The sequence below is a fragment of the Pedobacter sp. ASV12 genome, assembly GCF_016429155.1.
Lineage (GTDB): Bacteria > Bacteroidota > Bacteroidia > Sphingobacteriales > Sphingobacteriaceae > Pedobacter.
Genome location: NZ_JAELUC010000027.1, coordinates 1 through 49,456, shown reverse-complemented (window position 1 = coordinate 49,456; position 49,456 = coordinate 1). Strand labels below are relative to the sequence as shown.

Here is a 49,456-nt window from a genome sequence, read left to right as displayed (position 1 = left end):
CCCCCCCCCCCCCCCCCCCCCCCCCCCCCCCCCCCCCCCCCCCCCCCCCCCCCCCCCCCCCCCCCCCCCCCCCCCCCCCCCCCCCCCCCCCCCCCCCCCCCCCCCCCCCCCCCCCCCCCCTCTTTTCCAGATGTGTATAAGAGACAGGCGCTTAATTGAGCCTGTAATTTACAACATTTAAACTATTTAATTGTTCTAAAAACACATTATTGGGATTTATCCGCAAGGATTTGGAAGGCAAATCGAGTTTGAGGTTTTCCTCCCGGTCATAAACCTCGAAATTGAGCTTGCAGTTATGACGATCGCTATTCTCCTGGTTTTCCTGTAAAATCATATTGATCTTCTGCATAAAATCCTCGCTTATTTCTTCAATAGGCACTTGGATGGTGATGCTTTTGGTCAGTTTATCGCGCAATTCGGCCAATAAATCAATAGCAGTTACCTTAAATTCCCAATCGCCTTCTTTTTTGAATCGCTCGCCTACCCGTCCTCTGATCTGCAGGAAGTAGCCTTCGGTTAAGTATTGCTTAAACTTCATAAAATCGTCGCCAAACAAGGCAATCTCGCAACTGTCGTCGTAATCCTCAAAAACGAAAACTCCAAAAGGCTTTCCGGTTTTGGTAATCCGTTGCGCGGCACTCACCACCAAACCTCCTACCACCAGATCTCGGTTTTTAATGGTTTCAAACTCTGCCAAAAGTTCCTCATTACTGTCGCCACTACGTATTTTGTTCACTATACTCAGGTGTTTCACGGCATGTTGGCAGAAGTTTTTCAACTCGAAGCGGTAATCGTCTAAAGGATGTCCCGACAGGAAAATGCCGATGGCATCTTTTTCATATTTGAGCCTATCGATCAGTCCCCATTCTGGCGAAACCGGAAAGGTAGGTTCGAGAATCAAATCGGCTTTTGAACCACCAAACAACGACGATTGCGAGGAGTTTTGGTTATTCTGAAAATCGTTGGCATACTTAATCAGCTTCTCAATGCCGTTCAGCTTATCGTTGGCACCCACATAGAAGTATTGGGCCCTGTGATGGCCAAAAGCATCGAAGGCACCACTATAGGCAAAACTCTCGTAGGCTTTTTTATTAACGATACGCGTGTTGGAGCGTTTGGCAAAATCGTAAATGCTCACGAAAGGGCCGTTGGCTTCTCTTTCTTCAATGATGCTTTCTACGGCCTTCTCGCCCACTCCTTTTACGGCGTTCATTCCGAAACGGATCTCGCCCTTGGCATTTACCGAAAACTTAAGCTCTGATTCGTTGACATCGGGGCCCAAAACGGTAACGCCCATCTGCCTACATTCTTCCATAAAGAAAGCCACCTGTTTAATATCGCTCATGTTGTTGGAAAGTACCGCTGCCATGTATTCGGCTGGGTAATTGGCCTTTAAATAAGCAGTTTGATAGGCAATCCAGGCGTAACAGGTAGAGTGCGATTTATTGAAGGCGTACTCGGCAAAAGCCTCCCAGTCTTTCCATATTTTTTCCAAAACCTGGGCATCATGGCCTTTGGCGGCCGCCTGACTGATAAACTTGGGCTTCATCTTATCCAAAACGTCGCGCTGTTTCTTACCCATGGCCTTACGCAGTACATCGGCCTCGCCTTTGGTAAAATCGGCCAGTTTCTGCGACAAAAGCATTACCTGCTCCTGGTAAACGGTAATACCGTAGGTTTCTTTCAGCAGGTCTTCGCAGGCCTCTAAATCGTATTTGATTTCCTCGTCGCCATTTTTACGGCGTACAAAACTAGGAATGTAGGCAATCGGACCCGGACGGTACAGGGCGTTCATCGCAATCAAGTCGCCAAAAACGGTTGGTTTCAGCTCTTTCATGTACTTCTGCATACCCGGACTCTCGTACTGGAAAATGCCGACCGTTTCGCCACGCTGGAAGAGCTCATAGGTCTTTACATCATCTATCGGGAAAGAATCCGGATCGAGGGTAATGCCATGTCTTTTCTTAACCAGTTTAACGGTATCTTTAATTAGAGTTAAGGTTTTCAACCCCAAAAAGTCCATTTTTAGCAACCCGGCACTCTCTACCACCGAGTTGTCGAACTGCGTAACGTAGAGGTCTGAATCTTTGGCCGTAGCTACGGGAACGAAATTGGTAATATCGTCGGGCGTAATGATTACCCCGCAAGCATGGATACCCGTGTTACGTAGCGAGCCTTCTAAAACGATAGCCTGTTCGATGGTTTCGGCGCTCAGATTTTTGGCCGTAGCCATGGTTTTCAGTTCGTTTACCTTCTCGAACTCGTCGGGCCTAAGGGCCGATTTTAAGGCTTTTTCTTCGAGGTTGAATATTTTGGCCAGCTTCATGTTGGGAATGAGCTTGGCAATCTTGTCGGCTTCAAACAACGGCAAATCGAGTACCCTAGCGGTATCGCGGATTGATGATTTGGCCGCCATGGTACCATAGGTAATGATTTGAGCTACCTGACTCGATCCGTATTTGTTGATGACGTAATCCATTACACGGCCACGGCCCTCGTCGTCGAAATCGATGTCAATATCGGGCATGGAAACACGGTCAGGATTTAGGAAACGCTCAAAAAGCAAGTCGTATTTGATGGGATCGATATTGGTAATGCCCAAGCAATAGGCTACCGCCGAACCCGCAGCCGAACCACGGCCGGGCCCTACCGATACATCACGGTTTCGAGCTTCGGCAATAAAATCCTGTACAATGAGGAAATAACCCGGATAACCGGTTTTTTCGATGGTTTGCAGCTCAAAATCCAAGCGTTCGCGGATCGAATCCGTTATTTCTTCGTAGCGACGTTCGGCCCCGCGGTAAGTCAGGTACCTCAGGTATTTGTTCTCGCCGCGCTTGCCTCCGTCCTGCTCGTCTTCGGCCACCATAAACTCTTCCGGGATGTCGAACTTAGGCAAAAGCACCTCGCGGGCCAGCTTATAGATTTCTATCTTGTCTACAATTTCCTGGATGTTGATGATCGCTTCGGGCAGGTCGGCAAAAAGGGCCTTCATTTCGTCGGCCGATTTAAAATAGTATTCTTGGTTAGGCATGCCGTACCTAAAGCCACGGCCACGACCAATTGGCGTAGCCTGTTTTTCACCGTCTTTTACACAAAGTAAAATATCGTGGGCATTGGCATCTTTTTTACTGATGTAATAGGTATTGTTGGTGGCAATGAGCTTAACATCGTGTTTTCTGGCCAGCTCGATCAGGTTGACGTTTACGCGGTCTTCATTTTCCTGGTTGTGGCGCATCAGCTCGATATAAAAATCGTCGCCGAACTGTTCTTTCCACCAGATCAATGCTTCTTCGGCCTGTTTTTCGCCCAAGTTGAGGAGCTTGCTCGGAATTTCGCCGTACAGGTTTCCCGACAGGACTATAATATCGTCTTTATACTGCTGTATCACCTGTCTATCGATCCGGGGCACGTAATAAAAGCCTTTGGTATAGGCTATTGACGACATTTTGGCCAGGTTATGGTAGCCTTTTTTGTTCTTGGCCAGCAAAACCACCTGGTAACCATCGTCTTTGCGGGTTTTATCGGTGTGGTTATCGCACACAAAAAACTCGACCCCTACAATGGGCTTAATGATACTGACCGTTGGAGTTTCGCCTTTTTCTAAAGCTTCGGCAATTTTGGCTTCGGCACCTTTGTTATGGTTTAGCACCTGGCTTACAAAGTGAAAGGCGCCCATCATGTTGGCATGATCGGTTAAGGCTACGGCTGGCATATTTTGCGCCGCCGTTGTTTTCACCAAATCGGGAATGCTGATGGTACTTTGCAACACCGAAAACTGCGTATGGTTATGCAGGTGCACAAAAGTGGCATTGGTCAGTTTTTCTTTGGCTTCTTCAGAAACCTTGGTGGTACCGCCACCGGTCTGTTGCTTTTTCCTGATCTCGTCCGAAGCCGCCTTGAGGTTGATATGCTTTAACCCGGCCGTTTCTACCATCCCCGGATTAATCTCCTGAAAACGCAGGTAATAATCGGTATCAACCAGCAGTTCTTCTTTAGTAAAAACGCCTTTCCTGATCAGCTCCAAAAAGCATCGGGTAGTGGCCTCCACGTCGGCAGTCGCATTGTGCGCTTCGGCAAACGGCACTCCGAAAAGGTATTGGTGCAGCTCTGTTAGGGTTGGCAACTTGAACTTGCCGCCTCTTCCGCCCGGAATTTTCAGCAATTCGGCGGTAACTTCCGTACAGGTATCGAGCACCGGCAAAGAAGCCATCGGACTGTCTACGCCGAAGCGGTAAAACTCGCAACCCATGATGTTGATATCGAAGCCGATATTCTGGCCAACCACAAATTTGGCCTTGCTTAGCGCGATGTTGAATTTCTCCAACACTTCGGTCAGAGCGATACCCTGTTCGGTTGCCAGCTCGGTAGAAATACCGTGGATCCGCTCGGCATCGTAGGGAATGTTAAAGCCTTCTGGCTTCACCAAATAATCCTGATGTTCTATCAAACGCCCCATTTCATCGTGCAATTGCCAGGCAATTTGGATACAGCGCGGCCAATTATCCGTATCGGTAATCGGAGCATTGTAATTACGTGGCAAACCCGTGGTTTCGGTATCAAAAATAAGGTACATAGCTGGGGAAATGGTGGACATCAAAAATAAGAAATTTTAACGGGCAAACGTGTCAGCTAATTATCAACACTTGCGCAAGTTTTTTTTTTTAAATTGCATTGTTAAATTAGGAGTTACCCCTGATACCGCATGGCATTGTTTCAATCATCGAACTGCGAACCAAAAACTGCAAACCGGCAACCATTACATTAGACAAAACCTTATCTTTGGGCTAGGCAAAGATTGCCTTTACCTTAATCCACCACTATTTCCATGCCAGTAGATTTATCAGAAGTTTTAGTAATTGGTGTTTCAAGCCGTTCGTTGTTCAACCTTGAAGAAGAAAACGAAATATTCGAGAAGGAAGGCATTGTAGGCTACCGCCAATACCAATTGGAACACGAAAACGACCTGTTGGAGCCGGGCACGGCCTTTCATTTGGTGCAAAGGCTACTACACCTGAACGAAAGTGCCAAAAAACGCATTGTTGAAGTGGTGGTGATGTCGAGGAACAGTCCGGAAACCGGTGTAAGGGTCATGAATTCGGTAAAAGCCCATCAGCTCGATATTACGCGCATGGCCTTTAGTGGCGGCGAGCCTTTGTCGCCGTATATCGATGGGTTCGACATCGACCTGTTTCTGAGCAAGGATATTAAAGACGTACAATATGTGATCGATTCGAAAGAATGCGCCGCCGCTTACATTTATGCACCACCCCATTCGTTTAACTCGACCGACAATCGCGTAAAAATTGCCTTTGATGCCGATGCCGTGCTATTTTCGGAAGAATCTGAACATCGCTACAAAACCGAAGGCATGGATGCTTTTCATAAATATGAGGCCGAACACGAAGACGATCCATTAAAAGAAGGGCCTTTTGCCAAACTGCTGATCAAATTGTCGAAAATACAGGAGGAATTGCCTACGCGCATCGAGCTTTCTCCCCTGCGCATTGCCATTGTAACCGCACGTAATGCGCCATCACACATGCGGGTGATCAAAACCCTACGCAAATGGGGCGTTTATGTAGACGAAGCCTATTTTTTGGGTGGCATTTCTAAAGACAAGATCCTCAAAGCTTTTGGCGCCCATATCTTTTTCGACGACCAGGATGCGCATTTGAAAGAAGCTTCTTTGCATGTGCCTTCGGCCAGGGTACCCTACACCAGCGATTCGGTTTTGAATTTACCCATCGATAAATTAAAAGTGGATAAGACTACACCTAAAGCGAAAACGAAAAAGGACTGATAGCCCATAGCCATACGATTGTTTGATTGCTAAACTGTCAACTCACAACCCGCAACCCATAACTAACTGAATCAATGGTTAAAAAGTGTTAAAGAAGTGACTGGGCTACGAAAAATTAGTAGATTTAAGCAACCAATCACAACCTTCGCATGAAAATCTTTCTAACTGCGCTATTTGCGCTAGCCGTTAATTTTGCGGTTGTAGCCCAAAAACGGCTTAATGTTGAACTGAAAAAGCAACTCGATACCATCTTGCAACAAGACCAGGGCATCCGGGAATTTATAGATACGGAAACATCTGAACAAAGAAAAGACCAGCTTGCCCAATTATTCGGCATGTCAAAAGAACAGCTGAGGCAAAAAGTTTGGACATTGATGGCCAAAATCGATTCGGCCAACTTCAAGAAAGTAGAACGTATCATTTCAAAATATGGCTACCCAGGCAAGAGCCTTGTAGGCGAACCTGCCAATACAGCGGTTTTTTATGTGATACAACACAGCCCCAGCCAAATACCCAAATTCTATCCATTGATTGAAAAAGCAGGAAAAGAAGGCGAATTGCCTTTTGAATATGTAGCCATGATGCTGGATAGAAAACTGACCAACGAAGGAAAACTTCAAATCTACGGCACACAGATCTATTCCGTACAAATAACCAATCCTAAAACCGGCCAAAAAGAATTTTTCAGCTATGTAATGCCCATTGAAGATGCCAAAAACGTGAACAAAAGAAGAAAGGAAGCCGGCTTTAAATTAACTGTCGAAGAAAACACCCAAAGGTTTGGCTTTGTTTACAAGGAATATACCCCAGAAGAAATCAAAAAAATTACGCAAAAGTAATTCTTGTTGAGCCAAACAACAGGCTTAGGCATGCTCCTGGCTCACCAATTTGTCGGTATCGTAACCCATTTCCTGGCAACGTGCTATGATGTCGGCTAGCAGGTCTTCGTCTATGCGAGGTTCGCGCCCCATAATGAAAAGATATTTTTGGTTTGGATGCCCAACCACGACGTAACTGTAGTCGTCGGCCAGTTCGATTACCCAATAACCAATTTTAAAGGGCCACCAAAACTGCGCCTTCATATCGCCATCTGGCTTATGAACACTGAAAAACAGCTTCGACCGGATTGATTTCTCTTCCGGCTTTCCGTCCTTATGATAGGTAGTAAGCACATCAAAATGCTCATCATCTACCAAAGTATAATTTTCGATAGTCTGCTTCCAATGCTTGTCTAGCAAGGTTGGAATAGAATATAACGAATACCATTTTCCGGCATAGGCCGAATAGTCGATCCGGTTAATTGGCTGATGTGTTGCTGCATTTTCCATATCCATTTAACCGTTTGACCCTGAAAAATGTTTGGACAAATCAGACCTGAGGTTTCTTTAACCTGGACTGTGTAAAAGTCCAAGGGCAGAATGAGACGGCAACTGTCAGCTGAAAACTAAAATTCGCGAAAGCCTTTTTTAAACTGCCACAATTCTATAACTTCGGCATATAAACATTTTCTATCCAAAATATAAATTAAAATGAAGATAACGGTAGTAGGTGCTGGCGCCGTTGGGGCCACCTGTGCAGATAACATTGCAAGAAAAGAATTAGCCGAAGAACTGGTATTGTTAGACATCAAGGAAGGATTTGCCGAGGGCAAAGCTATTGACATGATGCAAACAGCCACTTTATTGGGTTTCGACACCAAAATCAAAGGCGTAACCAACGACTATAGCCAAACGGCTGGTTCGGCAGTAGCCGTAATTACCTCGGGCCTGCCTCGCAAACCGGGGATGACCCGCGAAGAGCTGATCGGCATTAATGCGGGCATTGTAAAAGGCGTAGCCGAAAACATCCTTAAATATTCTCCTGACGCCATTATCGTGGTGATCAGCAACCCAATGGATACCATGACCTACCTGGCGCTAAAATCGTTGGGATTGCCTAAAAACCGTATCATTGGCATGGGTGGTACTTTAGACAGCTCACGTTTCAAATATTATTTAAGCGTAGCTTTGGGCTGCAACTCGAACGATTTGCAAGGCTTTGTAATTGGCGGCCATGGCGACACCACCATGATTCCATTAACCCGTTATGCAACCTACCAAAGTTTGCCGGTTAGCGATTTGCTGGATGAAGCCACCTTGGCCAAAGTAGCGGCCGATACCATGGTAGGCGGCGCAACCTTAACCGGTTTGTTGGGCACTTCGGCTTGGTATGCTCCGGGTGCGGCTGGCGCAGCTTTGGTAGAAGCCATTGTACGCGACGAGAAAAAATTATTCACCTGCTGCGTAGCCTTAGATGGCGAGTATGGCCAAAAAGACATCTGCCTGGGCGTTCCGGTAATTGTAGGTCGCAATGGTTGGGAAAAAATTATCGATTATCAGCTAAACGATGCCGAACAAGCCGCGTTTAACAAAAGCGCCGATGCCGTTCGCAACATGAACAGCGTATTGGCCGAAATGAATTTGATTTAAATTTTATAAACATTTGTCGTTCTGGCGGAAGGAGGAATTTATCCTCACAAGTTTCTTGACCCGGATGATAAACAAGCTACATGAGAACCCTAACAGTTCCTTTAACCTTAATCAATTTACAAGACGACGGTTTCCACCTTTTGGTGGAAATTGTTGTTTTTGGCGAAAAGCAATTTGCCGTGGTAGATACCGGTGCCTCTCGAAGCGTATTCGACAAGGGCCTGATGGAAAAAAACATTATCGACCTTACGGTAAACGAAGAAACCCAAGCGGCTACTATTTTCAGTACTTCAACAACGCTGCTTGGTGTTATTCCCCAACTTAAAATCGGAGCGCTCACCCTCAAATCGTATGCCGGTGTTGCGCTCGACCTGCAAGGCGTAAACGATACCTACCTGCAATTGGGCCATCCTGCCATTGCCGCTATTATTGGCGGCGATATTCTAATGGCCTACCATGCCAAAATAGATTACCAAAAGAAGCTATTGAGATTTTACAAATAAGCCACGCCCGGGTTTGACATGCATTTGATGAGAAGATTCTTACTTTTTTGTAGCCTCTGTCCGCTTTTAACTTTCGGCCAGCAACCCAAGATTATTCAAAAACCCGTTGTATTCGATCAGTTGCGAACCGAACTTTCGTTGGCCTACCTCAAAAAAAGGCACAACCTGGTTCAAAAAACGCCAGCCATTAAACCCAAAATGATTGTGTTGCACTGGACGGCTTCCAGGAGCTTAATGGGCGCTTTCAACGCTTTCAATCCTTCCGTTTTGCCAAGTTCGCGCAGGGCAATAGCAGGCGCCAGCAAGCTGAACGTTTCGGCGCATTACCTGGTTGACCGCAATGGCAGCATCTACCAGCTTTTGCCCGATACCGTTTTTGCCCGCCACGTTATCGGCCTTAATTATTGCGCCATTGGCATAGAGAACGTAGGCAGCAATAAATATCCGCTTACCACCGCCCAGTTGAAAGCAAACGAGCAGTTGGTGCGCTACCTTTGCCAAAGGTACCCTATCCAATACCTGATCGGGCATTACGAGCATACCTGGTTCAAAAATACGCCACTATGGCGCGAAACCGACCCCTATTATCACTCTGACAAGACCGATCCGGGCCGTATTTTCATGAAAAACATCAGGATTGCCCTGCATGACCTGCATTTAAAGGGTGCGCCGGCACATTAACAAACTGGCCTAAAATAAGGTTTGAAAAGCTTGCATATTAAAAAGCATTATCCTTAACTTTAAGTAAACCAAACAAATTTTGAATATGAAATTTTTAAAAGTCTTAGTGGCCATTATAGCCATCCTGATCATTATCTTTCTTGTTGGCGGCCTATTCTTGCCAAAAACCTACAGCGTAAGCCGAACTACGGTAATCAACGCACCTGACAGTGTAATTTATAAGAATATTGCCGATTTTAACCAGTTTACCAAATGGAACCCATGGTCAAAAATGGAACCCAGCGCCAAAGTTACCGTAAGCGGCCCCGTGGCACAACCCGGACAGCTTTATGCTTGGGAGGGCAAGGAAACCGGAACCGGCCAAATGAAAATCGTCAAAGCCGAGCCTTCTAAACTGGTTGATATCGAGTTGAAATTCATCAAACCTTTTGAAAGCGTAGCCGATACCAAATTCGAAATCCAGCCCGAAGGAACAGGCCAAAAAGTAACCTGGACCATGAGTGGCGAAAACAACCTGATCAGCAAATGGATGTGCGTATTTGTAAGCATGGACAAAATGATTGGCAAAGACTTTGAAAGCGGCCTTCAGTCTTTGAAAGAAAAATCTGAAAAAGGAGAATAGCATTTTTTGATGCTTCAAGCCATAAAGGTCCTTTGGTAAACAACCCAAGGGCCTTTTTTTATGCACCAGCCAAACAAAAATGTCTGATTTGCGTTAAAAAGACACTTAATTGCATAAACAATGGCGCATAGATTTTGTTATTTACCGATTTTTAGATTATTTGCCCCCTGATGAATTTACTACTTGTTGAAGACGAGCCTAACGTAGTATCTGTAGTTTCGAGGGGATTAGCAGACGAAGGCTTTACGGTTAGTGTGGCACCAGATGGACAAATTGGGCTGGATATGGCGGTAAATCACCATTTCGACCTGGTTATACTGGATATTATGCTACCTGGCATTAACGGACTGGAGCTCTGTAAACTCATTAAAAAAGCCAAACCCAACGTTCCGATTATCATGCTTACGGCTTTGGGCAGTACCGAAAACGTAGTCAAAGGTCTTGACAATGGTGCCGACGACTACTTGGTAAAGCCTTTTAAGTTTGCCGAGCTTTTTGCCAGGATCCGCACCTTGCTGAGGCGCTATGGCGGGCAGGCCAACCAAGACCAAATCATCAACATTGCCGATCTGCAATTGAACCTGAGCGCCAAAACCGTGAAGCGCAACCAAAACGAAATCAACCTTACCGCTACCGAATACCGTTTGTTGGAGTACATGGCCAAAAACAAATCGAAAATCCTGTCGCGCATCGATATCCTCGAAAACGTATGGGACATCGATTTTAACCTGGGCACCAACGTAGTTGATGTTTACGTGAACTACCTGCGCAAGAAGATAGACAAAGATGCTTCGCAAAAATTAATCCATACGGCAGTAGGCCTGGGCTATGTTTTAAAGGAGAGCACATGAGCATTGCCAAAAAAATCACCTTGCTTTTTGCAATCCTATCGGCCATTATCATTTCTTTGCTGAGTGGTTTTGTCTGGTATTTTTCGAACGAATTTGCCTTCGAAGATTTCTACAAACGCCTGGAAGCCCGGGTAAATATTGCCGCTCAAATCAAATTATTCCACGACGAAAACAATAGTGCCTATGCCAAGATGCGTAACCAATACCTGGAACGCTTGCCATCGGAGCGGGAATTGGTGATTGAGGAAAGCCAAAAGGAGCTAATTAATGCCCAGCTTAAGCTGCCCCAAAGCTTTTACGACAAACTCAATGCGGGCAAAATGGCGCGCTACCGTGAAGAAAACTATTTTTATGCCGGCAAGCGCTTTAAAAGCAATGGCAAGGATTATATCGTTATTATTTCGGCCACCGATCCTTTTGGTTTTAGGGAACTGAAAGACCTGCAAAAAATCCTTTTCGCAGGCTTCTTTCTTTCTATTGTGCTTTCGTTTGTGGTGGGCTGGAAGTTTTCCAACTATATGCTCGATCCTTTGCGTAAAGTGATTAAAAGCGTCAAGAAAATCAAGGCCGAAAACCTACATTTAAGGCTCGACGTGAAACAGGGAACCGACGAGATGTCGCAATTGGCCCAAACTTTTAACAACATGCTCAACAGGCTCGAAACGGCTTTTGAGACCCAAAACAACTTCATCAGCAATGCTTCGCACGAACTGCGTACGCCGTTAACCATCATCAGTGGCGAAGTGGAGCTGGCCTTGAAAACCTTCAACAACTCCCCTGCACAGGAGCTGGCCCTCAACAAAATCAAAGACGAAGCCGAAAGGCTTGAGCATATCTTAACCAGTTTGTTGGGATTGGCGCAATCGGGCTTTAACGGCAAGGTACAGCCGCGCGAAGAAGTAAGGATGGACGAACTGGTTTGGGAGGCCAAGGATGCAGTGCAGCAGGTACATCCTGAAAGCAAGATAGAAATCGATTTTAGCAAACTGCCGGCCAATGAGGAGGCGCTTACCTTAAAAGCCAACAAAAACCTCATTAAATTGGCCATTACCAATATTGTGAGCAATGCCTGTAAATATTCAGACAACAAGCCAGTGTTGGTTAGCCTCGAAAGCAATGGCCACTTGCTGTCAATCTCCATTGCCGATCAGGGCATTGGCATACCTCAAGACGACATCCAGCATATTTTCGAACCATTTTACAGGGCTTCCAATACTTCCAATTTTAAGGGCTATGGCGTAGGCTTGCCCCTTTCGCTCAATATCATCCGCCTGCACAGAGGCAGCATCGCCATCCAATCGCAAGTAGGCATCGGCACCACCATCAAGGTCATTTTACCGATTACTTAGTGCATTGGTTCATTAGTTGATTAGATGGTTGATTGTCAACGGCGAACCGGAAACTGCAAACTGGACTGGAAATTGGAAACTGTTAACTGGCCAGAGATTATGCTACAAAGCGATCTTTTTCTACTCCAATTCTCCTTCTTTCTCCTTTTAGCTTAAATTCTAATCTAATTCTAATCTCGCTCTTATACGGCTATAATTTTTGAGGGCTAATCTTGTATCAATTAAGCATTCGATCACTTAAACAAGATAAAAACCATGAAAACTTTATTGGTCCCAACCGATTTCAATCCAGAAAGCACCAAAATTATTGATGCCTTTCTGTTGACGCAGAACTGTAACGAGCTCAACATTATTTTCCTGCATGCCTTTAAACTGTCTGATTCGATTACCGACATGCTGATGCTGAGCAGAAGAAGCCGAGACTATGAGCATGTAAGCGATGCCTTTTATCAAAAAATGGACCATTACAAGCAAAAGTACGGTTCGAAGATTGGCCGAATCGGCATCGAGTATTTTTATGGCAGCACCTTGGTAGCCTTTAAGAATTTGCTGGAGGCTTTGCAGGTTGATGCCATTGCCTATCCGCAGGACTACGATTTTTGCCCCATCAACAAATACAGCATCGATCCCAACTACCTGATCATGCGCGCTGGATGCAGGGTATTTGAACTGAACATTACCGATATCGCCATTGGCGACAATTTATTTGAAACCAGGATGCCTCAAGAAACCGTTAAAGCGGTAAGTAGTATCTAATTAAACTTAATTTTTATGCTGTTACGAAACAATATTCCCTTTACCTACATTTTTGGAAAGATTAAAAAAGAGCTCATTTTTGTCATCAGTTATTCGATTGGCATCGTGGTACTTTACGAAAACTTCCATGTTACGCGCATCTCCATTCCTGTGGCTGTTCCAGCACTTTTGGGTACCATCATATCCCTTTTGTTGGCCTTCAGGTCAAACCAGGCTTACGACAGGTGGTGGGAAGCCCGCATTCTTTGGGGTGCCATTGTAAACGATTCGAGGTCGCTGGCTCGTCAGATCCTTTCTTTCGTAGACAATCCCTATGGGCTTGATGAGATTGAACGTTTCAAGAACCGTTTCATCAAGCGCCAAATTGCCTGGTGTTTTGCCTTAAGCCAAGGTTTGAGGGGGCAAAGCGCTGCCAAGGGGCTGGAAAGATACCTGGACAAGGAAGAGCTGCAGTTTATTAAAAAGCAGCGCAACGTAACGGTGGCCCTGCTCGAACTGCATGCCATGGATTTGAAAAAGGCACTGATAGAAGGCTGGATCAATCAGTACCAACAGATTGAGATAGACAAAACCCTAACGGCATTGTGTAACCACATGGGCGGATCGGAAAGGATCAAGAATACCATTTTTCCGGTCACCTACAGCAAGTACATCAACATGTCTATCCATTTGTTCATTGTATTGCTGCCTTTTGGCCTGATCGAGTATTTTGGCTACATGGAGGTTCCGGTGGTTATTGCCATTGCTACTTTCTTCCTCTTGGTAGAAAAGATGGCCGTTCACCTGCAAGACCCATTCGAGAACAAGCCTACCGATACGCCAACCACCACCATTTGCAGAAACATTGAAAAAGACCTCTGCCAAATGCTCGACGACCACAAGCTGTACGAAGACAAGCCACATGCCGAAATGGCTCCGATTGGCTCTTACTATATCTTGTAGCAACCAACAACGCCACATTCTTTACTCCTAATAAACAACGAACCCTCCAAGCTTTGGCAAGGAGGGTTCAATTTTTATGGCTGTAGCCTATGAGCTATTGATTAATGCCTAGGCATCAATCTTCGCATATTTCGCATTGCGTTCGATAAATTCCCTACGTGGTGCAACTTCGTCGCCCATCAGCATAGAGAAAGTATGGTCGCACTCGGCTGCATTTTCGATGGTCGCTTTTAACAGCGTACGGGTTGCCGGGTTCAGCGTAGTTTCCCACAGCTGTTCGGCGTTCATCTCTCCCAAACCTTTGTAACGTTGGATATGAACGCTTTCTTCCTTACCGGCACCTTTTAAACGTTGCACCGCAGCATCGCGTTGCTGATCGTTCCAGCAATATTCAAAATCCTTACCTTTTTTAACCTGATAAAGCGGCGGCGCAGCGATATATACATAACCGGCTTCGATCAAGCTCTTCATGTAGCGGAAGAAGAAAGTGAGGATCAGCGTAGTAATGTGCGATCCGTCGATATCAGCATCCGTCATGATGATAATTTTGTGGTAGCGAAGCTTGGTCAGGTTCAGTGCTTTGTCGTCGTCTTCGGTACCGATGCTTACGCCCAAGGCGGTAAACATGTTCTTGATCTCGTCGTTTTCGTAGATTTTGTGCTCCATGGCTTTTTCTACGTTCAGGATCTTTCCTTTTAAGGGCAGAATAGCTTGAAAATTACGGTCGCGGCCTTGCTTGGCAGTACCACCCGCCGAGTCGCCCTCTACCAGGTATAATTCGCATCTTTCCGGATCAGAATCAGAACAGTCGGCCAGTTTGCCTGGCAAGCCAGAACCACCCATGACGCTTTTGCGTTGTACCATTTCGCGGGCCTTGCGGGCTGCCGCGCGGGCTGTAGCCGCTAAAATAACCTTGTTAACGATCATTTTGGCTTCTTTCGGATTTTCTTCCAAATAATTGCCCAATGCTTCGCCAACGGCCACATCAACCGCACCCATTACCTCAGAGTTACCTAATTTGGTTTTGGTCTGCCCTTCAAATTGAGGCTCTTGTACCTTTACCGAAACTACAGCGGTTAAGCCTTCCCTAAAGTCGTCGCCGGTGATTTCGAATTTTACGTTTTTCAGCAATCCCGATTTTTCGGCATAAGCTTTTAAGGTACGGGTTAAGCCGCGCCTAAAACCTGCGATATGGGTACCACCTTCGTGGGTATTGATGTTGTTTACATAAGAGTGTACGTTTTCCGAGTAGCTGTCGTTGTACTGCATGGCCAACTCAACCGGAATGCCGCTTTTAATGCCTTCTACATAAATTGGCTCGGGAATTAGCGACGGGCGGGTGCCATCCAAAAACTGGACAAACTCTTTTAAACCGCCTTCAGATTTGAAAACCTCCGACAGGTAAGAACCATCTTCGTTGGTTTCGCGCTCGTCGGTTAGCGTAAGGCTGATGCCCTTGTTGAGAAAGGCCAACTCGCGCAAACGGCTAGCCAAGGTATCGTAACGGTATTCGGTAGTTTGGGTAAATATTTCGGCATCTGGCTGGAACGTTTGAATCGTACCGGTTTTGTCAGAAACCCCGATTTCTTTGACGTCAAACAAAGGCTTGCCCCTTTCGTACTCTTGGGTAAAGATTTTGCCTTCGCGGTGCACCACGGTTTTGACGTGGACAGACAGCGCGTTAACGCAGCTTACCCCCACACCGTGCAAACCACCCGATACTTTGTAGGTGTCCTTATCGAATTTACCACCGGCATGCAAAACCGTCATTACGATTTCCAAGGCCGACTTGCCTTCTTTGGTATTGATGCCGGTTGGAATACCACGGCCATTATCTTCTACGGTAATTGAGTTGCCTTTATGAATGGTGACAAAAATGTCTGTACAGTAGCCTGCCAACGCCTCGTCAATAGAGTTGTCTACCACCTCGTAAACCAAGTGGTGCAAACCCTTAACCCCAGTATCACCAATATACATGGAAGGACGCTTTCGAACAGCTTCTAAACCTTCTAAAACCTGTATATTATCTGCCGAATAATTTGACTTTGGATCTTTTTCTTCGCTCATAATTTTGTTTAATACTTAAAGAATCAAAAATAACGATTTTTTGCCGAATTAAGGCAGATGTGGATAACTATTTGCGTGTTAAAATCACATAAAAACGATTAAAAAAAGCTTGTTTTTAGGATAGTCGGTTTTGATTTTTATATTTGCTAAAATTTAGCAGATTTGAACCTCGGGCAAGGAAAAGAAAAAGAGAGGTAATAAAGTGTAAATCAACCGCGTTCAAACCTAAAGACACCCTTAAAAACTAAAAAACAACACGAAACCTGCACCGGTTTGGGCAAGCTTCGCAAGCATTGAAAAACAAATTAATTATAGATGAAAATAACAACTTTAAAACTAGGCAGCCTACTTACGGCAACGGCACTTGTTTCTGTAATGGCCGCTTGCGGAAATAAAGAAAACAAAACCGAAACTACTCCAGCAAAAACCAGCACCGCTTCGGTAACCGCTGAAGACAAAATCGTGTATGTGAATTCTGATTCGTTGCTGACCAAATACGAATACTTTAAAGACCTTAAAACCAAAATGGAAACCAAAGGCAAAGCGGCTGAAACCGATTTAACAGCTAAGCAACAGGCTTTCCAACGTGAAGTACAACAATACCAGCAACAGCAAGGTACCCTTTCGGCCGACCAAAGAGCAGCCACCGAGCAACGTTTGGGCCGCAAGCAACAAGAACTGCAAGCTTACCAGCAAAATGCCGGCGCTGCCCTGCAAAACGAGCAAGCCAAAGAGCAAGAAGCCCTTTACAACAAGGTAGCCGATTTCTTGAAAGGCTATGCCAAAACCAAAGGCTACAAAATGGTGTTGACTTATGCCAAAGGCAATAGCGCCATCTTGTTTGCCGACGAAAGCCTTGATGTAACCAGCGAAGTTTTAAAAGGACTGAACGAAGCTTACACTAAAGACAAAAAATAAGCAAAAAAGCTATAAATCTTAAAAAGCCCCGGTTGTTCGGGGCTTTTTTATTGGAACATTGTACAAGTCAAAACACGCCATACGGTTGCTCTTGCTGCCTTATTTAACTACGCGATTCGCCGGTATGGAGCTCGATGTGAACTGCCGTACCTTGGCCAATATTCGATGTAATGGCTAAACTGCCTTTAAGATAAGCCACACGATTGTTGATGTTATCGAAACCCATGCCTCCGGTTGAACTTACCGATGTATCAAAGCCTTTGCCATTGTCTTCTACATCGATCAGGAAAACGCTTTCGTGCTGGCTGCATTGCAGCATGATTTTCGAAGCCTCGGCATGGCGTACGGCATTCGACAAAATTTCCTGTACAATTCTATAGATATTGGCTTGTGTTACTGCCGGCAGTTTTTTGCTGATCCCATAAGCCTGAAACTCGATTGGCGCTTCGGTAGTGGCCAACGATTCGCAAAGATCGCGCAAGGCCGCTTCCAGGCCTACCTTCAGCAGGCTCTCAGGCATCATGTTGCGGGCAATCCTGCGCAGTTCTGTTACAGAGTGGTCTATCTGCAAGATTATTCCGTCAAGGCTTTGCTGTTTTTCCATTTTCGATTGTCTTGAAAGATTGATTTTAATCCCGGCCAAAAGCCCCCCTATGCCATCGTGCAGGTCGCGGGCCACCCTCCCCCTTTCACGTTCTTCGCCCTGCAGCATGGCTTGTGTTAGTTTTAAGGCTTGCTGCTGCTCTATTTCCTTCAACTGTTGGGCTGCCAGCTTTTTGTTCTTCCGGTAAAGCTGATAGGCAAACAGCGCTACACAAGCCAAGGCCAGGCAACCCATGCCCAACAGCCAACTAAACAGGCGATTGTTCTTGGCTTTGAGGGCCGCTTCTTTTTTCTCGGCTTCGAGCTCGGCTATTTTTTTCTTGTTCTCTACATTTTTGAACTTCACTTCCATGGCCCCTATTTCCTGTTTAAGGCTGGCATCGAAAACACTGTCTCTAATGGTCGAATATTGCTTGAGCCATTGATAGGCCTCGGGCATTTGCCCCATTCCGGCATAGGTTTCAGCAAGATCGAAATAAACCCGTTGCCGGTTGTGGATTGACAGCTTGGGTTCAGCCTTCATGAAATCGAAGAGCACCGCCAGGGCGGCCTTGTAGTTGCGCTGTTCTTGGTAAATGAAATATTTCTGATAAGACATTTGCTTGAGCATGTAGGCATCCTGAAGGCTTTTAGCCGCCTGTATGCCTTCATCGAATTTTTTCAAACTGTTGGCATAGTCTTTAACCGCCCTATAATACATGCCCGCGGCCAGGTCATATTCGGCACTGGCTACAGTGATGGGCTTCCCTTTTAAAATTTTACCGATCTTGGCCAAGATGGGCTTGGCCTCTTCCAGGTTCTTGCCGGCATAGGCATAGTTCTCTACCAGCAAGGCGTAAGCCTTGACCAAATCAGTGTAAGGTGTTTTCGTGTTGTTGTAATAGGCAATGGCCGTTTGATAATACTCGGCCGATTTTTCAAACTGCCCACCGTTCATGAAAGTCATGGCTACATCTTGGTGCAACATACCAATTAAGGTACTGTCGTTACTCTGTTTTGCCAGCGGGATAGCCTCAAGCAAAGCGTTTACGTAGCCCTTGGCATTGTCTTTGGCCTGTTGGTGCAAGGCATAATTACGCAGGCTTTTGGCCCTTAAAAAGAAGGCTTCCGGGCTTTTGAAGCGCGCCAGGTTTTGGCTTACCTGCATAAAAAGCGTTTCGCTGCGCGCCTGATCGGTATCCCAGCAGATATAGGCTTGGCAATAAGGATAAACCGACCGGAGAAAAGGAGAAACCCGGCCGAGCTTCATGGCCTGCTGCAGGTAAGGCTTGGCCTTTGCCGTATCGCTAAGCGACCAGTACAGAGACAGCAAGCAGTTGAGACGGGCCTTTTCCTCGTCAGATCCTGCCTTTTTAAGTGCATTTTCGAGCGTATCGGCATTATATTTTCTGGTAAAAGGCATTTGCGCCGTTGCCGGCAAAAACGACACCAATACCAGGGCCAGTACAATAAAAAGATTCCTCATTACTACAAATTTGAATAATTGATAAGGAAATTAAAATACTGGTTTTCGTGGATTTTTCAAGTCCCGGCTAAACCTGCAATTGGAAAAGGGGATATTGGCCAAAAAAAAAGCCCCAGGATTCTGGGGCTTTTTTACACTTATTTGCTGTTCTGCGAGGCTCCTTTGGCCAATTCTATCATCATGTCTAGTTCTTTGACTGTTCCATCGGCGCTACCCGAAAAACCAACTTTTTTAAACCGGATGTTTCCGTTGCCATCAATGATATATTTCTGCGGGATTCCGTCGCCGTTTAAATTGTAGCTATCTATAACATCGAACCTGCTGGGATCCTGCTTGTTTTTGGTATCGAACAACACATTAAAGGTATAAGTTGTGCCGGCCATAAAGTCTTTCACTACCTTTTCCCTGTTATCTTCGTTTTGCCAAGTATTGACAAACAAGAATACCACGTTAGGATTGTTTTTGTACTTATCAACGGCTTTTTGCATGCCTGGGAAAGAGGCCACGCAAGGGCCGCACCAGGTTGCCCAGTAATCGACAATAACTACCTTACCTTTAAGACTGGCCAGCGAAACTTTTTCTCCCTTTAAATTCATCAGGGCGAATGCCGGCGCTGGCCTGTTGATCATTTCTTTTTCAAACTTGGCTCTTTCTTTGGCCATAGCTTCTTTTTCTAAGGAACCATAATAGGCGTCAAATGGTTGCGCACCTTTATAGGCCGCTTTAAGATCTGTTTTCAATTGCTCGGTGCCTTGGCCCTCTCTGACAAACCTCTCGGCGTACTTAACCACATCTTCATTTCTGTTGTTCTTTTTAAGGAAAGAAACAAAGCGGACATTCATATCGGGGCTGCTAAAGTTGTTCATATTCACCGCTTTTTCCTGATACTTCAACGCTTCCTCGCTTTTGCCCAAATGATCAAGCAATAAGGCATAAGTATCTGCGTAAGAGGCGTAATTGCCTTCTATGCCTTTGAGGTAGCTTTCTTTTGAAGCATAATAAGCTGGCATGGGGTCGTTTTTAGCCGCCTCTAAAAGCTCGAGCGATTTTTTCGAGATTTTGGCACTGAAAGGCATATTTTCCTTTTTTTCAGCACCAGCCCATGCATAGGTATTATAAAGGGAGGCCAAAGTAATCTTATTGCTTATCTTGTTGCTATAAAATTCAAATTTTTCATTGTTTTTGGCCAAGCCATACGCACTGGCCACTTGGGCATAAAAGCCTTCCAATTTATCTGCATCTGCCTTTTTATTGGGATCAAGGCCAAAATCGGCTGTCAGCTTTTTGAGGAGGGCCTCCATTTTTACGGCATCTTTTTCGTTATAGATGGCATTGGCACTTTTATTATAGGCATAGCTGCCCTTCGGGTATTGGATTTTAATCAGATTATAAACCGAATCTGCTGCTGATTTGCGCTTTAGCACAGTGTACAAATTAGCGGTCTTAATCATGTCGTCTTCGCTCATTTTGGCCGCTTTATTTAGCGATAAGAGTTCATGCTGGATCATTTGCTCGCCTTTGGCTTTATCTGCGCCGTACTGGAGCGCCAAATAGCTGATTATATTTGGGCCCCTCATGTTCGGATCGGCGTCAAACGCTTTCTCATAGGCTGCAATGGCTTTGGTTTTGTCTGATTTGATGCCCGCCAAGGCAGCGCCCATACCGTTGTAATAAAGCGCCTCCCAATAATAAGCCATGGCCGTAGGTTTACCGTCTTTATAAAAAAGCGTGTAATAGCCGTTAGGGTTATCGTCTTTGGTACCATCGGCAGCAAAAGTAAGCACAACGATGGCCGTACTATCCACCGGTGTAAAATCGCCTTTGTAAACAGACCCCTCCTTGGTGAGGTCTACATTTACTACTTTCTGTTTTTTGTTTACGAAAGTCTGTGCCACGCATTTTACATTGGCCAAACCATCGAGTTTGCCACCTTTGGCATCATATTCGAACGATAAAGGTTGACCGGCTACAGGCATGGCCGGCGAAAACTTAATGTGCTGCGCCTGGGCTCCAGCCAGGGCCAAGGCCAATACCGCCGATAAAACTAATTTTCTCATGATTAATTTGGTTTAGGGTTTAAGGTTAACTAAATATATAGTTTGCATTTTAAACTTCCAAATTTTTGAGCGATTTCTTGCTGATTAACTACAAGTTAACCGTTACAACAAAACAAACGGCGCTGTAATAAACACCAGTAAAACTTCTGTGTGCATACTACAACGCCGCGAAGATGATGATCAAACGAGATCAGCGTATTTTAATTCCAGCCTCCTCCCAAAGCCTGGTAAATATTAACCACGGCATTAAGTTGCTGTTTTTTGGTTTCGATCAGTTCCAGTTTCGATTCCAAGGCATCGCGCTGGGTCATCAGCACTTCAAAATAATCGGCCCTGGCCGATTTGAACAAATCATTCGAAATCTCGATCGATTCAGTGAGTGCCTTGGCCTGCTTGGCTTTTAAATCGTAGCTTTTTTGTAGGTTGCTGAGGTTAGACAACTGATTGGCTACTTCGATATAGCCATTTAAAATACTGCGTTCATAATTATAAACTGCCTGCAATTGCTTGGCATTGGCCGTTAAATAATCGGCTTTGATGGCATTTTTGTTGATCAGCGGCCCTGCCAGATCGGCAGCCAGCGAATAGAATATCGATTCGGGCGTTCTGAGCAAATATGAAGGGTTAAAAGCCTGGTAACCAATTGATGCAGAAATGCCCAGCGAAGGATAGAACTTGGCTTTGGCCACTTTAACATCCAGTTTCGCTGCCACCAGGTCGAGCTCCGCCTGTTTAATATCGGGGCGATTGGCCAACAATTGCGACGGAAGCCCTTCTTGAATGCTTGGTGGCACCAAATCGGTAAAGTTGGCCTTGCTTCTTGGAATAGGTTGCGGAAAGCGACCCAGCAAGAAATTGATCTTATTTTCGGTGTTGACAATGTCTTTTTGGATATCGAATTCCATGCTTTTCGAATTCAGCACCTCGGCTTCGAATTTCCTAACGGCAAGCTCGGTAACGCGGGTGGCTTGTTTCTGGATTTTCATCAGTTCCAAGGCATTGCTTTGCAGGGCGATATTCTTTTTCACAATATCCAACTGGTTATCCAAAGCCAACAGCTCGTAGTAAGAATTGGCTACTTCGGCCACCAGATTGGTTACCACAAAGTTTTTGCCTTCAACGGTTGATAGGTATCGGGCAACTGCGGCTTTCTTCGAATTGCGCAATTTATGCCAGATATCGGCTTCCCATTCGGCCTGTAAGCCAAATTTATAATCGGGCAATACATCTGGTACGCCTTTACCCGGTGTAATATCGGTAGAGGCATCGCCCGCGCCAGAACTGGTATAACGGCCAACCTTTTCTAATCCGGCACCGGCGCCATAGCTTACGCTAGGTAAAAGCTCGCCTTTTTTGGCCCTCACCTCGTTTTTGGCAATTTCGATTTCCTGTAGGGTCATATTCAGCTCCTGATTGTTTTTCAAGGCCGTATCAATGAGGTTCACCAAATCGGGATCGGTAAAAAACTTGCGCCATTGGATGTTTGCACTGTTTAAGGTATCTGTTGAGGTACCAAAACTTGTTGGCACATTTTTATTTTCGGCACGTTGCGTAAACTCTGGCACTTTACAGGCCGAATAAGCAACACATATCAAAGCCAGGCCAAGGCCTTTTAGGCTATTTTCTCTTAACATTGTCTTCAATTTCTTCGGTTAACGGATGTTCTTCTTCAATCTTGATCAGCTTGCGCCTGGCCGCTATTTTTCCAAAAACCAAATACAAGCCTGGAATAATAACCACGCCGAAAAGCGTTCCGAAAAGCATGCCTCCGGCAGCCGCGGTTCCGATGGTCCTGTTGCCGATTTTTCCGGGCCCTGTGGCAATCATCAACGGAATTAAACCTGCAATGAAAGCGAAAGAGGTCATTAAAATCGGACGGAAACGCACCTTGGCACCTTCAAGGGCCGATTTGAGGATGGAAGCTCCCTGGCTATGGCGTTGCGCCGCAAATTCTACGATCAGCACCGCATTCTTACCCAGCAAACCAATGAGCATCACCATGGCCACCTGCGCATAGATGTTGTTTTCTAATCCAAATACCTTGAGGAACAAAAAGGCGCCAAACAAACCGGCAGGCAAAGACAGGATGACCGAAAGTGGCAAGATAAAGCTCTCATATTGGGCGGCAAGCACCAGATAAACGAAACCTAAACAAATGAGGAAGATATAGATGGCTTCGTTGCCACGCGATACCTCGTCCTTAGAAATACCAGCCCAATCGATACCAAAGCCCCTAGGCAGTGTTTTCTTGGCTACTTCGCTAATTACTTTAATGGCTTCGCCCGAGCTGTAGCCTGGCGCTGCCTGTCCGCTAATCTCGGCGGCATTGTACATGTTGTGTCTTGTAATCTCCGACAAACCATATACCCTTTCCATGTGCATAAAGGCAGAGAAAGGCACCATTTCATCGCGGCTGTTCTTCACCGAAAGCTTAAGAATATCTTCTGGCAAGGCCCTGTATTGTGGCAAAGCCTGTACCATTACCTTATATTGACGGTCGTATTTAATGAAACTGGTTTCATAATTACTGCCCACAAAAGTAGAAAGGGTATTCATGGCATTGTCAATGGTAACGCCTTTTTGCTGCGCCACATCATTGTCTATTTTAAGCATGTATTGCGGAAAACTTGAGCTGTAGAAGGTAAATACAGATGAAAGTTCCTTTTGCTTGTTCAGCTCGCGCACAAAATCGTTGGCTACGGTTTCCATTTTTTTATAGTCGCCACTACCCGCTTTATCCAGCAAGCGGAGTTCGAAACCGCCTGCCGCACCATAACCAGGTACTGCTGGTGGCTGGAAAAATTCGATGGTAGCACCTGGAATTGATTTTGCCTTTTGCTCTAATTCGTTGATAATATCCTGAGCCGAGTTTTTGCGTTCGTGCCAGTCTTTCAGGTTAATCAAACAGGTTCCAGAGTTTGCGCCTGTACCTTCGGTCAGGATTTCGTAACCAGCCAATGATGATACCGATTTTACGCCTTCAATGCCTTCAGACATTTTTTGGAGCTGCTCCGAAATCTCGTTGGTACGTTCGAGCGTCGAGCCCGGCGGCGTTTGGATAATGGCATAAACCATGCCTTGATCCTCGTTAGGGATAAATCCTGTAGGTACGCTTCCATTCAAAAACCAAATACCCAAACAAAATATCCCCAATGCGCCAAAAGTAAATATGCGACGGCTCACTACCTTGTTTAAAATGCGTTCATACCTGCCGGTCAATCGGCCAAACCAGTTGTTGAAACCATCGATGGCCTTATCCACAATGCTTTTCTTTTTGGCTTTGCCGTGCGTGTTTTTCAACATAATGGCACACAAGGCCGGCGTAAGCGTTAAGGCCACAATACCCGACAAGATAATGGCGGTAGCCATGGTAATGGAGAACTGCCTGTAGAAAATACCTACGGGACCCGACATAAAGGCTACCGGAATAAATACCGAGGCCATTAAAAAGGTAATGGCAATAATGGCTCCGCTGATTTCCCGAAGCGCCTGTTGTGTAGCTCTCAATGGCGAAAGCTTTGGATTATGCTCCATCTTGGCGTGTACCGCTTCAATTACCACAATCGCGTCGTCTACCACCACCCCAATAGCCAATACCAGGGCAAACAAAGTGATCAGGTTAAGCGTAATGCCGAAGAACTGCATAAACACAAAGGTTCCGATCAGCGATACTGGTACTGCAATGGCCGGGATTAGCGTTGAACGCCAGTCGCCAAGGAATAAGAAAACCACCAGGCCCACCAAAATAAAGGCTTCAATCAAGGTGTGGATTACTTTTTCTATCGAAGCATCAAGGAACTTGGAAACGTCGTAGCTGATTTCATAATCCAGCCCTTTGGGGAAGGAGCTGTCTTTGATTTCGGCCATTTTCGCCTTCACGTCTTTAATTACCTGGCTCGCGTTGCTGCCATAAGACTGTTTCAACACGATAGCGGCCGAAGGCCTTCCGTTAATGTGCGAATACAAATCGTACATCGAACTGCCGAACTCGATATCGGCTACATCTTTTAAGCGCAACAATTCGCCATTGGGATTGGCTCTTAGCACGATGTTTTCATAATCTTGCTTGGTGCTGAACCTGCCCGAATATTTCAATACATATTCAAAAGCCTGTGAGCGCTTGCCCGAACTTTCGCCGGTTTTGCCTGGCGATGCTTCCAAACTTTGCTCGTCGAGGGATTTCATTACCTCATCGGCCGAAATCTTGTAGGCCTGCATACGGTCTGGCTTCAGCCAAATACGCATGGCATACTCGCGGTTACCCAAAATATCGGCGAAACCTACGCCATCAACCCTTTTCAATTCAGACAACAAATTGATATCTGCATAGTTGTAAAGGAAGTTTTCGTCCATTTTTGGGTCTTTGCTGTACAAGTTAATGTACATCAACATGTTGGATTCTTCGCGACTGATTTTTACGCCCTCGCGCACTACCAGCGGCGGTAGCTTGTTGGTAACCGCAGCTACCCTGTTCTGAACGTTAAGCGAAGCCTGGTTAGGATCGGTACCCAGGTTAAATACGACCTGAACACTGGCCTCTCCATCGTTACCGGCATCAGAAGCGATGTATTTCATGCCGGGTACACCATTAAGTGCACGCTCGAGCGGAATAACCACCGATTTGATCAACAACTCGTTATTGGCGCCAGGGTATTCGGCGGTAATGTTCACCTTTGGTGGCGAAATGGAAGGGAATTGTGTTACGGGCAGGTAAGAAATCGCCAAAGCACCCAAAAACACAATAATAAGGGATATCACTATAGAAAGGACTGGCCTTTGTATGAATTTGCCAAACATAAGATTAAGTTTAAGGGGTTAAATTATTCTGCTTTTAATCTTAACTGTTTCAGCACCTCTTGCGGATTTTGGAACTTATAAGTGATTTTATCGTCGTCTTTTGCCTTTTGAACGCCTTCTAGCAAGATCTTGTCTCCTGCTTTAATCCCATCGGCTACGATGTACAGGTCGGGCAGCTCGCCAGTTACTGTAATCGCCCTTGAGTGAACCACATTACGGTTATCCACCACAAAAACATAGGTTTTATCTTGGATGTCGTAAGTTGCTTTTTGAGGAATTACCAAGGCATTTTTGATAGGCACTACCATCTGTATCTTGCCGGTTTCGCCATTTCTCAGCAGATTATCGGTATTGTTAAACCTTGCCCTGAAGGCGATGTTTCCGGTTTCGTTGTCAAATTCGCTTTCAATCACCTCAACCTTGCCTTTTGATTTGAGCAATTGGTTGTTGGCCAAAAGCAGCCCAACATCTTGTGTGTTTTTTGCCTTTGCCGACGATTGGTAGCTCAGGTATTCAGGTTCAGAAACGTTGAAATATGCAAAAACCTGGCTGTTATCAGAAAGACTGGTCAACAAAGCGCCCTCATCAACCAAACTGCCCAGTTTTAAAGGAATACGATCAATCGTGCCATCAAATGGGGCCCTGATTTCGGTAAACGACAAATGAAGCTTGGCCAACGAGGTTTCGGCATTGGCCGATTGCAGTTTGGCCTTGGCCATCGCCAATTCGTTTTGCGAAACTACATTTTTGTCAGTCAGGAGTTTGGTATTTTGAAGCTCGATTTCGGCAGCCTGTTTTTCGGCCTGTGCCTTTAAAACTTCCGCCTGGAACAGCTTAGGCATAATCCTGAACAGCAACTGTCCGGCACGCACATGCTGGCCTTCATCTACATAAATGTTTTGCAAATAGCCTTTCTCTTGGGCCCTCACCTCAATGTTGCGAACAGATTTAATCTGCGAAACATACTCTTTAGTAAACGAAGTGTCGATTTGTAAGGGAGAGGTAACTGCGTAAGTAACAACTTCTTCTTTCTCTTCTTTTTTTGACGTACAACCTGTTACGTAAATCAAAGCACTCAAACCGAGGCATATGACGTTTCTTTTCATTGTTTTATTAGTTAATCTGATTTGTTTTCTTTCCTCATTCTGTAGGTCAATCTATTTTCGAGACCGGTAGGCTGTAATCAGATGCTACCTTTCCGTTTCAATAAATTAGAATTCCCTATCTGGTTAATATGGGGACGAAATAACTACAGATTTATGAAGTTATAATGAAGTTGAAATTCATATTATTAGGCCACCCTGATGCCACATGGCAATTTTATGACAAACAACACAAGGCAAAAAGTGTATGTTTTACACTAAGTTTGGGATTATAGCATTAAGTTTGACCGATAACAAAAAAAGCAATAGAAACTATTGCTTTTTTATGCGGTAATTAAGAAATTAATAATGAGCTTACTGGCTGTTTTTAACCAGCGAAATCATGGTATCTAATTCTCTCACAATTCCTTCGTCGGTTTCGGGAGCGCCAACTTTCTTGAAGCGGATATTGCCTTTGCCGTCAATGACAAACTTGGTAGGAATGCCAGGTACTTTGTAGGCTTCAACCACCTCAAATTCGTTGGGATTATTTTTGTTTTTAGAATCAAACAAGATGTTAAAGGTGTACTTTTTGGTGGCAAACCAGTCTTTGACCAGCTTTTCCCTTTCGTCGTCTCGTTCCCAGGTATTGACAAATAAAAACACCACACTGGGATCATCCTTATATTTATTGATGGCCAGTTGCATACCTGGAAACGAATTGAGACAAGGTCCGCACCAAGTAGCCCAAAAATCAACGATTACGGTTTTGCCTTTCAAACTAGCTAAGCTTACCTTTTCACCTTTTAGGTTGGTTAAGGTAAAAACCGGTGCAGGCATGTTGATCATTTCTTTGGCTAGCTTGGCTTCTTCTAGGGTACTAGCTTCTTTTTCCAACCCCGAATAATAAGCTTCGAATGGCGTAGCGCCTTGGTAAACGCTTTTCAGGTTTTCCTTGAGCTTTGCAGAAGAAACTCCAGCCTTAACAAATTGCTCAACATAAGCCTTAACCTGATCTGATTTTCCGTTTTTGATCAACAGGTCGATATACCTTTCATTAAGTTCTACGCTTTCATAATTGTTTTCTTTGACGGCAACCGTTACCATGGCAAGCGCTTCCGCATCCCTGCCCGCAGCAGCCAACAAAGCCGCGTAGGTATTTTTATAGGATTCATAAAAGCCACGCCTGACTTTTAAATAACCTGCTTGAGTATAGTAATAATCCTTGAAGTACTCGGGCATTTCCTCCTGCATAACCATTTCCATCAAATCCAATGATTTTTTAGAAAGCCCCAGGGCAAAATCGAGGTCTTTTTTGGTGCTGATGCTCTGCGCAGCAAAAGAGTTATAAAACATAGCCCGGGTATCCTTTAATGGATTCATATCGATAAATTCTTCCACTTTTTGGCTATTTTTTGTACTGATAAACGCTATGCCCATCCGGTTAATGGCACCGCCAATCTTAGCCAAGTCGGCGCTCTTGTTCAGGTCGAGCTTGAAATCGGCAATGGCCTTTTTAAAAGCCGCTTCCTTCTGATAGGCATCTGCCTGTAGACTGAAAACACTGTCGAGCGTAAATTTTAGTGCTACCGTACTTAGCGGATATTTGGTTCTGATTAATTTATTTACCGAATCTTGAGCTTTCTTATCCTTCAAAAAAGCATAAAGGGAAACCATTTGGTTGAGATTCTTTTCAGAATTGCCGCGTTTGGCATAAATGCCGATGTATTGTCTGGCCATTTCGTTCGCCTTGGCATTGTTGAGCAAACCCTGCGAAACCAAGTATTCGTTTAGGTATTTCTCCTTGAGCGTGCGATCGGCTTGGAAAGCCTTCTCATAGCGATCAAAAGCCTTGGCATTGTCTGTTTTAAGCTTAACCAACCTGTTGCCAAGTCCGGCGTACAAGTAGCCTTCTATCAAAAGTGACATTGGCGTTGCTGTCCCGTTTCGGTAAAATTTGGTGAAGTAGCCTGCCGGATTTTCGTCAATCGTTTCGCCAACATAAAAAACAAGCAGTGCCAAATGCGTAGATTCTGTAGGCGTGAAAGTGCCTTTGTAGCTGTCACCGATCTTCTCCAGATTAACGGCTATGCGTTTGGGGTTGTCGATATCCGTAAACGCCTTGGCTACACATTTGATGTCGGAGTACTGCCCCAGCGTGCCACCCTTGGGATGGTATTCGAAGCTTATCGGCTTCCCTATTTCGGGGTTTAGACTGGAAAATTTCAAGGTTTGCGCCTGTACCTTCGCGAGCAAAGCAAAAATCATAAAAAATAAGGCTACTGTTTTTTTCATCATAAATCTAATTAACAAAACTAAAAAATTAGTTAAAAACTAAAACTATAGTTATTGTTTTGCATTTCCAAATATTCGTTGTAATAATTTGTTAAACCGTAGTCTAATCAATTGGGGAACGATTTTTGAAGATCGACTGCTAACCATGGAAAACTACGAGAAACAGATCAGGTACGAACTGCAATTTTGGGAGCTAGAGCTCATGAAAAAGCCCTCTCTATGGGGCAATTTGGCGACAAAAGCACAGACCAAGATCAACAACTATATTCCAGCCAAAGTACACAAAGCGATTACCGTTACCATTAAGCAAATGGTGAAGGCTGTACTTTTCGGTTCTACCTACACTACCACCAAAATGCCTGTGCCCGAAATAAGCTTGTTGCACCGAGAGGCCCTGGTCAAAGCGAAAATAGATTCGTATAGCAAAACCGGCGCGGCGGAAGGCGGCATTACCGGCGCAGGAGGCTTTTTAATGAGCATGGCCGATTTCCCCATCCTGATCGGCATTAAAATCAAATTGCTCTTCGAAATTGCTTCGCTGTACGGTTTCGATGTAAAAGATTATCGCGAGCGGCTCTACATCCTGCATATTTTTCAATTGGCTTTTTCGAGTAAAAGAGGTGCCCAGCATATCTTCAAGCAGATGCAGCACTGGGAAAACAAATTGATTATCCTGCCCGAAAGCGCCGACCAGCTCAACTGGCAGACCTTTCAGCAAGAATACCGCGACTATATTGATTTGGCCAAAATGGCACAATTGCTTCCTGTAGTTGGGGCCGCGGTTGGTGCGGTAGCCAATTACCAGTTGCTCCAAAAGCTAGGCAAAACAGCCATGATGGCTTATCGGATGAGGGTGTTGGATAAAGGAGTTGAAGGTGGGAGGTGGGAGGTGGAAGGTTAAAAGTTAAAGGTAGTGAGTTCTAAGTGTTAAGTGGATGATCAATGGCCACCAAGGATGAACCATAGATTATTGCCCATGAACGATCAACTTTAGACCATTAGCCATGAACCTGCAATCTCCCAACTCCTGACTTCCGTATCTAAACTCCCGACTAGTCCTCTTCCTCAAAAAAATTGTCGAGCAATTCGTCGGTTTCCCGTCTGTCTTTTTTAGTTGGGCGGCCCGTTCCCCTATCGCGTTTGAGGCTTGGCGCATGAAATACCGATTTAAAGGCATGGGTTTCTTCAACCGGCGTGAGGTCCTTATATTTGGTTACGGCAATTTTGGCATCGGTACGGTTATATGAAAGCTCAACCACTTCGATGATTTTCTTTTCTATGCCTTTAGATACCTGGTAAACATCGCCCACCTTTACAATGGCCGAGGGTTTGATATTCTGTCCGTTGAGCTTGATACGCCCTGCCTTGCAGGCATCGGTAGCCAGGCTACGTGTTTTGAACAGCCTAATGGCCCACAAATATTTGTCTATTCTTAATTTCTCTTCCATAAACGTTCAAAAATACGCAAACCGCGCAACGAACAATTGCCCAGAACAAAAAATATAAATCCGTTGTTAGCTCCTTGCATTTAAGCGACGGTTGTATTGGGCGAAAATCAAAATTAAACCAACGAAAACAATGTTCAATACATAAAATTGATTTATTTTGTAAAAAATTTAAAAACAGCCATGATTGGAGAATTAAAAAAGTTAGTAGAAGCCGCTTGGGAAGATAGATCTTTATTAGCCTATAATAACTATTGCGAAGCGATAGAAGAAGTAATTTTAAGATTAGACAAAGGCGAATTGCGCGTTGCAGAGCCTGTTTTAAATAGCTGGGGAATTAACGAATGGATCAAGAAAGCCGTGATCCTGTATTTCCCAATCAAGGAAATGAAAGAAATTAAGGTTGGCCCTTTTGTTTTCCACGACAAAATGGAGCTGAAAACCAACTATAAAGAAAGCGGCGTACGCGTAGTCCCTCATGGCATTGCCCGTTATGGCGCCTACTTGGCCAAAGGCGTGATCATGATGCCTTCTTACGTAAACATTGGCGCTTATGTAGACGAGGGTACCATGGTTGATACCTGGGCAACCGTAGGCTCATGTGCCCAAATTGGCAAACGCGTACACTTAAGCGGTGGCGTTGGGATTGGCGGTGTTTTAGAGCCGGTACAGGCCGCACCTGTTATTATTGAAGACGATTGCTTTATCGGTTCGAGAGCCATTGTGGTTGAAGGCGTTCGCGTAGAGAAAGAAGCCGTATTGGGAGCTAACGTAGTCTTAACTGCATCGACCAAAATTATTGACGTAACCGGCGAAAAACCGGTTGAACACAAAGGCGTAGTTCCGGCACGTTCGGTTGTAATTCCAGGCTCTTACACCAAAAAATTCCCAGCTGGCGAATTTCAGGTTCCATGCGCCTTGATCATTGGCAAACGCAAGGAATCAACCGATAAAAAGACTTCGCTTAATGACGCATTAAGGGAAAATAATGTAGCCGTATAAAATTGTTGGAAGGTTGAAAGGTTGAGCAGGGTAACGTTCCAACTTTTCAGCCTTTAAACGCTACAACAATCGAATGAGAATTGGATACGATGGCAAACGGGCAGCCAATAACCAAACCGGCCTCGGCAATTATAGCCGTTCGCTAATTGAACATTTGGCGCAGCAGTTTCCTGAAAACCAATATTTTGTCTATACGCCAAAAATCAAGGAGAAACTGCACAAGCTGCCTTTGTTTTCGAGCAGCAACGTCCATTTGGAATTACCCCAAAAAGGGAGTTCCAGGTTGTTCTGGCGCAGTTTGGGCATCAAAGAACAATTGGTAAAAGACCAGCTTGATCTTTTTCATGGCCTCAGCCACGAAATCCCCTTTGGCCTACCAAAAACAGGCATCAAAAGCATTGTAACCATGCACGACCTGATTTTTTTGCGCCTGCCCCAATACTACAAGCTTATAGACCGGCAGCTTTACAGGTTTAAAAGCCAATATGCCTGTAAACATGCCAACCGTATTATTGCCATCAGCGAGAAAACCAAACAGGACATTGTTGAGCTTTACCAGATCAGCCCTAACCGGATAGACGTAGTTTACCAAAGCTGCGACGACAGTTTTAAGGTAGCGGTAAATGACGACCTTAAAGCGGAGGTTACGCAAACCTATCAGCTACCCGAAAAGTACATCTTGAACGTAGGAACCATCGAAGGCCGCAAAAACCTGTTGCAATTGGTTCGCGCCCTGCCAACAGTTAACCCAATTTACAAGCTCGTTGTCATTGGCCGGCCAACGGCTTACGCCAAATTGGTAGAACAGGAAATAAGCAAGCTTGGATTAACCGAGCGGATAATTTTCTTAAAAAACGTGCCTTTTAGCCATTTACCAGCTATTTATCGGTTGGCGAGCCTGTTTGTATTGCCTTCTTATTACGAGGGCTTTGGCATCCCGATTATCGAAGCGCTTTACAGTCAGGTACCCGTCATAGCCGCTACAGGCTCTTGCCTGGAAGAAGCCGGTGGCCCGTTCAGCAAATATGTATCGCCAGACGATGTAAATGCCTTGGCCAAAGCCATTAATCAAGTGCTGGCCGATGAAAAACTACAGGCCGACATGAAAACCAAAGGCCTGCAGTACGTACAGCGTTTTAACAACGATATCGTAAACGAACAATTGATGAACTGTTACCTTAAAACCCTTGCCCCATGAGCTGTGTAGTTGTTTTTCCGCTGTATCAAGTGCCCAGTTCGTTAGAATTGGCATTTTTGGAAAACGGCTTGAGGCTAACCCAAGGCCATAAACAGGTTATTGTCGCCCCAGAGGGCCTGCAGATAGACGAGGCTTACGGGCAACTGCAACAACTGGAAGTGAAGCGTTTTGCCAAACATTTCTTTGAAGGCATTAGCGGCTACAATCAGCTGTTACTTTCCAAGGCTTTTTACAAGGCCTTTGCTTTGTTCGATTATATCCTGATCCACCAGGCAGATGTCTATCTTTTTAAGGACGAACTCAAGCTATGGTGCGAAAAAAACTACGATTATATAGGCGCACCCTGGTTCAGGCCCGACAAATTGAACAGAAACGGCTTGTTTAACTTTTGGCAGCAACTTAAACTGGTGTTTAAAAAGAATAAGCTTTATGGCCAACGCTACAATAAGGTAGGCAACGGAGGCTTGTCGCTGCGTAAGGTGCAGGCCGCTTTGCAGGTATTAGACCAAGTTGATGCGGCTGTGCTCAAACCTTACACCCACACCGAAGGCGACGCTTTTAACGAAGATATATTCTGGTCGCTGGAAGCGCCGAAAATCAAAACCGGCTTCCGTATTCCCGACTGGCAGGAAGCCATGCATTTTGCGGTAGAGTTCCATCCCGAAATAGCCTATCGACAGCTTGGGCAAACCCTGCCTTTCGGTTGCCATGCGCCACTCAAGCATAATCCAGAATTTTGGCGTAAATTTATCCCAGAAATGAATGCACATGCTTAAAGAAGAAATCAACAAGGCTTTGGCCGTGCTCAAAGAAGGCGGCGTAATCCTTTACCCAACAGATACCATTTGGGGTTTGGGCTGCGATGCTACCAACGAAGCCGCCGTAGCCAAAATATACGACATCAAAGGCCGGTCGGCCGACAAAAGCCTTATTGTGCTTTTAGATACCGACAACAAGCTGCCGAGCTATGTAAATGAAATTCCAGACGTGGCTTACCAGCTCATTGAGTATGCCGAAAACCCGCTGACCATCATCTTTTCAGGTGCCAAGAACTTAGCCAAGAATGTAATCAACGCCGATGGTTCTGTAGGCATTAGGGTGGTGAAGAACGAATTCTGCGAACAGCTGCTCCAGCGTTTCCGCAAACCGATTGTTTCTACTTCGGCCAATATCAGCGGCCAGCCCTCGCCACAGTTCTTCGACCAGATCAGCGAAGAAGTGAAAGCGGCAGTAGACCTGATTGTAGACATTGACCAGGACGACCGCACCGTTAAAAAACCTTCAACCATTATAAAATTAGGTCCATCGGGCCAATATGAATTGATAAGAAAGTAATTTTATTACTTTTGTAGCCGGATTACGTCGCCTAACCAATATTGGGTTTTCTCAAGCTGTTTATCAGTCTAGCCGACGAATTCGTTTTGATATGCAAGAGCACCTACAAAATCCCATATTCAAGGTATTGGCGCAAACCGTGGCGCAAACCCAAACAGAAGCTTATGTTATTGGCGGTTTTGTTCGCGACTTGTTCTTAAACCGTCCATCCAAAGACATCGACATTGTGGTGCTCGGCAATGGCATCGAGTTTGCCGAAAAAGTGGGGCTGCACCTGGGTACCAAAGTAGCCGTTTTTAAGAACTTCGGTACCGCCATGCTCAAATACAACGATTTGGAAATCGAATTTGTAGGCGCCAGGAAAGAATCCTATCGGGCCAATTCGCGCAAGCCCATCGTAGAGAACGGCACTTTGGAAGACGACCAATTGCGCAGGGATTTTACCATCAACGCTTTGGCCATTTCCCTCAATCCAGCAACTTATGGCAGCTTGGTTGATCCTTTTGCTGGCCTGGCCGATCTGGAGCACAAGCTGATCCGCACCCCTCTCGATCCTGAAATTACTTTTTCAGACGATCCATTGCGCATGATGCGGGCCATCCGTTTTGCTACGCAATTAGGTTTTAGCATAGACGAAACCGCCATACAGGCCATCAAAAGCCAAAAAGAAAGAATCAGCATTGTTTCTAAAGAGCGGATAACCGACGAACTGAATAAGATCATCTTAGCCAAACAACCTTCTATTGGCTTTAATTATTTGTTCGATACCGGTCTCTTGCACCTCATTTTTCCGCAAATGGCCAATCTATATGGCGTAGAAATCATTAGAGGCAAAGGCCATAAAGACAATTTTTACCACACTTTGCAGGTACTCGACAATATTTGCGAAACTTCCGACGACTTATGGCTACGCTGGGCCGCCATTTTGCACGACATTGCCAAACCAGCCACCAAGCGCTTCGAAGAAGGCCACGGCTGGACTTTTCATGGCCACGAAGACAAAGGTGCCCGTATGGTGCCCCAAATATTTGCACAGCTTAAACTGCCACTCAACGAAAAGATGAAGTTTGTGCAGAAACTGGTACAGCTGCACCTGCGCCCGATTGTACTGGCACAGGAAAAAGTAACCGATTCGGCCGTTAGGCGGTTGCTTTTCGAAGCCGGCGAAGAAATAGAAAGCCTCATGTTGTTGTGCAATGCCGATGTAACCACCAAGAACGAATACAAAATCAAGAAATACCGCAACAACTTCGAGCTGGTTAAGCAAAAGCTAAAAGATGTTGAAGAGCGCGATCAACTGCGTAATTGGCAGCCGCCAATTTCGGGCAACGACATTATGGAAACCTTTGGTTTGGCTGCCGGTCGCGAAGTGGGCCTGCTCAAAAATGCCATCAGGGAAGCCATTCTAGAAGGCGAAATCAAAAACAGCTACGAAGAAGCATTTCATTTTATGCTCGAAAAAGCCAAGGAATTAGGCTTGGTCCAAGTGGTCAAACCATAAACTACCTGCAAACAAAAAGACCCGGATCTAAGTCCAGGCCTTTTCAGCGTCTTTAATTCATCAGGCCCAGGTCGGGGAAAAGGAATAAAATGCCTTCTGGAAAATTGCCGCTAACCGATTTTACCTTTCCTTTCAGTTCTGGATAAAAATCGCCGGTATAGTAGGTAATTTCGGCTTGGCCAACGGATTTCAGCTTGCCCTTGATCTCGGGATAAAAATCGCCCGTATAATAGCTGATGGCAATATTGCCCACAGATTTCAATCTGCCTTTGATTTCCGGATAGAAATCGCCGGTATAATAAGTTACTTCGGTTTTGCCGATCGATTTGAGGCGGCCCTTCAGCTCCGGATAGAAATCGCCGGTGTAATAAACAATTGCTGTTTTGCCGATTGATTTGAGCCTGCCCTTAATTTCAGGATAAAAATCGCCGGTATAATAGGTAATCTCGGTAGGACCAACAGATTTAACCTTTCCCTTTATTTCGGGATAGAAGTCGCCGGTATAGTAAGTGATCTCGGTATCGCCGATAGATTTGATCTTGCCTTTGATTTCAGGGTAAAAATCGCCGGTGTAATAGGTGATATCGGTATGGCCAACCGTCTTAAACCTTCCATTCAGGATAGCGAAAACGTTATTGTAGTAGTCTATTTCGTTCCTGTCGACCGAAACCTGCGCACTCGCCGGCAAAAGCCAGCCCATCAGCAGCAAGGCCATGAGGGTCCTTGCATAAGGCATCAGTAAATGCCTTTTTTTGAATTGTAGATTTTTCATTTGTGTGTATTTGTGTGTAACCAAGTATAAATATTCTTACCGAAGAAAGCAAGTACAGTTGTGCCAAAAATTAAAATAGTTGTAAGAAAAAGTTCGATTTTAATCTATTTGGCCAAACCTAGGTAGAAGTACGCTCTTAAAATTATTTTTTATTTCTTAATTTTACAGCCAGAAACAGAACAGCGCAATGGCAATTTATAGATTTAGAATTTCTTTTGAGGATTTTGACGACATCGTAAGAGAAATCGACATTAAAACCACTCAAACTTTTGAAGATTTGCATAGGGCAATCCACCGCTCTACAGGTTATAACGCCGATAAATCATCTTCTTTTTACGTAAGTACCGACAACTGGATTAAGGGAGAGGAAATTGCCATCCTGCCTAACCAGCGCAAAATAGACAATGGCGTTAAATTGATGGAAAACTCTAAACTGAGCAGCTTTATCGATGATCCGCACCAAAAGTTCTATTACATTTACAATTTCGAGCGCCCTTACGATTTCCATGTGGAGCTGATCAAGATCATTTTGGAAAACGATCCAAACATCGAATATCCCTTCTTGGTTAAGAGCATCGGAGAAGCGCCTAAAATTATTGATAAGACCAATGTTGGAAGCTTTGCGGCCAGCAGTACATCTTCTGGCGACTTCGACTTTTTGAACGAAATGGATTTTGTGCCCGAAGATGCCGAAGAACTGGAAGCCATGGGGGGCAGAGGCATCAACGCCGAGGAAGTTGACGAAGAAGAAGAGGAGAGCGAAGATGAAAACGACGAGTTCTCTAGTGGCGACGATTACGAAGACGACTACGGCCACAGCGATAAAGACGATTATTAACCAAATTTGGTTAATTCTTTGATTTGGGGCACCTTCATGCCAATCGAAGACCGTAATCCTAAAACCCAAAATGAACAAGCCCATGCCACAAAAGACCTTAATTGTTGTAGTAGGGCCAACTGCCATAGGTAAAACCGCCTTGGCCATTCAATTGGCCAAGCATTACCAAATCGAAATCATTTCGGCTGATTCGCGGCAGTTTTTTAGGGAAATGCATATCGGCACGGCCAAGCCTTCCATAGAGGAACTGGCCGAAGCACCCCATCATTTTATCGATTCGCATTCGGTAAGCACGCTTTTCAGCACCGGCGATTTTGAAACAGAAGCGCTCCGCTTAATGGAAACACTTTTCCAAAAACACGACCAGCTGATTATGGTTGGGGGCTCAGGACTATACATCGATGCCATTTGCAAGGGCCTAGACGAAATGCCGGAAATCGATTTAGCTATTCGCACACAACTGAACCAGCAATTTGCCAACGAAGGCATCGAGCCCATCAGAAAGCAATTGCAGAAGCTCGATCCCGAATATTATGAAAAGGTAGACCAATCAAATCCGCAACGCATGATCAGGGGTTTGGAAGTGGTGCTCTCTACCGGAAAAAAGCTCAGTTCGATGCTCACCGCCACTAAAAAGCAAAGACCATTTAACATTATCAAAATAGGCTTAAACACTGACCGGGCCTTATTGTATGAGCGCATCAACCATCGGGTTGATTTGATGATGCAGGCCGGCTTGTTGGAAGAAGTCAAAAGCCTAGTTCCCTATCGCCAGTACAACGCCCTCAACACGGTAGGCTATTCGGAACTGTTCGACTACCTAGATGGCAAAACAGATTTGGAGCAGGCTGTAGCCATGATCAAGCAAAACACACGCAGGTTTGCCAAACGTCAATTGACCTGGTTCAGGCGCGACGAAGACACGACCTGGTTTGAGCCTGATGAACTAGAAAGAATAATTTCTTTTATAGAGGGAAAAATCAGCTAATTGGCAAACACACCAATTAGCCAACCTGATTAAGCCTGCGCCGTAGGCCCGCCAAAGTTCATCGGAAAGCCCGGAGGCTCTTCTTGGGTCTTGATACGGCCATTAATGGCTTCGAATTTCTCAACGTTATCCTGCATGGCCTGTAGCAGCCTTTTGGTATGCTCTGGGGTAAGGATAATCCTCGATTTTACTTTTGCCTTTGGCACGCCTGGCATTACACGGATAAAATCCAATACAAACTCGGTGTTAGAGTGGGTAATGATGGCCAGGTTAGAAAAAATACCTTCTGCAATTTCTTCAGAAAGCTCTATGTTCAGTTGATTTTCGTTTTGTTGCTCTTCCATAAAACAAAGCTAATAGTTTGCACGAGCTTACAAGCAATTATTTTAACAATTGAATAAACGATTTATTAGATAAAACCCTTCTCAACTTTTCATTAACAAGCCTATCTCATTCAATACTCGAATTTCAGTTAGGGTGCGTAGTAGTATTTGATTTTTGAAGTTACCTTTCCAGCACTTGAAAAAGTTGCTTCTGTAGGATAGCCTAAAGAATTATAGTTTCTGGCAATCGTGGACGTGCTTGTTGAGCCATCTGGATTTATGGTCGTTTCTCCCAAAGAATTGTTCTTGCACCTTGCAAATAAAAATCCAATCGTTTCCAATTCATCGGCACGGTCGTAAAATTGATTGTGTTTATTATCGTATAGAGGATTCTGGTAGACGTAAGTTCGCACACCACTTTCATTCATTTTTAACTCTGTTACATTTTCTCCGCTCCATACATACTCAAATGTTGTAGAATTGCGGACCCACTTGGTTCTCCTGTTATTGTTGTCGTACTCAAAAGTATTTACATTGGTCACCACATTTGGCGCATTGCCGTATTTCATAACTTCGGTCTGCCTGGTTCTTCTTCCCTGCCCATCATATTCAAAACTGAACGTTGATGTAATATTGTCAAAGTTGTAAGTTTTTGCTATCCCCGATAACCTACCACCTGCATCGTAGGTCAATACAAATCGGCCATCGCCACCTACCGCAGTACTTATTTGGTTGTTTGGGTTGTAGGTAAACTCCCATAGCGTTGTTTCTGCTCCGGTTGTCAGATCTACGTTTATGATTTTAGTTAGTTTTTTATTAGCCTGTTCTTCGGGTTTCGGATCTTTTTTGTTACAGGAAACCAAGGTCAGCAACAAAAGAAAAGGCAGAAGCTTCGGGTATAAGAGGCGCATAATTGGTTAGATTTTGAGCCAAATATAGCCAAAAAACTTGCTGTTTAACCGAGCGCCAAACAAAAAAGTCCCTCCGGTTGGGGAGGGACTTTGATTAGAAATATGCGAATTGATTAAGCTTCTACTTCTTCTTGTTTCGAAGCCAACAATTTATCGTATTCTTCTTGCGAACCTACAATGATACGCTCGTAGCCACGTACGCCAGTACCTGAAGGGATCAAGTGACCAACAATTACGTTTTCTTTCAAGCCTAGCATGTTATCGCGTTTACCTGCGATAGCCGCTTCATTCAGTACTTTAGTAGTTTCCTGGAACGATGCCGCAGAGATAAACGATTTGGTTCCCAACGATGCACGGGTAATACCTTGCAGGATTGAACTTGCGGTTGCCGGTTTGGCATCGCGCACTTCAACTTGTTTCATGTCTTTGCGTTTCAATTGAGAGTTTTCGTCTCTTAGCTTACGCAATGAAATGATCTGGCCTGGTTTTACTGCAGTCGAGTCGCCGGCTTCTACCACTACTTTTTTGTCGTAGATTTCGTCGTTCTCTTCCATGAAGTCCCAACGGTCTACCGAGTCGTTTTCTAAGAAACGGGTATCTCCTGGATCTTCAATGTGTACTTTCTGCATCATTTGGTGTACGATAACCTCAAAGTGCTTATCGTTGATTTTCACCCCTTGCAAACGGTAAACCTCTTGGATACCATTTACCAGGTATTCCTGTACCGCTGCCGGTCCTTTGATGGCTAGAATATCAGCTGGAGAAATCGATCCGTCAGATAATGGCATACCTGCTTTCACGAAGTCGTTATCCTGTACCAAAATGTGTTTTGATAGTGGCACCAGGTATTTTTTAACTTCTCCATCTTTCGATTCGATGGTAATCTCGCGGTTACCACGTTTCACGCCACCTAAGGTTACCACACCATCAATCTCGGTTACTACCGCAGGGTTAGATGGGTTACGTGCTTCGAACAACTCGGTTACACGTGGCAAACCACCCGTAATATCTCGGGTTTTACCAGTAGCACGAGGGATTTTTGCCAAGATTTGACCTGGTTGGATTCCTTCGCCTTCGTCAACCGAAATGTGTGCACCTACCGGAATGTTGTAAGCTCTTACCAAATCGCCTTTTTTGTCAACCACACGGATGGAAGGGTTTTTGGTTTTATCGCGGGTATCGATAATTACTTTCTCGCGGTGACCGGTTTGCTCGTCAGACTCTTCACGGAAGGTTACCCCCTCAACGATGGCTTCGAACTCGATCTTACCTGCAAATTCAGAGATAATTACCGCGTTATATGGATCCCATGAGCAGATCTTGTCGCCTTTGGCAATGGTATCGCCTTCTTTTACGTACAAGAATGCACCGTAAGGAATGTTATTGCTCACAATTACTTTATTGGTACCTGGTTCTACGATTTTGAACTCGCCCGAACGGCCCAACACGATATCGATTTTACCATCTTCTGTTACCGTTTCTACCGTACGTAGGTTCTCGAACTCGATTACGCCATCAAATTTGGCATTGAGTTGAGATTCGGCCGCAATGTTAGATGCGGTACCACCCACGTGGAAAGTACGAAGTGTTAACTGTGTACCCGGCTCACCGATCGACTGTGCGGCAATTACACCTACAGCCTCGCCGGTTTGAACACGTTTGCCAGAAGCCAAGTTACGGCCATAGCAAAGGGCACAAACACCGCGTTTGTTTTCGCAGGTTAATACCGAACGGATTTCGATGCCTTCTAACGGAGACTCTTCGATTGCTTTCGCAACGTCTTCGTTGATATCTTCGCCAGCACCAACCAATAACTCGCCGTTTAGCGGGTTAAATACATCGTGCAGCGAAGTACGGCCCAAAATTCTTTCATATAATGGTTCCACAATATCCTCGTTGTCTTTCAAGGCTGTAGTATACATCCCTCTCAACGTACCGCAGTCAACTGCGTTAACGATCATATCTTGGGCAACATCGTGCAAACGACGGGTCAGGTAACCCGCATCAGCTGTTTTCAAGGCCGTATCCGCCAAACCTTTACGGGCACCGTGGGTAGAGATAAAGTACTCTAATACAGATAAACCTTCTTTAAAGTTTGAAAGGATCGGGTTTTCGATAATCTCGCCACCAGAACCTGATTTTTGTGGTTTCGCCATCAATCCCCTCATCCCTGCCAACTGACGGATCTGCTCTTTAGAACCACGGGCTCCAGAGTCAAGCATCATATAAACAGAGTTGAAACCTTGGTTATCGTTGGCCAGCTGCGTCATTACAAACGTAGTTAAACGGTTGTTGATACGGGTCCAGATATCGATAATTTGGTTGTAGCGTTCGTTGTTGGTAATGAAACCCATGTTATAGTTGTTTCTTACCTCTTCAACTTCGGCAGCGGCTTGTTCCAATAGCGCATGTTTCTCTACAGGAATGTTTACGTCTTGTAAGTTGAACGATAAACCGCCTCTAAATGCCATTTGGAAACCTAGTTCTTTGATGTCATCCAAGAACCTGGCCGAACGGGCCATACCAGTCATTTTTACTACTTCACCAATGATATCCCTTAAAGATTTCTTGGTTAATAGTTCGTTGATATAACCTACTTCTTCTGGTACCAATTGGTTAAACAATACCCTACCAACCGTAGTTTCTGTTAATTTGTTAACGATGGTGCCATCCTCTTGTTTTACGTTCACTTTTACCTTGATAAAAGCGTGCAAATCAACTTTTTTCTCGTTGTAGGCAATAATTACCTCTTCTGGAGAATAGAATGACGAATCTTGGCCCTTCACTACACGTGAAGCATCGGTTCTACGGCCTTTAGTAATGTAATAAAGACCCAAAACCATATCTTGCGAAGGTACTGTAATCGGTGTACCGTTTGCAGGGTTCAAGATGTTGTGCGCCGCTAACATGAGTACTTGGGCTTCCAAAATTGCAGCATTACCCAACGGTAAGTGAACTGCCATCTGGTCACCGTCAAAATCCGCGTTGAAGGCGGTACAAACTAACGGGTGCAATTGGATCGCTTTACCTTCAACCAATTTAGGCTGGAAAGACTGGATACCCAATCTGTGCAACGTAGGTGCACGGTTAAGCAATACCGGGTGTCCTTTCAATACGTTTTCGAGGATATCCCATACCAATGGATCTTTTCTATCTACGATTTTCTTGGCTGATTTTACTGTTTTAACCACACCTCTTTCAATCATCTTGCGAATAATGAACGGTTTGAATAATTCAGCAGCCATATCTTTTGGCAAACCGCATTCGTGTAATTTAAGGTTTGGACCTACAACAATTACCGAACGGGCAGAGTAATCTACACGTTTACCCAATAAGTTCTGACGGAAACGACCTTGTTTACCTTTCAAGATGTCTGAAAGCGATTTCAAGGCACGGTTACCTTCGGTTTTAACCGCATTAACCTTACGCGAGTTATCGAACAACGAATCTACAGCTTCCTGCAACATACGTTTTTCGTTACGCAAGATTACCTCAGGTGCTTTGATCTCGATCAAACGTTTTAAACGGTTGTTACGGATAATTACACGACGATACAAATCGTTCAAATCTGAAGTAGCGAAACGGCCACCTTCTAATGGCACCAACGGACGCAACTCTGGCGGAATAACCGGAACGATCTTGATGATCATCCACTCCGGGTTGTTCTCGATACGGGTTTGCGAACCACGGAAAGCTTCTACAACTTGAAGACGTTTTAAAGCCTCGTTTTTACGTTGCTGCGAAGTTTCATTAGCCGCCTGGTGACGCAAATCGTAAGACAAAGTATCTAAGTCAATACGTTTCAATAAGTCTTCTAAGGCTTCGGCACCCATTTTGGCAACGAATTTATTAGGGTCTTTATCGTCAAGGTATTGGTTTTCTTTAGGCAGCTTGTCCAAGATGTCCAAATACTCTTCTTCGGTTAGGAAATCCATGTACTGGATGCCTTGCTCAGCCATTAAACCTGCTTGGATTACTACATAACGCTCGTAGTAAATGATCAAGTCCAGTCTTTTGGTTGGCAAACCTAAAAGGTATCCGATTTTGTTAGGCAATGAGCGGAAATACCAGATATGCGCTACAGGAACCACCAAATTGATGTGGCCCATACGCTCTCTACGCACTTTTTTCTCGGTTACCTCAACGCCGCAACGGTCGCAAACAATACCTTTATAACGGATACGTTTGTACTTGCCACAGTGGCATTCGTAATCTTTTACCGGACCAAAAATACGCTCGCAAAACAAACCATCGCGTTCAGGCTTGTAGGTACGGTAGTTAATGGTCTCAGGTTTTAACACCTCACCACTTGAGCGCTCCAAGATATTCTCGGGCGATGCCAAGCTAATGGTAATCGAGGTGAAATTGCTTTTTAATTTATTATCCTTTTTGTAAGACATATTTCTTTCTTTAATGATTGAAGGATTGAGTGATTGAATGAGTAAATAACAGACGCCATTCACTCATTCACTCATTCTTTCATTCTATTAGTCTAACGTAATATCCAAACCTAAGCCGCGAAGCTCGTGTACCAATACGTTGAACGATTCTGGTACGCCAGGCGTTGGCAGGTTTTCGCCTTTAACAATGGCTTCGTAAGTTTTGGCCCTTCCAATTACATCATCAGACTTCACAGTCAGGATTTCTTGAAGGATATTAGCGGCACCAAATGCCTCTAGTGCCCAAACCTCCATCTCACCAAAACGCTGACCACCGAACTGGGCTTTACCACCCAATGGCTGTTGCGTAATCAAGGAGTATGGTCCGATAGAACGTGCGTGCATCTTATCATCAACCATGTGACCCAGTTTGAGCATATAGATGATACCTACTGTAGTCGGCTGATCGAATTTCTCGCCTGTTAAACCATTGTTCAAGTAAGTTCTACCCGAAGCCGGAATGCCTGCTTTGGCAATCCACTCTTCTACCTCATCGTGCTTGGCACCATCGAAGATTGGGGTTGCAAATTTAACGCCCAATTCTTTACCGGCCCAGGCCAATACGGTTTCGTAGATCTGGCCCAAGTTCATACGTGAAGGTACGCCCAGTGGGTTCAACACGATATCAACCGGTGTTCCGTCGTCTAAGAATGGCATATCCTCGTCGCGTACGATACGGGCCACAATACCCTTGTTACCGTGACGGCCTGCCATCTTATCACCTACTTTTAATTTACGTTTTTTAGCTACATAAACTTTCGCCATCTGAACAATTCCCGAAGGGAGCTCATCGCCCACGCTTACTGCAAATTTGTCGCGTTTATAAGCACCTAATTCTTCGTTTACGCGGATGCCGTAGTTATGCAACAACATTTTGATCTGGTCATTTTTGTCGTCATCAGTAGTCCATTTGTATGGATTGATGTGCGCATACTCTAGGTCGGCCAAAATCTTTTGGGTAAACTTAGCACCTTTAGCTACCAATAGTTCTTTGTATACGTTGAATACACCTTGCGATGTTTTGCCGTTTACAATTTGGAACAACTTGTCAACTAACTCGTTTTTAAGGTTCTCTACAGCTAAATTGTATTTCTTATCTAGTTTCTCAATGGCTGATTTTTCCTCTGCTTTAGTGGTTTTCTTAGCTCTTGAGAACAATTTGGTATCAATTACCACACCTTTGATCGAAGGTGGTGTTTTTAACGAAGCATCTTTCACGTCGCCGGCTTTATCGCCGAAAATGGCGCGAAGCAATTTCTCTTCTGGCGAAGGATCAGACTCTCCTTTTGGCGTAATTTTACCAATTAGGATATCGCCTTCTTTCACTTCGGCACCGATACGGATAATACCGTTTTCGTCTAGATCTTTGGTCGCTTCTTCCGATACGTTAGGGATATCTGGTGTCAATTCCTCTTCTCCACGTTTGGTATCGCGTACCTCCAATTCAAACTCTTCGATATGCAATGAGGTAAAGATATCGTCTCTCACAATACGCTCGTTGATTACGATCGCATCCTCAAAGTTATATCCTTGCCAAGGCATGAAAGCTACTTTCAAGTTTCTTCCCAAGGCCAATTCGCCGTTTTCGGTGGCATAACCTTCGCAAAGCACTTGACCTTTGGTTACTTTCTGGCCTTTTTTAACAATCGGCTTCAAGTTGATACAAGTATTTTGGTTGGTTTTTTTGAACTTGGTTAGTCTATATGTTTTGCTATCGCCTTCAAATGAAACCAAACGATCTGACTCGTTTCTTACATATTTGATGGTGATTTCGTTGGCATCTACATATTCAACCACACCCTCGCCCTCTGCATTGATCAGGGTTCTCGAGTCGCGTGCTACGCGGCCTTCCAATCCTGTACCTACAATTGGCGCTTCAGGACGCAACAATGGCACCGCTTGGCGCTGCATGTTCGATCCCATCAAAGCCCTGTTCGCATCATCGTGCTCCAAGAAAGGAATCAACGATGCCGCAATCGAGGTAATCTGGTTTGGTGCAATGTCCATCAAGTCTAATTTCTCAGGCTCGATAATCGGGAAGTCACCTTCGTAACGGGCTTTAACGCGAGGGGTGGTAAAGTTACCTTTATCATCATACTCGGCGTTGGCCTGTGCAATGGTTTTACCGTCTTCGTCTTCTGCCGACAGGTAAATTACGTCTTCGTCAACTGCTACCACACCTTCAACTACTTTTTTGTAAGGCGTTTCGATGAAACCCAGGTTGTTGATTTTGGCGTGAACACACAAAGACGAAATCAAACCGATGTTTGGTCCCTCTGGTGTTTCGATGGTACACAAACGACCGTAGTGCGTATAGTGAACGTCACGAACCTCGAAACCTGCACGTTCGCGGGATAGACCGCCTGGACCTAAGGCCGACAGACGACGTTTGTGCGTAATCTCTGCCAAAGGATTGGTTTGGTCCATGAACTGCGAAAGCTGGTTGGTACCAAAGAACGAGTTGATCACCGACGATAAAGTACGGGCATTGATCAAGTCTGTTGGTGTAAACACCTCGTTGTCGCGGATGTTCATACGCTCGCGGATCGTTCTGGCCATACGGGCCAAACCTACACCAAACTGTGCGTACAATTGCTCACCTACGGTACGTACACGACGGTTAGACAAGTGATCGATATCATCCACCTCTTCTTTAGAGTTGATTAATTTGATCAAATACTTAACAATCGCAATGATGTCGTCTTTGGTTAAAACCTTAACGTCATCAGGCGTATCCATTTTCAGCTTGCGGTTGATGCGGTATCTGCCTACATCGCCCAGGTCATAACGTTTATCCGAGAAGAACAAACGTTCGATGATACCTCTTGCTGTTTCCTCATCAGGTGGTTCTGCGTTACGCAAAGCACGATAGATGTTCTCCACAGCCTCTTTTTCAGAGTTTGAAGTATCTTTTTGTAAGGTATTATATATAATGGTATAATCGGCTTGAGAGGCACCATCGTCTTTTGACAAGATAATGGTTTTTACGCCTGCATCAATGATCATATCGATATGGTCGTCTTCTAAAACGGTATCCCTGTCTAAGATCACTTCGTTACGGTCAATCGAAACCACCTCACCTGTATCCTCGTCTACGAAATCTTCAACCCATTTTCTTAAAACCCTTGCTGCCAATTTACGCCCGATAAATTTCTTCAAGCCAGATTTGCTCACTTTTACTTCGTCAGCTAAATCGAAAAGCTCCAAGATGTCTTTATCAGAATCGTAACCGATGGCACGCAACAAGGTGGTTACCGGGAACTTTTTCTTACGGTCGATATAGGCGTACATCACGTTGTTAACGTCTGTAGCGAACTCGATCCAAGAACCTTTGAAAGGAATCACACGGGCAGAGTACAACTTGGTACCGTTGGTGTGGCGGCTTTGGCCGAAGAACACACCTGGCGACCTGTGGAGCTGAGATACGATAACGCGCTCGGCACCATTGATCACGAAGGTACCTTTGGGAGTCATATAAGGAATGGTTCCCAGGTATACGTCCTGAATGATGGTTTCAAAATCCTCGTGTTCTGCATCGTTACAAGAAAGCTTCAGCTTTGCCTTCAACGGAACACTGTAAGTTAACCCACGATCAATACATTCTGGAATGTCATAACGCGGCGGGTCAATAAAATAATCTAAGAATTCAAGAACAAAGATGTTCCTTGAATCTGTAATCGGGAAATTCTCAGCGAATACCTTAAACAAACCTTCGGTGTGACGGTTGTCTGAAGTAGTTTCGATCTGAAAAAATTCTTTAAATGATTGCAACTGCACATCCAGAAAATCTGGATAATCTATGATATGCTTACTACGTGCAAAATTTACTCTTTGGTCGACTTTATTTGCCAAGGGACTAAATTTAATTTAGTTTAAGAATAAACTATTAGTTTGGTTTGCTTTCGGGAACACCTGCACCAACCAAACAAGATGCAATGTTCATAAACAGGAATAGACTCCGACTTAATAGTCGGAGTCTTTTCTTAAAGGTTTATTGAAATTAAGTGATTACTTAATCTCAACTGTAGCTCCAGCTTCTTCTAATTGTTTTTTCAAAGCTTCAGCCTCGTCTTTAGCAACACCAGCTTTCAATTCTTTAGGTGCACCGTCAACTAGGTCTTTAGCTTCTTTCAAGCCTAGGCCAGTTAGGTCTTTTACCAATTTAACAACTGCTAATTTTTGACCACCAGCATCTTTCAAGATTACATCAAATGATGTTTTCTCTTCAGCTGCAGGAGCATCAGAACCACCAGCTGCAGGACCAGCAATAGCTACAGCTGCTGCTGCAGGCTCAATACCATACTCGTCTTTTAAGATTTGAGCTAACTCATTAACTTCTTTAACTGTTAAGTTTACTAATTGCTCAGCAAACGCTTTTAAATCTGCCATTTTATAGATTTTTAAAAATTTTACTTAATGATTTTAATTTATAACGATTTTCTAAAGGACTTCGTTAACCTTCTCTTTCTTGTAGTGTTTTAACTATACCTGCAAGTTTGCCTCCGCTCGATTTCAATGCCGAGATTACGTTTTTAGCTGGTGATTGCAATAGACCAACGATATCTCCGATCAATTCTTCTCTCGACTTGATGGTGATTAGTGAATCCAATTGGTTATCGCCAACATAAATCGCCGACTCGATGTAAGCTGCTTTAAGCACTGGCTTGTCAGATGTTTTTCTCAAGGCTTTGATCAGCTTAGCTGGACCATTACCTACTTTTGAGAACAACAAGGCCGACTGGCCTTTTAATGCCGGGAATATCTCAGATGCATCGCCTTCCAATCCTTCGATCGCAATTTTGATCAAAGTATTCTTGGCAACTTTCATTTCGATACCGTTCTCGAAACATTTGCGACGGATGTTATTTACATTTTCAACAGATAAGCTTGAGGTATCAGCAATGTAAAAATTGCCAAACTCCTGCATTTTCTCTTGAAGAGCTAAAACTACTTCTTGTTTTTCTTCTCTGTTCATAATTAGATCCCCGCTACTGATTTAGTTTCGATTGCAATTCCAGGACTCATTGTAGAAGACACGTGAATGCTTTTAAAATAAGTTCCTTTTGCAGCAGAAGGCTTTAATTTTGAAATGGTTTGAAGTACTTCTAACGCATTTTCATATATTTTCTCTGCTGAGAATGATACTTTTCCTATCGAAGCATGGATGATACCAGTTTTGTCAACTTTAAAATCAATCTTACCGCCTTTTACATCAGTAACAGCTTTACCAACTTCGTTGGTTACTGTACCCGACTTAGGGTTTGGCATCAGGTTACGTGGACCTAAAACACGGCCCAGTTTACCTACTTTTGCCATACAAGCAGGAGTAGTGATAATAATGTCAACATCTGTCCAACCACCTTCAATCTCTGTCTCTTATACACATCTAAAAAGGGGGGGGGGGGGGGGGGGGGGGGGGGGGGGGGGGGGGGGGGGGGGGGGGGG

The 49,456-nt window shown here is 44.7% G+C and carries 36 protein-coding genes and 1 pseudogene; 19 read left to right on the top strand and 18 right to left on the bottom strand.

Annotation, left to right across the window (positions count from 1 at the left end; translation table 11 throughout):
• Positions 1-151 precede the first annotated feature (151 nt).
• A complete protein-coding gene (dnaE, locus tag JHD69_RS08945; protein WP_199139478.1) occupies positions 152-4,576 on the bottom strand; it encodes a DNA polymerase III subunit alpha in 4,425 nt (1,474 codons plus the stop codon).
• Between the two features lie 252 nt (positions 4,577-4,828).
• Between dnaE and JHD69_RS08940 the strand changes: the two genes are divergently transcribed.
• Positions 4,829-5,803: a 5'-nucleotidase gene (locus tag JHD69_RS08940; RefSeq protein ID WP_199139472.1), complete on the top strand. Its 975-nt coding sequence runs from the start codon at positions 4,829-4,831 to the stop codon at positions 5,801-5,803.
• 149 nt (positions 5,804-5,952) lie between these two features.
• Positions 5,953-6,642, top strand: a complete 690-nt coding sequence (locus tag JHD69_RS08935; RefSeq protein WP_199139470.1) for a DUF6624 domain-containing protein — start codon at positions 5,953-5,955, stop codon at positions 6,640-6,642.
• Between the two features lie 24 nt (positions 6,643-6,666).
• On the opposite strand, the gene JHD69_RS08930 is transcribed toward JHD69_RS08935, so the two are convergent.
• Positions 6,667-7,131 carry a lipocalin family protein gene (locus JHD69_RS08930; RefSeq protein ID WP_199139468.1) on the bottom strand — a complete coding sequence of 155 codons (465 nt, stop codon included), beginning with the start codon at positions 7,129-7,131 and terminating at the stop codon, positions 6,667-6,669.
• 201 nt (positions 7,132-7,332) lie between these two features.
• Between JHD69_RS08930 and mdh the strand changes: the two genes are divergently transcribed.
• The 8 genes from mdh to JHD69_RS08890 all read left to right on the top strand — a co-directional run bounded on the left by mdh (position 7,333) and on the right by JHD69_RS08890 (position 13,975).
• Positions 7,333-8,271, top strand: a complete 939-nt coding sequence (mdh, locus tag JHD69_RS08925; RefSeq protein WP_199139466.1) for a malate dehydrogenase — start codon at positions 7,333-7,335, stop codon at positions 8,269-8,271.
• 80 nt (positions 8,272-8,351) lie between these two features.
• Positions 8,352-8,774, top strand: coding sequence for an aspartyl protease family protein (locus JHD69_RS08920; protein WP_199139464.1), 423 nt, complete (start codon positions 8,352-8,354; stop codon positions 8,772-8,774).
• Positions 8,775-8,801: 27 nt separating this feature from the next.
• Positions 8,802-9,455 carry a peptidoglycan recognition protein family protein gene (locus tag JHD69_RS08915; RefSeq protein ID WP_233165800.1) on the top strand — a complete coding sequence of 218 codons (654 nt, stop codon included), beginning with the start codon at positions 8,802-8,804 and terminating at the stop codon, positions 9,453-9,455.
• Positions 9,456-9,540: 85 nt separating this feature from the next.
• Complete coding sequence (locus JHD69_RS08910) at positions 9,541-10,077, top strand: SRPBCC family protein (protein WP_199139460.1); 537 nt, start codon at positions 9,541-9,543, stop codon at positions 10,075-10,077.
• 170 nt (positions 10,078-10,247) lie between these two features.
• Positions 10,248-10,928, top strand: coding sequence for a response regulator transcription factor (locus JHD69_RS08905; RefSeq protein ID WP_199139458.1), 681 nt, complete (start codon positions 10,248-10,250; stop codon positions 10,926-10,928).
• A complete protein-coding gene (locus JHD69_RS08900) occupies positions 10,925-12,277 on the top strand; it encodes a sensor histidine kinase (protein WP_199139456.1) in 1,353 nt (450 codons plus the stop codon). Before JHD69_RS08905 ends, JHD69_RS08900 begins: the two co-directional genes overlap by 4 nt.
• Before the next feature lie 255 nt (positions 12,278-12,532).
• Entirely contained in the window at positions 12,533-13,033 is a 501-nt protein-coding gene (locus JHD69_RS08895) for a hypothetical protein (RefSeq protein WP_199139454.1), read from the top strand.
• Positions 13,034-13,048: 15 nt separating this feature from the next.
• Complete coding sequence (locus tag JHD69_RS08890) at positions 13,049-13,975, top strand: bestrophin family protein (protein WP_199139453.1); 927 nt, start codon at positions 13,049-13,051, stop codon at positions 13,973-13,975.
• A gap of 108 nt (positions 13,976-14,083) precedes the next feature.
• Here JHD69_RS08890 and gyrB read toward each other — a convergent pair whose 3' ends face one another.
• Positions 14,084-16,042 (bottom strand): DNA topoisomerase (ATP-hydrolyzing) subunit B, encoded by a 1,959-nt coding sequence (gyrB, locus tag JHD69_RS08885; RefSeq protein ID WP_199139451.1) that lies wholly within the window; start codon positions 16,040-16,042, stop codon positions 14,084-14,086.
• Positions 16,043-16,357: 315 nt separating this feature from the next.
• Here gyrB and JHD69_RS08880 point away from each other — a divergent pair, with 315 nt between their 5' ends.
• Positions 16,358-16,960: an OmpH family outer membrane protein gene (locus JHD69_RS08880; protein WP_199139449.1), complete on the top strand. Its 603-nt coding sequence runs from the start codon at positions 16,358-16,360 to the stop codon at positions 16,958-16,960.
• 103 nt (positions 16,961-17,063) lie between these two features.
• On the opposite strand, the gene JHD69_RS08875 is transcribed toward JHD69_RS08880, so the two are convergent.
• The 6 genes from JHD69_RS08875 to JHD69_RS08850 all read right to left on the bottom strand — a co-directional run bounded on the left by JHD69_RS08875 (position 17,064) and on the right by JHD69_RS08850 (position 29,259).
• The gene (locus tag JHD69_RS08875) at positions 17,064-19,028 is read right to left on the bottom strand and encodes a tetratricopeptide repeat-containing sensor histidine kinase (protein ID WP_199139447.1); all 1,965 of its coding nucleotides are present in this window, start codon (positions 19,026-19,028) and stop codon (positions 17,064-17,066) included.
• Positions 19,029-19,165: 137 nt separating this feature from the next.
• On the bottom strand, positions 19,166-21,085 hold the full coding sequence (locus JHD69_RS08870) for a TlpA family protein disulfide reductase (RefSeq protein ID WP_199139445.1): 1,920 nt from the start codon (positions 21,083-21,085) through the stop codon (positions 19,166-19,168).
• A 200-nt stretch (positions 21,086-21,285) separates the two neighbouring features.
• Complete coding sequence (locus tag JHD69_RS08865; protein WP_199139443.1) at positions 21,286-22,719, bottom strand: TolC family protein; 1,434 nt, start codon at positions 22,717-22,719, stop codon at positions 21,286-21,288.
• A complete protein-coding gene (locus JHD69_RS08860; RefSeq protein ID WP_199139441.1) occupies positions 22,703-25,882 on the bottom strand; it encodes an efflux RND transporter permease subunit in 3,180 nt (1,059 codons plus the stop codon). Before JHD69_RS08860 ends, JHD69_RS08865 begins: the two co-directional genes overlap by 17 nt.
• A gap of 23 nt (positions 25,883-25,905) precedes the next feature.
• Positions 25,906-26,988: an efflux RND transporter periplasmic adaptor subunit gene (locus JHD69_RS08855; protein WP_199139439.1), complete on the bottom strand. Its 1,083-nt coding sequence runs from the start codon at positions 26,986-26,988 to the stop codon at positions 25,906-25,908.
• Positions 26,989-27,339: 351 nt separating this feature from the next.
• A complete protein-coding gene (locus JHD69_RS08850) occupies positions 27,340-29,259 on the bottom strand; it encodes a TlpA family protein disulfide reductase (RefSeq protein ID WP_199139437.1) in 1,920 nt (639 codons plus the stop codon).
• A gap of 145 nt (positions 29,260-29,404) precedes the next feature.
• On the opposite strand from JHD69_RS08850, the gene JHD69_RS08845 reads away from it, so the two are divergent.
• Positions 29,405-30,160 carry an EcsC family protein gene (locus JHD69_RS08845; protein ID WP_199139435.1) on the top strand — a complete coding sequence of 252 codons (756 nt, stop codon included), beginning with the start codon at positions 29,405-29,407 and terminating at the stop codon, positions 30,158-30,160.
• Positions 30,161-30,311: 151 nt separating this feature from the next.
• Here JHD69_RS08845 and JHD69_RS08840 read toward each other — a convergent pair whose 3' ends face one another.
• A complete protein-coding gene (locus JHD69_RS08840) occupies positions 30,312-30,707 on the bottom strand; it encodes an RNA-binding S4 domain-containing protein (protein WP_199139433.1) in 396 nt (131 codons plus the stop codon).
• 180 nt (positions 30,708-30,887) lie between these two features.
• Between JHD69_RS08840 and JHD69_RS08835 the strand changes: the two genes are divergently transcribed.
• From JHD69_RS08835 to JHD69_RS08815, 5 genes are all read left to right on the top strand, one after another.
• Positions 30,888-31,706: a 2,3,4,5-tetrahydropyridine-2,6-dicarboxylate N-succinyltransferase gene (locus tag JHD69_RS08835; protein WP_199139431.1), complete on the top strand. Its 819-nt coding sequence runs from the start codon at positions 30,888-30,890 to the stop codon at positions 31,704-31,706.
• A gap of 73 nt (positions 31,707-31,779) precedes the next feature.
• The gene (locus JHD69_RS08830; protein WP_199139429.1) at positions 31,780-32,904 is read left to right on the top strand and encodes a glycosyltransferase family 4 protein; all 1,125 of its coding nucleotides are present in this window, start codon (positions 31,780-31,782) and stop codon (positions 32,902-32,904) included.
• Positions 32,901-33,680 (top strand): DUF5672 family protein, encoded by a 780-nt coding sequence (locus JHD69_RS08825; protein WP_199139427.1) that lies wholly within the window; start codon positions 32,901-32,903, stop codon positions 33,678-33,680. Before JHD69_RS08830 ends, JHD69_RS08825 begins: the two co-directional genes overlap by 4 nt.
• Entirely contained in the window at positions 33,673-34,239 is a 567-nt protein-coding gene (locus JHD69_RS08820) for an L-threonylcarbamoyladenylate synthase (RefSeq protein ID WP_199139425.1), read from the top strand. Before JHD69_RS08825 ends, JHD69_RS08820 begins: the two co-directional genes overlap by 8 nt.
• Positions 34,240-34,330: 91 nt before the next feature.
• On the top strand, positions 34,331-35,740 hold the full coding sequence (locus tag JHD69_RS08815; RefSeq protein WP_199139423.1) for a CCA tRNA nucleotidyltransferase: 1,410 nt from the start codon (positions 34,331-34,333) through the stop codon (positions 35,738-35,740).
• A gap of 52 nt (positions 35,741-35,792) precedes the next feature.
• Here the strand turns inward: JHD69_RS08815 and JHD69_RS08810 are convergent, their stop codons facing one another.
• Entirely contained in the window at positions 35,793-36,512 is a 720-nt protein-coding gene (locus tag JHD69_RS08810) for a hypothetical protein (RefSeq protein WP_199139421.1), read from the bottom strand.
• A gap of 187 nt (positions 36,513-36,699) precedes the next feature.
• Here JHD69_RS08810 and JHD69_RS08805 point away from each other — a divergent pair, with 187 nt between their 5' ends.
• On the top strand, positions 36,700-37,350 hold the full coding sequence (locus JHD69_RS08805) for an IS1096 element passenger TnpR family protein (protein ID WP_199139419.1): 651 nt from the start codon (positions 36,700-36,702) through the stop codon (positions 37,348-37,350).
• A 70-nt stretch (positions 37,351-37,420) separates the two neighbouring features.
• Positions 37,421-38,338, top strand: a complete 918-nt coding sequence (miaA, locus tag JHD69_RS08800; RefSeq protein WP_233165799.1) for a tRNA (adenosine(37)-N6)-dimethylallyltransferase MiaA — start codon at positions 37,421-37,423, stop codon at positions 38,336-38,338.
• A 29-nt stretch (positions 38,339-38,367) separates the two neighbouring features.
• Here the strand turns inward: miaA and JHD69_RS08795 are convergent, their stop codons facing one another.
• From JHD69_RS08795 to JHD69_RS08765, 7 genes and pseudogenes are all read right to left on the bottom strand, one after another.
• Complete coding sequence (locus JHD69_RS08795; protein ID WP_199139417.1) at positions 38,368-38,682, bottom strand: DUF3467 domain-containing protein; 315 nt, start codon at positions 38,680-38,682, stop codon at positions 38,368-38,370.
• 128 nt (positions 38,683-38,810) lie between these two features.
• Positions 38,811-39,572 carry a hypothetical protein gene (locus JHD69_RS08790; protein WP_199139415.1) on the bottom strand — a complete coding sequence of 254 codons (762 nt, stop codon included), beginning with the start codon at positions 39,570-39,572 and terminating at the stop codon, positions 38,811-38,813.
• 113 nt (positions 39,573-39,685) lie between these two features.
• Positions 39,686-43,972 carry a DNA-directed RNA polymerase subunit beta' gene (gene rpoC / locus JHD69_RS08785; protein WP_199139413.1) on the bottom strand — a complete coding sequence of 1,429 codons (4,287 nt, stop codon included), beginning with the start codon at positions 43,970-43,972 and terminating at the stop codon, positions 39,686-39,688.
• A gap of 87 nt (positions 43,973-44,059) precedes the next feature.
• Entirely contained in the window at positions 44,060-47,863 is a 3,804-nt protein-coding gene (gene rpoB / locus JHD69_RS08780) for a DNA-directed RNA polymerase subunit beta (protein ID WP_199139411.1), read from the bottom strand.
• Between the two features lie 156 nt (positions 47,864-48,019).
• Complete coding sequence (gene rplL, locus JHD69_RS08775) at positions 48,020-48,400, bottom strand: 50S ribosomal protein L7/L12 (RefSeq protein ID WP_199139409.1); 381 nt, start codon at positions 48,398-48,400, stop codon at positions 48,020-48,022.
• Positions 48,401-48,464: 64 nt separating this feature from the next.
• Entirely contained in the window at positions 48,465-48,986 is a 522-nt protein-coding gene (rplJ, locus tag JHD69_RS08770) for a 50S ribosomal protein L10 (RefSeq protein WP_199139407.1), read from the bottom strand.
• A 2-nt stretch (positions 48,987-48,988) separates the two neighbouring features.
• A pseudogene (locus JHD69_RS08765) lies at positions 48,989-49,381 on the bottom strand (50S ribosomal protein L1); the annotation flags it as partial.
• Between the last annotated feature and the right edge of the window lie 75 nt (positions 49,382-49,456).

Bases quoted from the DNA above. Each gene is read 5' to 3' on its own strand.
- gyrB (WP_199139451.1), bottom strand. From the start codon at position 16,042: ATGAGCGAAGAAAAAGATCCAAAGTCAAATTATTCGGCAGATAATATA.
- JHD69_RS08875 (WP_199139447.1), bottom strand. From the start codon at position 19,028: ATGAGGAATCTTTTTATTGTACTGGCCCTGGTATTGGTGTCGTTTTTG.
- JHD69_RS08815 (WP_199139423.1), top strand. From the start codon at position 34,331: ATGCAAGAGCACCTACAAAATCCCATATTCAAGGTATTGGCGCAAACC.
- JHD69_RS08805 (WP_199139419.1), top strand. From the start codon at position 36,700: ATGGCAATTTATAGATTTAGAATTTCTTTTGAGGATTTTGACGACATC.
- mdh (WP_199139466.1), top strand. From the start codon at position 7,333: ATGAAGATAACGGTAGTAGGTGCTGGCGCCGTTGGGGCCACCTGTGCA.
- JHD69_RS08810 (WP_199139421.1), bottom strand. From the start codon at position 36,512: ATGAAAAATCTACAATTCAAAAAAAGGCATTTACTGATGCCTTATGCA.
- JHD69_RS08830 (WP_199139429.1), top strand. From the start codon at position 31,780: ATGAGAATTGGATACGATGGCAAACGGGCAGCCAATAACCAAACCGGC.
- JHD69_RS08895 (WP_199139454.1), top strand. From the start codon at position 12,533: ATGAAAACTTTATTGGTCCCAACCGATTTCAATCCAGAAAGCACCAAA.
- JHD69_RS08820 (WP_199139425.1), top strand. From the start codon at position 33,673: ATGCTTAAAGAAGAAATCAACAAGGCTTTGGCCGTGCTCAAAGAAGGC.
- JHD69_RS08845 (WP_199139435.1), top strand. From the start codon at position 29,405: ATGGAAAACTACGAGAAACAGATCAGGTACGAACTGCAATTTTGGGAG.
- JHD69_RS08910 (WP_199139460.1), top strand. From the start codon at position 9,541: ATGAAATTTTTAAAAGTCTTAGTGGCCATTATAGCCATCCTGATCATT.
- JHD69_RS08880 (WP_199139449.1), top strand. From the start codon at position 16,358: ATGAAAATAACAACTTTAAAACTAGGCAGCCTACTTACGGCAACGGCA.
- rplL (WP_199139409.1), bottom strand. From the start codon at position 48,400: ATGGCAGATTTAAAAGCGTTTGCTGAGCAATTAGTAAACTTAACAGTT.
- JHD69_RS08920 (WP_199139464.1), top strand. From the start codon at position 8,352: ATGAGAACCCTAACAGTTCCTTTAACCTTAATCAATTTACAAGACGAC.
- JHD69_RS08865 (WP_199139443.1), bottom strand. From the start codon at position 22,719: ATGTTAAGAGAAAATAGCCTAAAAGGCCTTGGCCTGGCTTTGATATGT.
- JHD69_RS08825 (WP_199139427.1), top strand. From the start codon at position 32,901: ATGAGCTGTGTAGTTGTTTTTCCGCTGTATCAAGTGCCCAGTTCGTTA.
- JHD69_RS08870 (WP_199139445.1), bottom strand. From the start codon at position 21,085: ATGAGAAAATTAGTTTTATCGGCGGTATTGGCCTTGGCCCTGGCTGGA.
- JHD69_RS08855 (WP_199139439.1), bottom strand. From the start codon at position 26,988: ATGAAAAGAAACGTCATATGCCTCGGTTTGAGTGCTTTGATTTACGTA.
- dnaE (WP_199139478.1), bottom strand. From the start codon at position 4,576: ATGTACCTTATTTTTGATACCGAAACCACGGGTTTGCCACGTAATTAC.
- JHD69_RS08795 (WP_199139417.1), bottom strand. From the start codon at position 38,682: ATGGAAGAGCAACAAAACGAAAATCAACTGAACATAGAGCTTTCTGAA.
- JHD69_RS08935 (WP_199139470.1), top strand. From the start codon at position 5,953: ATGAAAATCTTTCTAACTGCGCTATTTGCGCTAGCCGTTAATTTTGCG.
- JHD69_RS08915 (WP_233165800.1), top strand. From the start codon at position 8,802: ATGAGAAGATTCTTACTTTTTTGTAGCCTCTGTCCGCTTTTAACTTTC.
- JHD69_RS08940 (WP_199139472.1), top strand. From the start codon at position 4,829: ATGCCAGTAGATTTATCAGAAGTTTTAGTAATTGGTGTTTCAAGCCGT.
- JHD69_RS08905 (WP_199139458.1), top strand. From the start codon at position 10,248: ATGAATTTACTACTTGTTGAAGACGAGCCTAACGTAGTATCTGTAGTT.
- miaA (WP_233165799.1), top strand. From the start codon at position 37,421: ATGAACAAGCCCATGCCACAAAAGACCTTAATTGTTGTAGTAGGGCCA.
- JHD69_RS08835 (WP_199139431.1), top strand. From the start codon at position 30,888: ATGATTGGAGAATTAAAAAAGTTAGTAGAAGCCGCTTGGGAAGATAGA.
- JHD69_RS08850 (WP_199139437.1), bottom strand. From the start codon at position 29,259: ATGAAAAAAACAGTAGCCTTATTTTTTATGATTTTTGCTTTGCTCGCG.
- rpoC (WP_199139413.1), bottom strand. From the start codon at position 43,972: ATGTCTTACAAAAAGGATAATAAATTAAAAAGCAATTTCACCTCGATT.
- JHD69_RS08930 (WP_199139468.1), bottom strand. From the start codon at position 7,131: ATGGAAAATGCAGCAACACATCAGCCAATTAACCGGATCGACTATTCG.
- JHD69_RS08840 (WP_199139433.1), bottom strand. From the start codon at position 30,707: ATGGAAGAGAAATTAAGAATAGACAAATATTTGTGGGCCATTAGGCTG.
- JHD69_RS08890 (WP_199139453.1), top strand. From the start codon at position 13,049: ATGCTGTTACGAAACAATATTCCCTTTACCTACATTTTTGGAAAGATT.
- rplJ (WP_199139407.1), bottom strand. From the start codon at position 48,986: ATGAACAGAGAAGAAAAACAAGAAGTAGTTTTAGCTCTTCAAGAGAAA.
- JHD69_RS08790 (WP_199139415.1), bottom strand. From the start codon at position 39,572: ATGCGCCTCTTATACCCGAAGCTTCTGCCTTTTCTTTTGTTGCTGACC.
- JHD69_RS08860 (WP_199139441.1), bottom strand. From the start codon at position 25,882: ATGTTTGGCAAATTCATACAAAGGCCAGTCCTTTCTATAGTGATATCC.
- JHD69_RS08900 (WP_199139456.1), top strand. From the start codon at position 10,925: ATGAGCATTGCCAAAAAAATCACCTTGCTTTTTGCAATCCTATCGGCC.